This is a genomic window from Thioalkalivibrio sp. ALE11, from assembly GCF_000381205.1.
Lineage (GTDB): Bacteria > Pseudomonadota > Gammaproteobacteria > Ectothiorhodospirales > Ectothiorhodospiraceae > Thioalkalivibrio.
In genome coordinates this window covers 111708-168363 of sequence record NZ_KB906165.1, presented here as the reverse complement: position 1 = coordinate 168363, position 56656 = coordinate 111708, and the positions used below count along the sequence as shown (strand labels likewise).

56 protein-coding genes and 1 riboswitch (2 of these 57 only partly in view) are annotated in these 56656 nt (G+C 68.5%); of the genes, 25 read left to right on the top strand and 31 right to left on the bottom strand.

Annotated elements, in window-relative coordinates:
* The 9 genes from hypF to F620_RS0102875 form a co-directional block, all read left to right on the top strand.
* Positions 1-1268, top strand: partial view of a carbamoyltransferase HypF gene (gene hypF, locus F620_RS0102915; RefSeq protein ID WP_019569386.1) — the 3' portion only. It extends 1081 nt beyond the left edge of the window; the window shows 1268 of its 2349 coding nt (coding positions 1082-2349); its start codon lies beyond the left edge, outside the window; its stop codon occupies positions 1266-1268.
* A 4-nt stretch (positions 1269-1272) separates the two neighbouring features.
* On the top strand, positions 1273-1530 hold the full coding sequence (locus F620_RS0102910; RefSeq protein ID WP_019022601.1) for a HypC/HybG/HupF family hydrogenase formation chaperone: 258 nt from the start codon (positions 1273-1275) through the stop codon (positions 1528-1530).
* Positions 1527-2615, top strand: a complete 1089-nt coding sequence (hypD, locus tag F620_RS0102905; protein WP_019569385.1) for a hydrogenase formation protein HypD — start codon at positions 1527-1529, stop codon at positions 2613-2615. The genes F620_RS0102910 and hypD overlap by 4 nt, the downstream gene beginning before the upstream one ends.
* Positions 2612-3616, top strand: a complete 1005-nt coding sequence (gene hypE, locus F620_RS0102900; RefSeq protein ID WP_019569384.1) for a hydrogenase expression/formation protein HypE — start codon at positions 2612-2614, stop codon at positions 3614-3616. The genes hypD and hypE overlap by 4 nt, the downstream gene beginning before the upstream one ends.
* Positions 3617-3677: 61 nt before the next feature.
* Complete coding sequence (locus F620_RS0102895) at positions 3678-3896, top strand: hypothetical protein (RefSeq protein WP_018868821.1); 219 nt, start codon at positions 3678-3680, stop codon at positions 3894-3896.
* Between the two features lie 115 nt (positions 3897-4011).
* Entirely contained in the window at positions 4012-4962 is a 951-nt protein-coding gene (locus F620_RS0102890) for a PDC sensor domain-containing protein (protein ID WP_018868822.1), read from the top strand.
* A 99-nt stretch (positions 4963-5061) separates the two neighbouring features.
* Complete coding sequence (locus tag F620_RS0102885; protein ID WP_019569383.1) at positions 5062-5622, top strand: rhodanese-like domain-containing protein; 561 nt, start codon at positions 5062-5064, stop codon at positions 5620-5622.
* A gap of 146 nt (positions 5623-5768) precedes the next feature.
* A complete protein-coding gene (locus F620_RS0102880; protein WP_019569382.1) occupies positions 5769-6611 on the top strand; it encodes a PP2C family serine/threonine-protein phosphatase in 843 nt (280 codons plus the stop codon).
* A 63-nt stretch (positions 6612-6674) separates the two neighbouring features.
* On the top strand, positions 6675-7718 hold the full coding sequence (locus F620_RS0102875; protein ID WP_026331292.1) for a LysM peptidoglycan-binding domain-containing protein: 1044 nt from the start codon (positions 6675-6677) through the stop codon (positions 7716-7718).
* A gap of 19 nt (positions 7719-7737) precedes the next feature.
* On the opposite strand, the gene F620_RS0102870 is transcribed toward F620_RS0102875, so the two are convergent.
* From F620_RS0102870 to F620_RS0102855, 4 genes are all read right to left on the bottom strand, one after another.
* Positions 7738-9438: a serine/threonine-protein kinase gene (locus F620_RS0102870; protein WP_019569380.1), complete on the bottom strand. Its 1701-nt coding sequence runs from the start codon at positions 9436-9438 to the stop codon at positions 7738-7740.
* Positions 9439-9441: 3 nt separating this feature from the next.
* Positions 9442-9984 carry an FHA domain-containing protein gene (locus tag F620_RS0102865; protein ID WP_018868827.1) on the bottom strand — a complete coding sequence of 181 codons (543 nt, stop codon included), beginning with the start codon at positions 9982-9984 and terminating at the stop codon, positions 9442-9444.
* Between the two features lie 76 nt (positions 9985-10060).
* Positions 10061-10609, bottom strand: coding sequence for a copper chaperone PCu(A)C (locus F620_RS0102860; protein WP_019569379.1), 549 nt, complete (start codon positions 10607-10609; stop codon positions 10061-10063).
* 18 nt (positions 10610-10627) lie between these two features.
* A complete protein-coding gene (locus F620_RS0102855) occupies positions 10628-12613 on the bottom strand; it encodes a TonB-dependent copper receptor (RefSeq protein ID WP_019569378.1) in 1986 nt (661 codons plus the stop codon).
* A 332-nt stretch (positions 12614-12945) separates the two neighbouring features.
* Here F620_RS0102855 and F620_RS0102850 point away from each other — a divergent pair, with 332 nt between their 5' ends.
* On the top strand, positions 12946-13914 hold the full coding sequence (locus tag F620_RS0102850) for a sigma-54-dependent Fis family transcriptional regulator (RefSeq protein ID WP_019022591.1): 969 nt from the start codon (positions 12946-12948) through the stop codon (positions 13912-13914).
* Between the two features lie 3 nt (positions 13915-13917).
* Here the strand turns inward: F620_RS0102850 and F620_RS0102845 are convergent, their stop codons facing one another.
* The 10 genes from F620_RS0102845 to F620_RS0102800 form a co-directional block, all read right to left on the bottom strand.
* Positions 13918-15357: a DUF945 family protein gene (locus F620_RS0102845; protein WP_019569377.1), complete on the bottom strand. Its 1440-nt coding sequence runs from the start codon at positions 15355-15357 to the stop codon at positions 13918-13920.
* A 65-nt stretch (positions 15358-15422) separates the two neighbouring features.
* Positions 15423-15989 (bottom strand): hypothetical protein, encoded by a 567-nt coding sequence (locus F620_RS0102840; protein ID WP_019569376.1) that lies wholly within the window; start codon positions 15987-15989, stop codon positions 15423-15425.
* 96 nt (positions 15990-16085) lie between these two features.
* Positions 16086-16457: a DUF5362 family protein gene (locus tag F620_RS0102835; protein WP_018868833.1), complete on the bottom strand. Its 372-nt coding sequence runs from the start codon at positions 16455-16457 to the stop codon at positions 16086-16088.
* Between the two features lie 140 nt (positions 16458-16597).
* Entirely contained in the window at positions 16598-18040 is a 1443-nt protein-coding gene (locus F620_RS0102830; protein WP_019569375.1) for a diguanylate cyclase, read from the bottom strand.
* Positions 18037-20229: a response regulator gene (locus F620_RS0102825; protein ID WP_019569374.1), complete on the bottom strand. Its 2193-nt coding sequence runs from the start codon at positions 20227-20229 to the stop codon at positions 18037-18039. The genes F620_RS0102830 and F620_RS0102825 overlap by 4 nt, the downstream gene beginning before the upstream one ends.
* Complete coding sequence (locus tag F620_RS0102820) at positions 20219-21367, bottom strand: FIST N-terminal domain-containing protein (RefSeq protein WP_019569373.1); 1149 nt, start codon at positions 21365-21367, stop codon at positions 20219-20221. The genes F620_RS0102825 and F620_RS0102820 overlap by 11 nt, the downstream gene beginning before the upstream one ends.
* Positions 21364-21747, bottom strand: a complete 384-nt coding sequence (locus F620_RS0102815) for a response regulator (RefSeq protein WP_018868837.1) — start codon at positions 21745-21747, stop codon at positions 21364-21366. The genes F620_RS0102820 and F620_RS0102815 overlap by 4 nt, the downstream gene beginning before the upstream one ends.
* 14 nt (positions 21748-21761) lie before the next feature.
* Entirely contained in the window at positions 21762-23846 is a 2085-nt protein-coding gene (locus tag F620_RS0102810) for a TonB-dependent siderophore receptor (RefSeq protein WP_231373859.1), read from the bottom strand.
* Between the two features lie 11 nt (positions 23847-23857).
* Positions 23858-24421 (bottom strand): hypothetical protein, encoded by a 564-nt coding sequence (locus F620_RS0102805; RefSeq protein ID WP_231373390.1) that lies wholly within the window; start codon positions 24419-24421, stop codon positions 23858-23860.
* Positions 24422-24443: 22 nt separating this feature from the next.
* Positions 24444-27437, bottom strand: a complete 2994-nt coding sequence (locus tag F620_RS0102800) for a response regulator (protein WP_019569370.1) — start codon at positions 27435-27437, stop codon at positions 24444-24446.
* Between the two features lie 231 nt (positions 27438-27668).
* Between F620_RS0102800 and F620_RS0102795 the strand changes: the two genes are divergently transcribed.
* Positions 27669-28355 carry a hypothetical protein gene (locus F620_RS0102795; protein WP_019569369.1) on the top strand — a complete coding sequence of 229 codons (687 nt, stop codon included), beginning with the start codon at positions 27669-27671 and terminating at the stop codon, positions 28353-28355.
* An 11-nt stretch (positions 28356-28366) separates the two neighbouring features.
* Here the strand turns inward: F620_RS0102795 and F620_RS0102790 are convergent, their stop codons facing one another.
* Genes F620_RS0102790 through F620_RS0102780 form a run of 3 tightly spaced genes read right to left on the bottom strand, consistent with a single transcriptional unit; the run spans position 28367 to position 31932 of the window.
* The gene (locus F620_RS0102790; protein ID WP_026331290.1) at positions 28367-30472 is read right to left on the bottom strand and encodes an adenylate/guanylate cyclase domain-containing protein; all 2106 of its coding nucleotides are present in this window, start codon (positions 30470-30472) and stop codon (positions 28367-28369) included.
* Between the two features lie 57 nt (positions 30473-30529).
* Entirely contained in the window at positions 30530-31435 is a 906-nt protein-coding gene (locus tag F620_RS0102785) for a M48 family metalloprotease (RefSeq protein ID WP_018868843.1), read from the bottom strand.
* Positions 31435-31932 (bottom strand): SH3 domain-containing protein, encoded by a 498-nt coding sequence (locus tag F620_RS0102780; protein ID WP_231373858.1) that lies wholly within the window; start codon positions 31930-31932, stop codon positions 31435-31437. Before F620_RS0102780 ends, F620_RS0102785 begins: the two co-directional genes overlap by 1 nt.
* A gap of 222 nt (positions 31933-32154) precedes the next feature.
* On the opposite strand from F620_RS0102780, the gene F620_RS0102775 reads away from it, so the two are divergent.
* The gene (locus tag F620_RS0102775; RefSeq protein WP_018868845.1) at positions 32155-33252 is read left to right on the top strand and encodes a diguanylate cyclase; all 1098 of its coding nucleotides are present in this window, start codon (positions 32155-32157) and stop codon (positions 33250-33252) included.
* 9 nt (positions 33253-33261) lie between these two features.
* Here F620_RS0102775 and thiC read toward each other — a convergent pair whose 3' ends face one another.
* Positions 33262-35151, bottom strand: a complete 1890-nt coding sequence (thiC, locus tag F620_RS0102770; RefSeq protein ID WP_019569366.1) for a phosphomethylpyrimidine synthase ThiC — start codon at positions 35149-35151, stop codon at positions 33262-33264.
* A 79-nt stretch (positions 35152-35230) separates the two neighbouring features.
* Positions 35231-35339: riboswitch (TPP riboswitch) on the bottom strand.
* 82 nt (positions 35340-35421) lie between these two features.
* Here thiC and F620_RS0102765 point away from each other — a divergent pair.
* Both F620_RS0102765 and F620_RS0102760 read left to right on the top strand, forming a co-directional pair.
* Positions 35422-36102, top strand: a complete 681-nt coding sequence (locus F620_RS0102765; RefSeq protein WP_019569365.1) for a TIGR00153 family protein — start codon at positions 35422-35424, stop codon at positions 36100-36102.
* Between the two features lie 33 nt (positions 36103-36135).
* On the top strand, positions 36136-37392 hold the full coding sequence (locus tag F620_RS0102760; RefSeq protein WP_019569364.1) for an inorganic phosphate transporter: 1257 nt from the start codon (positions 36136-36138) through the stop codon (positions 37390-37392).
* A 34-nt stretch (positions 37393-37426) separates the two neighbouring features.
* Here the strand turns inward: F620_RS0102760 and ubiB are convergent, their stop codons facing one another.
* From ubiB to F620_RS14745, 12 genes are all read right to left on the bottom strand, one after another.
* A complete protein-coding gene (gene ubiB, locus F620_RS0102755) occupies positions 37427-39103 on the bottom strand; it encodes a ubiquinone biosynthesis regulatory protein kinase UbiB (RefSeq protein WP_019022581.1) in 1677 nt (558 codons plus the stop codon).
* Positions 39104-39108: 5 nt separating this feature from the next.
* Entirely contained in the window at positions 39109-39708 is a 600-nt protein-coding gene (locus tag F620_RS0102750; RefSeq protein WP_019569363.1) for an SCP2 domain-containing protein, read from the bottom strand.
* A gap of 19 nt (positions 39709-39727) precedes the next feature.
* Positions 39728-40480: a bifunctional demethylmenaquinone methyltransferase/2-methoxy-6-polyprenyl-1,4-benzoquinol methylase UbiE gene (gene ubiE, locus F620_RS0102745; RefSeq protein WP_019569362.1), complete on the bottom strand. Its 753-nt coding sequence runs from the start codon at positions 40478-40480 to the stop codon at positions 39728-39730.
* Positions 40481-40493: 13 nt separating this feature from the next.
* Positions 40494-40859, bottom strand: a complete 366-nt coding sequence (locus tag F620_RS0102740; protein WP_018868852.1) for a gamma-butyrobetaine hydroxylase-like domain-containing protein — start codon at positions 40857-40859, stop codon at positions 40494-40496.
* A gap of 149 nt (positions 40860-41008) precedes the next feature.
* Positions 41009-42340: an ATP-dependent protease ATPase subunit HslU gene (hslU, locus tag F620_RS0102735; RefSeq protein WP_018868853.1), complete on the bottom strand. Its 1332-nt coding sequence runs from the start codon at positions 42338-42340 to the stop codon at positions 41009-41011.
* A 55-nt stretch (positions 42341-42395) separates the two neighbouring features.
* On the bottom strand, positions 42396-42938 hold the full coding sequence (gene hslV, locus F620_RS0102730; RefSeq protein ID WP_019641486.1) for an ATP-dependent protease subunit HslV: 543 nt from the start codon (positions 42936-42938) through the stop codon (positions 42396-42398).
* 59 nt (positions 42939-42997) lie between these two features.
* Positions 42998-43966 (bottom strand): tyrosine recombinase XerC, encoded by a 969-nt coding sequence (locus F620_RS0102725; RefSeq protein WP_019569361.1) that lies wholly within the window; start codon positions 43964-43966, stop codon positions 42998-43000.
* Entirely contained in the window at positions 43941-44648 is a 708-nt protein-coding gene (locus F620_RS0102720; protein ID WP_018868856.1) for a DUF484 family protein, read from the bottom strand. Before F620_RS0102720 ends, F620_RS0102725 begins: the two co-directional genes overlap by 26 nt.
* Complete coding sequence (dapF, locus tag F620_RS0102715; protein ID WP_019569360.1) at positions 44645-45484, bottom strand: diaminopimelate epimerase; 840 nt, start codon at positions 45482-45484, stop codon at positions 44645-44647. Before dapF ends, F620_RS0102720 begins: the two co-directional genes overlap by 4 nt.
* Positions 45481-46158, bottom strand: coding sequence for a trans-aconitate 2-methyltransferase (locus F620_RS0102710; RefSeq protein WP_019569359.1), 678 nt, complete (start codon positions 46156-46158; stop codon positions 45481-45483). The genes dapF and F620_RS0102710 overlap by 4 nt, the downstream gene beginning before the upstream one ends.
* Entirely contained in the window at positions 46155-47444 is a 1290-nt protein-coding gene (gene lysA, locus F620_RS0102705) for a diaminopimelate decarboxylase (protein WP_019569358.1), read from the bottom strand. The genes F620_RS0102710 and lysA overlap by 4 nt, the downstream gene beginning before the upstream one ends.
* Entirely contained in the window at positions 47445-47576 is a 132-nt protein-coding gene (locus tag F620_RS14745; protein WP_019022573.1) for a lipoprotein, read from the bottom strand. It abuts the gene before it with no gap.
* 314 nt (positions 47577-47890) lie between these two features.
* Between F620_RS14745 and soxY the strand changes: the two genes are divergently transcribed.
* From soxY to gpmI, 11 genes are all read left to right on the top strand, one after another.
* Positions 47891-48364, top strand: coding sequence for a thiosulfate oxidation carrier protein SoxY (gene soxY / locus F620_RS0102695; RefSeq protein ID WP_019569357.1), 474 nt, complete (start codon positions 47891-47893; stop codon positions 48362-48364).
* Between the two features lie 46 nt (positions 48365-48410).
* Positions 48411-48713 (top strand): thiosulfate oxidation carrier complex protein SoxZ, encoded by a 303-nt coding sequence (gene soxZ, locus F620_RS0102690; protein WP_019569356.1) that lies wholly within the window; start codon positions 48411-48413, stop codon positions 48711-48713.
* Positions 48714-48896: 183 nt separating this feature from the next.
* A complete protein-coding gene (gene hisB / locus F620_RS0102685) occupies positions 48897-49490 on the top strand; it encodes an imidazoleglycerol-phosphate dehydratase HisB (RefSeq protein ID WP_018868863.1) in 594 nt (197 codons plus the stop codon).
* A gap of 24 nt (positions 49491-49514) precedes the next feature.
* A complete protein-coding gene (gene hisH / locus F620_RS0102680) occupies positions 49515-50171 on the top strand; it encodes an imidazole glycerol phosphate synthase subunit HisH (RefSeq protein WP_019569355.1) in 657 nt (218 codons plus the stop codon).
* 25 nt (positions 50172-50196) lie between these two features.
* The gene (hisA, locus tag F620_RS0102675; RefSeq protein WP_019569354.1) at positions 50197-50934 is read left to right on the top strand and encodes a 1-(5-phosphoribosyl)-5-[(5-phosphoribosylamino)methylideneamino]imidazole-4-carboxamide isomerase; all 738 of its coding nucleotides are present in this window, start codon (positions 50197-50199) and stop codon (positions 50932-50934) included.
* 1 nt (position 50935) lies between these two features.
* A complete protein-coding gene (hisF, locus tag F620_RS0102670) occupies positions 50936-51724 on the top strand; it encodes an imidazole glycerol phosphate synthase subunit HisF (protein WP_019569353.1) in 789 nt (262 codons plus the stop codon).
* Entirely contained in the window at positions 51721-52083 is a 363-nt protein-coding gene (locus tag F620_RS0102665) for a phosphoribosyl-ATP diphosphatase (protein ID WP_018868867.1), read from the top strand. Before hisF ends, F620_RS0102665 begins: the two co-directional genes overlap by 4 nt.
* Positions 52084-52153: 70 nt before the next feature.
* On the top strand, positions 52154-52462 hold the full coding sequence (gene tatA, locus F620_RS0102660) for a twin-arginine translocase TatA/TatE family subunit (RefSeq protein ID WP_018868868.1): 309 nt from the start codon (positions 52154-52156) through the stop codon (positions 52460-52462).
* A 44-nt stretch (positions 52463-52506) separates the two neighbouring features.
* Positions 52507-53280 carry a Sec-independent protein translocase protein TatB gene (tatB, locus tag F620_RS0102655; RefSeq protein ID WP_019569352.1) on the top strand — a complete coding sequence of 258 codons (774 nt, stop codon included), beginning with the start codon at positions 52507-52509 and terminating at the stop codon, positions 53278-53280.
* A complete protein-coding gene (gene tatC, locus F620_RS0102650) occupies positions 53277-54407 on the top strand; it encodes a twin-arginine translocase subunit TatC (RefSeq protein WP_019569351.1) in 1131 nt (376 codons plus the stop codon). Before tatB ends, tatC begins: the two co-directional genes overlap by 4 nt.
* Before the next feature lie 100 nt (positions 54408-54507).
* Complete coding sequence (gpmI, locus tag F620_RS0102645; RefSeq protein ID WP_019569350.1) at positions 54508-56058, top strand: 2,3-bisphosphoglycerate-independent phosphoglycerate mutase; 1551 nt, start codon at positions 54508-54510, stop codon at positions 56056-56058.
* 18 nt (positions 56059-56076) lie between these two features.
* Here the strand turns inward: gpmI and F620_RS0102640 are convergent, their stop codons facing one another.
* Positions 56077-56656, bottom strand: partial view of a YdiU family protein gene (locus F620_RS0102640; protein ID WP_019569349.1) — the 3' end only. Its footprint extends 944 nt past the window's final position; only the last 580 of its 1524 coding nucleotides appear in the window; its start codon lies off the right edge, out of view; its stop codon occupies positions 56077-56079.

Below are 56656 nucleotides of genomic sequence, written 5' to 3'. Positions count from 1 at the left end.
ATCACGACCGGCCGGTCGCACGGGCGCTGGACGACTCCGTGTTCCAGGTCGCCGCCGGCGAACCCCAGTGCCTGCGACTGGGGCGCGGCTGCATGCCAACGCGTGTGCCACTGCCTGCGGGGGAGCCCGCGGTTGCGCCCGCGCCGGTCACCCTGGCGCTGGGCGGACAGCTCAAGGCAGCGCCCGTCCTGGCGCTCGCGAACGAAGTGGTGGTCGGCGCCCATGTCGGCGACCTGGAAAGCGATGCGGCATTGCAGCGGCTGAACGGCGAGGCCCGGGCGCTGGGGGAACTCTGCGGGGTGGACATCGAACGGATCGCCTGCGACCGACACCCGGATTACGCGTCCACACGCCTGGCCGAAACCCGGGACCTGCCGCTCACGCGGGTACAGCATCATCACGCCCATGCGGTGGCGGCCCTCGCGGAGCACGGCGTGCGCGAACCGGCGCTGTCCCTGGTGTGGGACGGGGCCGGGCTGGGCGACGACGGTACGCTGTGGGGCGGCGAGTGCCTGAGTCTCGACCGTGACGGCAGCTGGCGCCGCAGCGGGCATCTGCGACCGTTCCGCCTGCCCGGAGGCGAGGCCGCGATGCGCGAACCGCGGCGCGCGCTCCTGGGTCTGCTGCATGCCCGGTACCACGGCGATCGCGCGACCCTCGAGGCCAGTCCCGCGCGCGCCCTGTTCACCGCAGCGGAATGGCAGCCGCTGCTCGCCTGCCTGGACCGGGGGATCAACGCCCCGGTGACCTCCAGTGCGGGAAGGCTGTTCGATGCGGTCGCGGCACTCAGCGGCCTGCGCATCGCCGCCGGCTACGAAGGCCAGGCCGCGCTGCGCGTGCAGGAAGCCGCGGAGGCAGCCGGGCCCGCAGACAATGGTGCAAAGTACGGCGATACAGACGCGATCCCGCTGGATACCGACCTTGCACCCTGGCAGGGCGACTGGGCCCCGCTGGTCGATGCCCTGCTCGCGGAACGCGCGGCGCGGCCGGTGGACGCGCCCGCACGCATGGCCACGCGGCTGCACCGGGCGCTCGCGGGATTCGCGGTCGCGGCGGCCCGCGCCAATAACCGGGAAACCGTGGCATTGACCGGCGGATGCTTCCAGAATCGGTGGTTGCTGCAACAATGCGTGGACGCCCTGCGGGCGGCCGGTTTCCGCCCGCTCTGGCCGCAGCGCATCCCGCCCGGCGACGGCGGGCTGGCGACCGGCCAGGCCGTGATTGCAAGACGGGCGACCTCGCCCGTGCGAACCACCGACGGAGACTGAGACCATGTGCCTGGCCATCCCCGGCCGCATCGACCATGTGGAGGAAGCGGACGATCCGCTGTTCCGCCAGGCCCGCGTGGCCTTCGGCGGGGTTGCGCGCACGGTGTCGCTGGCCTGTACGCCGGAGGCCGGGCCCGGCGACTACGTGCTGGTGCACGCCGGCATCGCGATCGCCACCGTCGACGAGGCGGCCGCCGAACGCACCCTGGCCGCCCTGCGCGAGATCCCCGGGCACGATCCGTCCGCTCCGGAGGGTCCGTGAAGCACCTCGACGAATACCGCGACCCGGCGCTGATCCTGCAGCAGGTCGAGGCGATCCGCGCGGCCTGCACCCGGCGCTGGACGCTGATGGAGGTCTGCGGCGGCCAGACCCACGCGATCCTGCGCCACGGGCTGGACGAGCTGCTGGCCGACTCGGTCGAGCTGCTCCACGGGCCCGGCTGCCCGGTCTGCGTGACGCCCACCGAGACCCTGGACCGGGCCGTGCTGCTGACCCGCCGCCCCGAGGTGATGCTGTGCACCTTCGGCGACATGCTGCGGGTACCCGGCGCGCTGGGCGACCTGAACGCCGCGCGCGCGGCCGGCGGGGAGGTGCGCGTGATCTACTCGCCGCTGGATGCGGTCGCCCTGGCGCGCGAACACCCGGAGCGCGAGGTGGTGCTGCTGGCGGTCGGCTTCGAGACCACCGCCCCGGCCGCCGCGCTCGCGGTGCTGCAGGCCGAGGCCCTGGGGCTGTCCAACCTGTCGCTGCTCGTCTCGCACTCGCTGGTACCGCCGGCGATGGAGGCCCTGCTCACCGATCCGGACAGTCGCATCCAGGGCTTTCTGGCCGCCGGACACGTCTGCACGGTGGAAGGTGCAACCGTCTACCGGACGATCGCCGAACGCTTCCGGGTCCCGATCGTGGTGACCGGCTTCGAGCCGGTGGACCTGCTGGCCGGGATTCGGGCCTGCGTGGAGCAGCTGGAACGCGGCGAAGCGCGGGTGGAGAACCGCTACGACCGCGCCGCCCGCGATGACGGCAACGCCGCCGCGCGCGATGCGGTCACCCGCGTGTTCGAGCCGGTGGAACGCGAGTGGCGCGGGATGGGCCGCCTGCCCGCCAGCGGGCTGGGCCTGCGTCCGGAATACGCGCGCTTCGATGCCCTGAAGCGCTTCGAACTGGCCGGGACCGAATCCGGAGGAGACGGTCCCTGTATCGCCGGCCAGGTGCTACGCGGGCTGAGTCGACCCACCGACTGTCCGGCCTTCGGCCGCGAATGCACCCCGGATCACCCCCTGGGGGCGCCGATGGTCTCCTCCGAGGGGGCCTGCGCGGCCTACCTCCACTACCGGGGCGAGACATGACCACCGAGGTCGTGCGGCTGGCGCACGGCGGCGGGGGCCGGCTGCAGGCGAAGCTGCTGGACGAGGTGATCCTGCCGGCCCTAGGCGCCCGCGCCTGCGGCGCGCCCGATGCCGCCGTGTTCGATGCGCCGGGCGGGCGCCTGGCCATGACCACCGACAGCTTCGTGGTGCGGCCGCTGTTCTTTCCCGGCGGCGACATCGGCCGCCTCGCGGTGCACGGCACGGTCAACGACCTGGCGATGGCCGGGGCACGACCGCTGTGGCTGACGCTGGGGCTGATCCTCGAAGAAGGACTCCCGCTGGAGGACCTGCGCCGCGTCCTCGCCTCCGTAGGCGCGGCCGCCGAAGAATGTGGTGTGCAGGTGGTGGCCGGCGACACCAAGGTAGTCGAGGCCGGGCATGGTGACGGGGTCTACATCAACACGAGCGGCGCGGGCGTGGTCCCGGACGGGGTTGGCATCGAACCGAGCGCGATCCGGCCGGGCGACGTGCTGCTGGCCAGCGGCGATCTCGGGCGCCATGGCGTGGCCATCCTCGCCGCCCGCGAGAACCTCGGCCTCGAGCCGCCGGTTCCCAGCGACAGCGCGTCGGTGGCCGCGGGCGTGGCGGCCCTGCTGGACGCCGGCGTGCCCGTGCATGCGCTGCGCGACCCCACCCGCGGCGGCACGCTGGCCGCGCTGCAGGAGCTGGCCGAGGCCTCCGGCTGCCGCCTGGTGCTGGACGATGCGGCCATCCCCGTACGCGAAGACGTACGCGGGGCCTGCGAGATCCTCGGGCTGGACCCGCTGCACTCGGCCTGCGAGGGGCGGTTCCTCGCGTCCGTCCCGGCGGATCACGCCGAGCAGGCACTGGCGATCCTGCGATCCGTTCCCGAGACCCGGGACGCGGTCGCCATCGGCCGGGCCGCGGCCGGCGATCCGGCGGTGATCCGGCGTCTGCCGACCGGCGTGGAGCGCCGGCTGGTCCTTCCGGCCGGAGAACAGCTCCCGCGCATCTGCTGAAAGCCGCTCCCGCACGCGCTATCGTTGTCCGGCCCGTTTACGCCGCAACAGGAGACCGATCATGAGCCTCAGTCGCCTCACTCTTGTCCCCCTGGCCCTGGCCGCCAGCTCGGCGCTTGCACACCCCGGGCATGGTCATGGCGACGGCCATTCCCTGCTGCATTATCTGAGCTCGCCGGAGCATGTCTGGCCCGCGGCCGCGGCCCTGCTGCTGGCCGCCGTAATCGGGGGCGCCTGGCTGTGGCGGCGCTCGCGCCGGCGGAAAGACCCGCGGAGCTGACAGCGGGCACGAATCCTGCTGACAAAACCGGTGCATGCTCGGGAGAGCCGGTCACGACTGTGAAAACCCGGTTCGGGGATAATGCGCGCGCACCAAAAGGAATCGGAAACGCACCATGAACGAACTGAAACAGGCCATCGAGCACCAGCGGGAGTACCTGGAAGAGCGGCTGCATGAGCCGCTGAGCGGGATCGCGGCGCGCCTGGTGCCGGCCTGGCCCCGGCGCGAGGAACTGGACTCGATCCTGGAGGACGGGATCCGGCGGATCCCCGAGGCCACATTCATGTACGCGCTCAACACCCGCGGGATCCAGCTGTCCGATAACATCTCCCGCAGCGGCGTGCTGCCCGAGCACTTCGGCCGCGACCGCTCGCAGCGGCCATACATGAAGGAGGCCGTGCCGGCCGACGGTTTCCTGCTGTCCGAGGCCTATATCAGCCTGCTGGGGCGGCGCCCGTCGCTGACCGCCCTGCAGCTTGTCCGCGACGACAACGGCCGGGCCCTGGGTTTCCTCGGCGCGGACTTCGACCTGCGCAACCTGCCGGACCTGTCGGAAGACCTGTACGAGGAATCCAGCGAGTGGCGTCAGATCAAGGGCGACCCGTCGATCCGCGGCACGCTGTTCCAGCAGAGCCGCACCGAAAGCCTGATGGACCGCAACATGGACACCGCGCTGGCCATCCTGGAGGAACTGTTCACCGAGCGGGGCGTGTTCCAGGGCGTGTTCCACTTCTCCAGCTCGCGCGCGACCCTGTGGACCACCGAGGATCCGTACCGCTACCGCATCCTGACCCACGAGTCGCTGGCCGACCCGGATGTCTGTCTGGCCTTCCCCCACGAGCCCTACCCGGAGGAGGCACTGATCCCGCAACGGGACATCGGCCGGGTGCTGGACGGCCTGCGGACCCTGCGTTTCGCCGACGACACCGTGTATCTGCGTTCCGCGTCGCTCAACCTGTTCAACGGCATGGTCAGCCTGACCTTCTCCTGCGACGGCTCGCATTACATGACCTCCGAGGAATTCCTCGGGCGTTCCATCGAATTCTGGCTGGGGGCGACCGGCTGATCCGCCCCGGCCTCATACCCCCTCGGGGGCCGGGTCATTTTCCCGGGATCACGGCGCTGCATGTATATTAGGATTCCCTAATAAATACTGGAGAGAAGCATGCAGCGTACCCTCGGCGCCCTGACTCTGGGCCTGGCCCTCGCCCTGCCCGCCACCGCCGTGGCCGACGACGTCCACGAATTCGGGATCTCGCCGCAGGCGACCTACAACCTGGTGCAGGAAGACGGCGATGACATCCTGTTCATCGATGTCCGCGACCCGGTCGAGATCATGTTCGTGGGCTTCACCGACGAGGTCGATCTCAACATCCCCTTCCTGCTGGTGGACCGCCACGACTGGGATGACGAGAAGAACCGCTTCAACCCCTCGCGTAACCCCGACTTCGTCGACCAGATCGACGCGGCGCTGGAAGAGCGCGGTCTGAACCGCGACGCCACGATCATCACCATGTGCCGCTCCGGCAGCGAACGCGGAGAGCCCAGCGCGGCATTCCTGCGCGAGAACGGCTTTCCCAACGCCCGTTACGTGGTCAACGGCTTCCAGGGCGACGCCATCAGCGAAGGCGAACGCGCCGGCTTCCGCCTGAAGAACGGCTGGCAGAACTCCGGCCTGCCGTGGAGCCGCGAGATGAACGCCGACAAGATCCACCGCAGCGACTGACCCCGCCCGGATCCGTCCGGATCCTCCGCGGCCCCGGATGCCACCGGGGCCGTGTCATCCGTTTCGTACTCTCCCGCCCGGGGGTGTCCCGCAATCCCCGAAACCGGCATCATGGCAGGGTCTTCATCCCTCCCGCCGGACTCGACATGGAAACCGCCTCCGCCAGCGACATCGGGGCGCGCCCCGAACAGCAGGATGCCGTCACCGTCCGGGTCTCCGACGACGGTCGCCGCGCACTGCTGGCCGTCGCCGACGGCATGGGCGGCCACGCGGCCGGGGCCTGGGCCTCGCATACCGCCATCGCCACCATCGAGGCGCACTGGGAGCAGTGCAACGGCATGCCCACGCGTCCGGCCAGCTGGCTGGAAACCGTTGCCCGCGCGGCCCACGACGCCCTGCGCGCGGAAATCACCGACGACACCGCCCCGCCCGGGACTACCCTGGTGGTGCTGTTCGTCGATGAGTCCGGTGCGTGGTGGGTGCACTGCGGCGACAGCCGCCTGCTGCATTTCCGTGGCACGCGCCTGATCGAACGCACCCGCGACCACTCGCGGGTGCAGGAGCTGTTCGAGGCCGGAATGATCCGCGAGCAGGAGATGGCCACCCACCCGGATCAGAACCACCTGCTCGCGGCGCTGGGCATGCCCGGAGGCCTGCGCCTGGACCACGGACACGCGAAACGCCATCCGGACTCCGCGTTCCTGCTGTGCACCGACGGTTTCTGGGAACAGATCGAGCCGGCGGAGATGGCGGGCCTGCTGGTGTCCGATGACCTGTCCCGCGGGCTCGACGAGGCGGTGCGGGTAGCCGCCAGGCGCGGGGGCCCGCGCGGCGACAACATCGCCGTGGCCGCCTGGCGCAGTGGCGCCCCCCGGGGCTTCGACCGCCTGCGCCATCGGGGCGGGTCGCTGGTGCCGTCGACGCTGCTGGGCGGGATCATCCTGCTGGCGGTGCTGGCGATCCTGTTCTGGCCGGTCGGCGGCGGATGAGCGGAAATCACCGAACCCGTATACTGCACAAAAAGTGAAGCCGTTCACATAATGGATCGCCCGATGCCCCCCTCCCGTTTCGTCCGCGCGCTGTTACTGCTGTCCCTCCTGTCCTTGACGGGCGGCTGTGCACTGCTGGAACAGAAACCGGACGCAGATCCGGAACCGACCCGGGACCCGCAAGCGACGGATGAACCGCGGGAAGCGCCCCGGTCGGACGAAGAACGCACCTCGCCGCCGACCCTTGCGGCCATCCTGAACCGGCTGCAGGGGGGCGAATGGGATCGGGCGGAGGCCATGCTGGAGCAGTTCCGGGAATCCCGCCCGGAGGACCCCACCGCGCGCTCGCTGCAACGTCAGCTCAAGGAGGACCCGGAAACGCTGCTCGCCGACGGCGAGACCCGGCATACCGTGGAGGCAGGGGAGACCCTGGGTCTGATCGCCAGGCGCTACACCGGCGACGCCACGCAGTTCCTGATCCTGGCGCGGCTCAACGACATCCGGCGGCCGGAACACCTGACCGTCGGTCAGCAGCTGCGGGTTCCCCCGCCCGCCGACCCGCAGGACGCCGGCGAGCCCGGTGTCACCCCCGCTCTCGACGAGCAGCTGCAGGCCCTGGACGCAGGCGCGGAAGACGGCTCGGGCGAACGCGGGGAGTCCTACCGCATGACCATCCGCGCCGACCTCGACGCCGGGCGTCACGAAGCGGCCTACGAGACCGCACGGGCCGCCCGGGAGGCCGCCCCCGGGGAGGCCTGGGACGACTGGCTCGACCCGCTGGAACGGGAGGCCGCGGCGGCCCATTACGAACGGCGCGGCCTGGATGCGCGAGACCGGGACGACGCGGACGCGGCCAGGGACTGGCTGGAACGCGCACTCGAGGCGGAACCCGGGCGCGAACCGGCACGAACCGAACTGGCGCGTCTGCGGCGCGCGGAAGCGGAGACCCTGCACTCCGCCGCGATCGTCCACTACCGCAACCAGGAACTCGAGCGGGCCATTGAGCTGTGGGATGCCGCGCTCGAGCTCGACCCCGACTTCGACGCGGCGGAAGGCTATCGCCTGCGCGCCCGCGAGCTGCAGCGGCGCCTGGAGAACATGGAGTAACCGGCCGGACCGCGGCGGACTATCCGCTGCGTTCGTCGCCGCCCGGGTCCGCGCCGGGCGGCCGTTCCGGTGGAGCCACTGGCATGGTCCGCGTGGCGGAGGCATCGTCCTTGTGCCCCGACGGCGCCGGGTCCGCAGCCGCCCGCTTGACCCGCGCTTCCAGCGAATCCGCCATGGCGTTGTAGGCGGAGAATACGCGTTCGAAGTCGTCCCGCCGCCGCACCCGGATACGGGTATCCAGCCGCCCCTGAGCGATCTGGTCCAGCGCGCCGCGCAGGGTTTCCATCGGCACCTGCAGGCGCCGGGCAAAGACATAGACGCCCAGCAGCACCGCCAGCACGGTCACCACCGTCAGCATGAGCAGCGCCATCATGGTGGTGCGCCCCGCTTCCTGCAGCGAAGAGGTACTGAGCGCGACCTGCAGATGCCCGAGTTCGAAATCCTGGAACCGCACCGGCGCCTCGAACAGGAACACCTCGTTGCCGTCCGGACCGGCGGTGGACCATACCGTGCGCCCGTCGCGCGAGAGCAGAAGATCCTCGGCCGGCGGCTCGTTGCGCGGCTCGCCCAGCGCCTCCGGATCGGAGCTGGCGACGATACGTCCGTGCCGATCGCTGACGGACAGCAGTTCGATCTCGCGATTGGCCTGCATGTCGCGCAGGCGCGCCTGCATCGCGATGGAATCCTCCAGCAGCAGATCCTCGGCGCTCTCCACCGCGATGGTGCCCGCGAGCGTGGAGCCGTAATCGAAAGCGAGGTCGGTCATCACCTCGTTCTGTTTCTGCTGCACCAGGAAGGCACCCACCGCCAGGGTGACCGCGACCAGAGCCCCCATCACCGCGGTCCAGCGCAGGCGCAGGGGCACGATGCGGCGCCCGGCACCGGCGCGTTCGCGTTCGGCGCGCTCGTCCTCGATGCGCTGCAGATCCACCAGCAGCTCGGCGGCCGACTGATACCGCCGGGACGGGTCGCGTTCCAGCAGCCGGCGCACGACCGCGACCAGGTCTTCCGGGCAGTCGCGGATGATCGGCCGTGGTTCCGGCACCGGCTCTTCCAGGACCCGCTGCAGGACCCGACCGGCCTCGCCATCGAGAAACGGCCGATGCCCGGTGAGCAGTTCGTACAGCACCACGCCCATCGACCACAGATCGCTGCGACCGTCGGCATCACCGCCGCGGATCAGCTCGGGGGCCATGTAATGGGGGGTCCCGGCCGACGCGGTGTGGTCCTCGGCGCGCCATTCGGGGTCGAACAAAGTCTCGGCAATGCCGAAATCCATCACCTTGATGTTGACCGTGGCACTGGTGACGAGGATGTTTTCCGGCTTGATGTCCCGGTGGATCACGCCATGGCGGTGAGCATAGTCCAGCGCCTCGGCCAGCTGCTGCGCCACCTTGAGAAAATTGCGCAGCAGCAGCGGACGGAACTGTTCGGCGTAGGCATCCAGCGTCTGCCCCTCCACCAGCTCCATGGCGATGAACGGCCGGCCCTCGGCTTCGCCCACGTCGAAGACCGTGACAATACCCGGGTGGGTCAGCGTACCCGCGGCACGGGCCTCGGTCAGGAAGCGCTGGCGGTATTCCGGATCGCAGGCGTAGTCGTCATGCAGGATCTTGATGGCCAGGGTCCGCCGGATCTGCGGGTCATACCCCTGATGGACCGTCGCCATCGCGCCGCGGCCCAGCTCCTCCCCTACTTCGTACCGGCCGAAGCGCCGCATGAATCAGGCCAGGACCTCCAGCCCGATCCGTACCAGCACCGCCACCACCAGCACCGCGGCACCGCCCGCCAGCCAGGCCCGCCAGCGCGGACGGCGGCCGGCCAGGGGCAGACCGGCCCCGGCATGATCCCGGTGATGAAACACGAATTCGGCCCCGCCGAAGCGCACGCGGTCGCCCTCACGGAGCGTGGCCTCGTGCACCCGCTCGCCGTTGACCCAGGTGCCATTGGTGGAGAGCAGGTTCATCACCCGGCATTCGCCGTCCTCGTTGATGACCCAGGCGTGCTGGGAGGACACGCTCGGCTCCTGCAGGACGATGTCGTTGTCGGACTGACGCCCCAGCGAATGGCGGCCGGGGCGCATGAGCAGGCGTTGCTGCTTGAACGGCTCGGCGACCCCCACCAGCACCGGCAGGTCACTCTCCTCGACCTCGGTGCCGGCGGGCTCCGGCGGGGCCTCGGGCAGTTCGCCGCGCTGAAACAGCATGGTGCCCTGCGGGCCGTTACGGTCGCGGCCCTCGCCCCGTCCCTCGGAATGCTCGTTCATGCTCCCCCCGTGAATGGACATACGGGATGGAGTATGCCCGCACCCCCCGGAGGGTCACAACGATCTGGATCAATCCTCAGTGCCCGTGGTGGCCGGATCCGTGGCCATGACGCGACCCGCCACCATCGCGTACCGTGGCCTCGAAGCGCGCGGTTTCGCCCGCGGCCGTCTCCAGGGTGACCGACACACGCTGATCCCGCTCCAGCGGTTCATGCAGATCGATCAGCATCACGTGCAGGCCACCCGGCTCCAGCGCGGTCTTCCCGCCGGCCGGGATGGTGATGGCCTCGACCTCGCGCATGCGCATCACGCCTGCGTCATCCTGCACGTGGTCGTGCAGCTCGGTGACCCCGGCGACCGGCGATTCACCCCGGACCAGCTCGATGTCCTCGTCGGTATGGTTGGCAAGGGTCAGATACGCCGCGGTCGAGCCCATGCCCGGCGGCATCATGCGCACCCAGGGCTCGGACACGATTTCCAGGCCCTCCGGACAGTCGCAGGCGAAAGTCTCGTCCGCGCCATGCGCATGTTCTCCGGCCGTCACGCCGGTGGCAGCCAGTGCCAGGAATACGGCACCGGCCAGGGCCAGCCGCCCGGGGCGTTGATATTGCGAGATGTTGGTCATTGCTTATGTCTCCCTCTCTCAGAATTCCACGTTCCACTGGGCCCAGACGGTACGCCCGGGTTCGTTGACCGGCCGGGTGGCCGCTCCCAGTTCGGCACTGCCGCGCTGGATATGCTCGCTGTAGGTGCGATCGAACAGGTTGTCCACGCCCACGGTCAGCTGCGAGTTCCCGAACAGCTCCACCCCGCCGTACAGCGCGACGGTGGCAAAGCCCGAGGTCTCTCCGGTGTCCAGGCTGTAGATCGTACCGTGATCCTCGTGGATGCGGTCCTGACGCATCACGCCGCGGACCTGCAGCCCGCCGAAATGCCTCCCCGACGCATACTCCGCACCCAGCGTCGCCTCCGCCGGCGGGGTCTGCGCCAGGGGCACGTCGTCCGTGGTGTTCTGCGAGCGCACCCAGGCGGCACTCGCGTTCACGGTCCACGCCGACGTCATCTCCCAGGCGCCGTCCGCTTCGAAGCCCCAGGTCCGCGCATCCACGTTGCGCGTGCGATCCCCGGGCTGCGCCACCAGGATGTAGTCGTCGAACTCCCCGTAGAAACCGGACAGCGAGGCACGGAGGCGCGGCCCGTTCCAGGCAATGCCCGCATCCAGCTGGGTCAGGACCTCGGTATCCAGATCGAATACCCGCCGGCGTTCCCAGAAATCCGCCGCACGCTCCGAACGTCCGATCCCGACGTGCCAGGCCAGCGGCCGCTGCGCCTGCTCCTGTTCGTAGCGCAGGAAACCGCTGGTGGCGGTCGCACGCTCGCGGTCGCCGTCGCTGGCGCCACCAATGCCGTCGCGCTGCGCCTCGGCCCGGGTCCGGTCAACCCGCAGGCCGCTCACCACGCGGCGCCGCGCATCCAGCGGGATCTCGAGTTCGCCGAACACCCCTGCGTCGCGGAATCGCGCGGTATCCTCGCGGGCGACATCGCGCCACCCGAAGGCGTCCGGCCCCATCAGGCGGTTCCCGCTGTGGCGGTTGCGGCTGTAATCGAACCCGGCGTGCAGGGCCATGTCCCGCGGCAGCCGGAAATCCCCGGCCACCCGCGCCCCTTCGGTGATGCGTTCGGGGTAGCTGACCATGGGCATGCCCGGAGGCTCCCGCAGGGTGTAGTTGTCCATCACATGGTCGATCTCGTTGCGGAAGACCCGCGCCTCCAGGGTCTCGAACCAGGGCGCGAGATCATCGCGGGTCAGCGCAAGGCTGTAGCCGGTGCGGTCGAAGCGCACGCCGTCCATGCCACGGTCGTCGTAAGCGGCCTCGGCGTCGGAACGGTCATACGTGAACTCAATGAGGGTCTGCTCGTCAGGGCGCCAGCCGGCTATCCCGGTGCCACTCCAGCGGGAATACCGCGAGTGGACCTCGTTGCCATCGCCGTCGCGGTAATCGTCCTGATCCGAGAAGGTGCCGATGGCACGCAGATAGCCCGCCGAGGACCCGGTCGCCACGTCCGCCACCAGGTCGGTGCGATCGAAACGCCCGACGGTCAGGCCCGCGAATCCGGTGACCTCCCCGGCCTCCGTGAACACCGGCGCGTCCCGCTCGAAACGCACCGTACCGCCCGACACGGCACCGTGCCGCACGCTCTGCGGACCCTTGCTCACCTCGATGCGGTCAAAGGCCTGCGGATAGGCATACGCCGTGGGCGGGTCCATGCGCCCGCCGCAGCCGCCCAGCACCGGATCGTCGTCCAGCAGCAGCGACAGTCGCGAGCCTCCCAGGCCTCGCAGGGCCGGATCGCCACTGGTACCGCCCTTGCGGCTGGTCACGAATCCGGGGATGGAGGCCAGATACGCCCCGCCATCATGCGCCGGCAACGGAAGCCGGGGCTGGCGCGGATTGGTACTGACCCGCCCGGGCCCCTCCATGGCGGGAACCGTTACCACCACCGGGGCCAGCCGCGCCGGATCCCCGGCCTGCGGCGCAGAAGGCCCTTCGGCCGCCACGGGCGCGGCCGCGGCACCGGCGATCGCCAGGGGGATCCAGCGGCACCGGAATCCATGCAAATGCTTCATGATTTCTCTCCGTCCTTGTTCTTGTCATTGGTGTCGTGCGACCGACTCGCCAGCAAGCACCGGGCCAGGTAGGGGCCAGGTACGGGCACCAACAAGGATCGGGAAACCGGAATGGCGGACTGCGGCGCCCGAAGCACCATTGGGAGCACCACCGGAGGTGGCCGGAACCGCCACGCACACACGGCAGCCCCCGGGACCGGTGCGGGATTTGCCACAGCGGAGGGGTGAAACGCCGCAGTTGCGAACCGGACGCGTACGGAGTCCCTTGCCCGGGCACGGACTCTGGGGCAGGCTATGCAGTCATGCCGCAAGCGCCTGGCGGCCGGGAGGAGATGTTGGTCGAATCAGCCGAAAATACCGCCGAACATTTCGTTGGGAGCTCGCCCGAGCTGCAGGCCGTGCTGCGTCAGGCCAGCATGGTAGCGGCCACCGATGCCACGGTACTGGTGCTGGGCGAGAGCGGAACCGGCAAGGAACACCTGGCGCGCCACATCCATGCCCGCAGTCGGCGCCCGGACGGACCGCTGATCACGGTGAACTGCGCGGCCCTGCCCGAAGAGCTGGTCGAGTCCGAGCTGTTCGGCCACCGCCGCGGGGCCTTCACCGGCGCGAACGACCATCAACCGGGGCTGGTGCGCCAGGCACATGGCGGCACGCTGCTGCTCGACGAGATCGCCGAACTCCCGGCCGGGGCCCAGGCCAAGCTGCTGCGCTTTCTGGAAAACGGGGAATGCCAGCCGCTGGGTGCGGCCGAGGCGGAACAGATCGACGTTCGCGTGATCGCCGCGACCCACCAGGATCTGCAGCAGCGCGTGGCCGACGGGCGTTTCCGCGCCGACCTGTACTATCGCCTGCAGGTGGTGCCGCTGGAGATGCCGCCGCTGCGCAGCCGCCAGGGAGACGTGCGCCGTCTGGCCGAACACTTTCGCGTCACACTGGCGGAACACCACGGCGTGGAACCGCCGCGGTTCACGCCCGCACTGCTGCGCTGGCTCGGCCAGTGGCCCTGGCCCGGCAACGTGCGCGAGCTGAAGAACCTGGTCGAGCGCTGCGTAATCTTCATGAGCGGTGCCGAGGTCAACCCGGGCGATCTGCCCGATGCCTGGCTGCAGACCCCGCAGGACCAGGCCGGCGGGCCGTTCGTGATCCCGCCGGGAGGGCTCAGCCTGGAGCGCCTGGAGATGGACCTGATCCGCCAGGCCCTGGAACAGACCGCCGGCAACCGGTCGCGGGCCGCCCGCCTGCTGGGGCTGACCCGCGACACCCTGCTCTACCGCATGAAGAAATACCAGATCGCCTGACCGCTATCCCTGCAGCAGCATCATCAGGTCGGTGACCGCCATCATCGGCTCGCCATCGACCACGATCATGCCCTCGGCGACCTCGACGTCCAGCCGGACCCGGTCATCCTCCACCGTGAACAGCGGGAACTCGCGCGCGCCCTGTATCAGCATGGCCACGATTTCCTCGGCCTCGCGATCCACCTCCGCCGCCGGCCGATGCGGCTCACGCAGGGCCATGTCCTCGCGCACCGAGGTGCGGATCAGCCCCCGGTCCACGCCCGCCTGCAGCGAACCCGACAGATACTCCAGCAATCCCGGGCCCTGCCAGGCGGCTGGCGGGATCTCGCCGGCCCGCAGCGTCAGGCTGCCGTCCAGGGCATCGCCCCGGGCGTCCACCACCCGCAGTTCCCGCAGCTCCAGGGCGGCGCCGTGCGAGGCGGTATCCATCAGCCACTGCTGATACAGGGCGTCCACATCCTCCAGCGCGTGCAGGCCGGCTTCGACCTCGCGGCCCAGACGCCCGGCCTCGCGGACGGCGGCGGCATCGAGGTCCAGATGCAGCTCGGCGCGGAACTGCTGCAGACCGGTCAGGCCTTCCGCCCGGGTCTCGCCCAGCTCCAGACTCAGGTCACTGCGCGAACGGCCGTCGGTCTCGCGGGTCACCCCCGCCAGACGCAGGTCGCGCATGCGGAAAGACTCGTCGTCGAACTCACCCTCGATCCCGTCCAGCGCGAGTTCGGAATCGCCTTCCACCAGCAGCGAGTCGACGATGACCAGGTTGTCGCCGCGCATGCGCAGGCCGTCGATCCGCAGATCCACCTCGCCCGGCACGCCGACCCAGGCCCGGGGCAGCTCGGCGTGCAGCGCCTGCAGACCAGCCTCGCCCGCGATCTGTGCGGAGGCCTCCCAGGCGTCCCAGGACAGCTCGCCGATGCGATGCTGGCCGGCCATCAGCAGATCGCCGTCATAACCGGTGCCCTGCAGATGGATGCGGGTGTCGCCCCCGGGGCGATGAGCGACCTCCAGCGTGGCCCAGTGATCCTGCTCCAGTGCGGGCAGGTCGGCCGCCACCGCCTCGGCCCACGGCAGCGTGCCGGCCGCGCGGAACGGCTGGCCGCTGACCCAGCGGGCGAGGCCGTAATCCTCGACCTCCATGCGACCACTGGCACTCACGCTCGGCTCCGGCGTGCCCTGCAGCTCCGCCAGCGGCTCGTGCAGCGGGTTGTCGGACTCCGGGCGGTAGCGGAAGCGATAATCGACCGTCCCGGCATCCCGGTCATATGCGAGCCGGATCACGTCGAACTCGTCCACCGCCGCGGCATCCGCCTCGAAGCGGTCGAGCGCCTCCTGCAGGCTGTTCTGCGCCTGCGCCTGAACCAGACGGTCACCGCCCGCCCAGGCCGCTCCGCCCAGCACCACGACACCGACGGCCACGCCGGCCTTCGCCAGTCCACTTGCCATAATGACTCCCTTCTTTGGTGGGTGTTGCCAGTGTGCCCCGGGGTGAGCAACGGCCCCGGAGCGAATCAGTCGTCGTCCGCGGTCACCAGGGCCGCCGACCCCATCAGCTGGCCCCGGCCGTCATCGTCGGCCGGGGCCAGGCTCAGGGTGAACAGCTGCTTGAGAGGGGCTTCGGGCACCGCCCATTCCCAGGATACGGTACGCGTCGGGCCGCGCCCCGGCACCTCCCGGGTGTCATCGCGGACCTCACGGGCCTCGATCGGGTCGGGGGCCTCCGAGATCAGACGCACGAACGCCTCGTGCGCATGCTCGACATCGGCGCGACGCGCGTGCACCGCACAGAACGTGTCACCCTCGGGAAGGGCCAGCACGAAACGCCCGGCCTCGGACTCCAGACGCCAGGCTTCGCCTTCCTGTCCGCCCAGAAACGGCGCGGCCAGCTCCGGACGCAGCAGATCGTCTTCCTCCTGTTCGGCCCGCAGTGCCTCCAGATCGCTCACTCCGCTCAGGCAGGAATCCGCGTAGGCACGCGTGAAGGCATCGGCTTCCGCCTCACCGGCATCCGGCCCGGCCAGCGCGGGAACGGGGAGCAGAAGCGAAACGGCGAACAGCACGGCTGGCGAGCGGGTCATCACGAACCTCCGTTCTGGACGATGAACATACCGGAGAAGCTATGACGACGGGCCGCAAAAGGCAATGGGCCGCGGCTGGCGGCCCGACTGCCCGGGTTACATGCCCTGAAGCTCGCTCATGCCCATCATCCCCGCGCCGATGCCGAACAGGAAACCCAGCACCATCAGCAGGATGTAGACCAGCAGGAGCACGCCCATGATGGTGAAGTGGGTGCGCAGCCGGCCCATGGCATTCTTCGCCTCCAGCTCGTCATCGCGCTCGTAGGCGCGGGCGAAACTGCCGGCGGCCTGCATCAGCACCACGCCGGCCCAGATCGGGATCCAGGCCACGATGATGCCGATGATCGACAGGGCCGTGAGCACCCCGGACAGGATCAGCATGACCCCGATCAGCTGCATCCAGAATTTGCCGCGATAAACCGGCTCGATGAGTTCGCGCACGCCGGTCGTACTGGTTGTCTCGTTCATGATTCCCCTTTTTCTCTCCCTCAGTGGCAGGTCGCCCGCAGCCGCCGACGCCTTGCCGAAGTGTAGCAGCCGAACCGCGCGAACTTACCTGCATGTTTGCAGGGGGCACGAGTCGGGCCCCCCGATCCGGTCCTCTCCCCCTATGCCGGATCGGGCGCACAGCGGACCTGGTTCCGCCCGCCTTCTTTCGCCTCGTACAGGGCCTCGTCCGCGCGCAGGAGCAGCTGACGGCGCCGGTCGTCCGCCTCGTCACCCCCCGTGACCGGCCGCTCCCCGGCGACGCCCACGCTCAGCGTCACATGCGCGGCAGCACCGGACTGGCTGTGTTCCAGCCCCAGGGCCTCCACCGACGCCCGCAGGCGCTCGGCGAAGTCGCGGGCATCGCTCGGTTCCGCACCCGGGAGCACCGCCACGAATTCCTCGCCGCCGTAGCGGGCGACCAGATCGGAACTGCGCCGCGGGGTCGCGTCCAGGGCGCGCCCCACTTCCTTGAGGACCCGGTCACCGGCCTCATGGCCGTAGTAGTCGTTGAAGGGCTTGAAGTAGTCAATGTCCATCAGGACCACGGCAATGGGCAGCGACTCCCGTCGGGCACGATCCCACTCGCGGGCATAGTGTTCGTCGAAATGCCGCCGATTGGGGATCGCAGTCAGACCGTCCATGTAGGAATACCGGAACAGCCGCTCGTTGGCCGCGGCCAGATCACGCGCCAGCTCGCCCAGCTGGAGATGCGTGCGGATGCGCGCCAGGGCCACGGGGAAGTCCACCGGTTTGGTGATGTAGTCATTGGCCCCGGCATTGAGCGCCTGGACGATACTGTCGCTGTTGTACAGTCCGGTCACCATGATCACTGGCAATTCGGTCGGGCCGTACTTGCGGCGCACCCGGTCCAGCACCTCCTGGCCATCCATGTCCGGCATGACCACGTCCAGCAGGATCAGGTCGAAGGTTTCATCACCCAGCCGGGCCAGGGCGTGGAAGCCGCTGGTCACCGCCGACACGCGATACCCTTCGCGCTCCAGCCGCCGGGCGAGGATCTCGAGGTTGGAAGGGTTGTCGTCGACCACCAGGATCCGCGGCGCGTCTTCCGGCGCATCCCCGGGCAGGGCGTCGGATGAAGCGCCCGTGGCATCGCCGGGCCCGGAGACCTCGGGGCCGGGACCTGGATCGGGATCGGGATCGGGATCGGGATCGGCAAGACGCGTACGGCTGCCGGCACGCACCATATCGGCCAGATGGTTGATCGCGTCTCCGATCTTGTCGACATCTCCGTGCAGGCTCCCGGCTCCGGTCTCCGGAACTGCGGCGCGGACATCGGAATGCAGCCGGGTCAGCTCGGACAGCACGTCGGTCCATTCAGCAAACTGGTCTTCCAGCGGCGGCCCGCCTTCCTCCGGGGTGCGAATGCGATTGACCTGTTCGAGGAGCTCGTGGGCCTTCTGCACCAGGGCGCTCAACTGCTGCCCCGAACCACCATCGATGCCGGCATCCTCCAGGTCTTCCTGGACCATCTCGGCGTAACCGATGATGTGGTTCACCGGCGTGCGCAGGTCATGACGGATATTGGTGTTCGCCGCGTTCATTGCCCGTGATCCGTGTTGCTGGCGGAGGCGTGGCGGTCGACGTGGGAATGGATGGCCGCCAGCAGGTCGTCACGGCTGACGGCGCCCTTCTGGAAGATATCTTCTACCCGCTCGAGAAGCCGGCCGCGTTCCGCGGCGGAAAGATCCCGGGCAGTAAGCACCAGCACCGGAATCTCCCCCCAGCGCTCGTGACGCTGCAGCTGGTCGAGAAAGGCGAAACCATCCATGCCCGGGAGCATCAGGTCGAGCAGGATGAGGTCGATCCGGCCGTCCCGCTCTTCGAGGCGGGACAGCCCCGCCTGGCCGTCCTCGGCCTCGATCACCCGGCTGCCCTCGCAGTCGAGCTGGCGACGGATCATTTCGCGGGTCTCGGCATCGTCCTCGACCACCAGGACCGTGCAGGTACAGCCGCAGCCCGGCGATCGTTCGCAGGTCTCCGGGGTTGCGCCCCAGGCGCAGGGCGGGGGCATCTGCCGACCGACGGCCTCGAGCAGGTAATGCCGTTCTACGGGCTTGGTGACATAGTCGGCCGCCCCCAGCATGAACCCCATGTCCCGGTCGCGCAGCATGCTGAGCATGATGACCGGGATGTCGCGGGTGTCGGGGTCGTTTTTCAGCGCGGTCATCACCGCCCAGCCGTCCATGGCGGGCATCATCACGTCCAGGGTGATCAGGTCCGGGCGCTGCTCGCGGGCCAGGCGCAGCCCTTCCTCGCCCCCGGTGGCCAGCGTCACCTGGTAGCCTTCCGTGGCCAGGCTGCGCCGAATCAGGTCGCGCACGCTGGCATCGTCGTCGATCACCAGTACATGCCCGGGGCGGCAGCTTCGCGCGGACGGTGGTGCCACCGCGGCGGAGCCGGAGGCATCCCGGCCGGCTTCGGGTACCTCACCCTGCAGCGGCAGGCGCACCACGAAGGTCGAGCCCTCACCGGGTTCGCTGCTGACCTCGATGTCACCGCCCATCATCCGGGCGAAATGCCGGCTGAGGGAGAGCCCGAGGCCCGTACCGCCGTACTTGCGCGTGGTGGACGCATCGGCCTGGGTGAACGGCTGGAACAGGCGCGCGAGCTGCTCCTCGGTAATGCCGATCCCGGTATCCCGGATTTCGAACTCGAGCGCACCATCCTCGCCGTCCCGGACGGCCAGGCGGATCTCGCCATGGTCGGTGAACTTGGCGGCATTCGACAGCAGGTTGAACAGGATCTGGCGCAGCTTGGTCAGGTCCGCATGGATGGTCTCGTGTCGCGTCCCGTTCTCGAGCCTCAGCTCGTTGCCCCGCGACTCGACCAGGGGGCGCACGGTCGCGAGCACCTGGTCAATCTCGGGGGCCAGACTGAAATCCTCGAGATAGAGATCCATGCGCCCGGCCTCGATCTTGGAGATGTCGAGGATGTCGTTGATCAGGGACAGCAGATGGCGACCGGCACTGATGATCTTGTCCGCGTCACCGGCGAGCTCGCCGACACCCGCATCCCCGGCCTCCTCACTGAGGATTTCGGCGTAACCGATGATGGCGTTCAGCGGAGTGCGCAGTTCATGGCTCATGTTGGCGAGGAAGGCGCTCTTGGCCTGATTGGCGGCCTCGGCGGCCTCCCGCGCCTGGCGGATCTGTTCCACCGCTTCATGCTGACGGGTCACGTCGGCCATGGTGCCGATGGTCCCCACCGTGTTCCCGTCGCGGTCGGTCGACCGCGCCATGCGCACGTCCATCCAGCGCACGCTGCCGTCCTCGCAGGTGATGCGCAGGGTCTCGGTGCAGTCCGCGGTGCTGCCTTCCATGAACGGCGCACAGCGGGCCAGCCCCTTGTCGCGGTCCTCCGGATGCAGGATCTCGATCCAGTCACGCCCCAGACAGCGGGCGGCCGGAATCCCCGTAATGCGTTCCCAGGCCGGGTTGAGCATCACGATCCGCCGCTCGCCGTCGGTCTCGAAGAGGATCTCCTGGACGTTGTCGAAGACCCGCCGCAGCCGTTCCTCCGAATCCGTCAGGCGATGATTGGCCTGTTCCAGCTGCACCATGCGCTCGCGGGCGGTGGATTCCAGCGCGGCGTTGCGCTCGAACAGCGAGAAGCTGTCGCCCGCATCGTCCACCGCGCGTTCCACGCGGCGCATCAGCGCGGCGATGATGCGGTCCTTGCGCTCGAGTTCCGCTTCCAGCTCCCGGATGCGGTTGTCGTCTTCAGCGTTCATCGGTCCCCAGCATCACCCCGGTCAGGGTCTGATTGACATGCAGTCCGCGGAACTGCTCGCCGTAGGTGTTGAATCCGATCAGCGGCAGGCCGCGAAGGCTCGCGGAACCGGCCTCCAGGGCATCAAGGTCGGTCAGTTCCATGCGCCGGAAGATGCAGTCGCAGGCCAGCAGGAAACCGGGTTCGCCGTGGGTTTCACGGAGGCGGTCGAAGCTCTCGCGGATGCTCCGGGCCAGGTCCACTCCGCGGCCCAGGGCCAGCACCAGACCATCATCGATCGCGCAATAGAAGGTGAGACTGCCATCGGAGAGGGCCTGCTGAATGGAACGCACATACCATTCCCCGCCGACCCGCAGCATCACCGGGTGGCGCGCGAACACATGGCCGTCCAGCTCGGCGGGATCCACCCCCACCGCACGCGCGTAGGCCTCGGCCGCCGGCATGCCGTCGATTTCGTGGACCGTGCGTGACGCCGGATCGGCGGCGGTCGTAACCATGCGGATGTCGGTGGGCTCGAAATGCTGAAACCGGAACAGATGGAACGGATGGCCGGAATCGAACATCGCAACGACCGCCGCGCCCCCGTGGAAGGCCCCGTCGTGATACACCGCGGTACCCTCGAAGCGCATTTCGTCACCCGCCGAACCACCGAACAGGCCCACTCCGTGAAGACTGCCATGCAGCGTGGCGGCCACGGCCTCCTCCTGCATGGACAGGCCGTCGATCAGCAGCAGTGCGAACTGGCGTTCCGGGTCGAGGCCGTCCGTGGCCACCTCGTCCACCAGCGTCTGAACGGTTTCGGTGGACCGGTTCGCGTCAAACCCCTCCAGCGGCGCGATCAGCCGGGTGGCCACCCGCAGACGCGGCGAGCGGATCGAGGCCCCGGTCACGCTGCCGGCCACATAGCCCGTGGAGCCGCTAAGTTCACCGGCCGTGGTGCAGGCCACCACCGGACGGTCGGGAAACGCCCCGGCAATCGCCCGGCCGAGGGCGTTGCGGTCGTAGCGCGCGGAGCAGAAGAGAAAGACCACCGAGGCGTCGGACGCATCGAGTCCGGCAGCTACCTCGGCGATGGCCTCCTGCGGATCATCGGCATGGCTGGAGGCCTGGCGGACATCCGGACCGGACCCGCCACTCATGCCGAGGCCCCGGTTCCATCCAGATGGGCGTGGATCTTCTCCAGCAGACGCGGGAGCTCCACCGGCTTGGTGTCGAAGTCATCGCAGCCGGCCTCCAGGGCCTTCTCGCGATCGCCGGTCATCGCATGCGCCGTGAGGGCGATGATCGGGATGACGGCCGTATCCGCCTCCCCCTTGAGCGTCCGGCTGGCTTCCCAGCCATCCATCACCGGCAGGCTCATGTCCATCAGGATCAGATCGGGGCGTTCGTCCCGGGCCAGCTGCACGCCCGTGGCGCCGTCCTCGGCAGTGGTCACCTCGAAGCCCTTGCGGGTCAGGCGCCGCGAAAGCATGTCGCGGTTCATCTCGTTGTCCTCGACCAGAAGGATCCGGTTACCCATGGCTGCTCTCGCTCTCAGTAATCGACCGACAGGGTCATCTGCACGCGGCGCTCGACTTCGGGCGCAGCGCTTTCGCGGTGGCTGGAAGTGTTGAAGCCTTGCGCCGACAGTGCAAGCGAAGCGTTGTCGGTGAACTGGTACCCGATCCGCCCGCTGAACAGGGTGTAGCTCGGGACCTCCACTTCACGCATCTCGAACGGGCTTCCACCGCTTTCCAGCAGGGAGTATCCACTCACGTAGTTGCCGTAGAGATCGAACTCCCACGGGCCGGTCGCGTAGCCCAGACGGGCGTTGATCTTGTGCCGCGAGCCGCTGTCCTCGTAGTCGATGGCCTTGACCGGGCTCCCGTCGGGACCGTAGACGGAATCGTCGAGGTCATCGCTGACGCGCAGGTAGGCGTAGCTGCCCTCCATGATCCAGTTGCGCGTGGTCCGGCTCAGACCGACCTCGAAGCCGCTGGCGGAGGAATCGCCCACGTTGGTGAACATCACGTAGGGGACCTGATCGACCATTGTGTCGGGGCGAATCCCCGGGACGCTCTTGAGGTCCTTGTTGCGGGTGTGAAAGACCGAGGTCTTGAGGCTGGCATCCCATTGCGGGATCTCCCGATCCCAGGTCAGCGCGACATTGGTGACACGGGTGGGTTCCACCTCGGGGCTGCCGGCACCCCCGGCGAGGTTGCCCATCTGGGTGATGCCGTAATCGTTGGGATCGAGCAGAAACATGAAGCTCCCCTCGATCATCGACGGCAGCTGGACCCCGCTGCCCGCCAGCAGGCGGAAGGTGTCGTTGTCCGTGGCACGGAAGACCAGACCGCTGTTCCAGCTGACCTCGTTGAGCGTAACGTCATAGTCATCCTGCTCGTACAGCCAGGTATCGGGCAGCCTGCCACTGCGCCCCGAACTCAGGCGGTCGTAGCGCACGGCGTTGTTCAGGGTCAGACGCGGGGTGATCTGCCAGTCCCACATGCCGCCCGCAGCCCAGACGTCGTAGCTCACCTTGCCGCCTTCGAACGGCAGGCTGTAGAGGACGTTCCGGCGAAACTCGCCGGTCATGCGAAAAGTATGATCGCTGGCGGGCTTGATGAGGTTCTGGACGCGTGCAACGGTAATGCGGTTGTCGATCTGGGTGTCGCCGATGAACGCATTGTTCATGTCCACGTGAGTGACGTTCTGGTAGGCCGTCGCCTCGATCAGGCCGAAGTCGGTATCGGCCCCCAGGTTCACCCGCAGCGACTGGTTGTCGTACTTCGCCTGGGTCAGGCCGTAGAACGGCAGCAGGTTCGTCTGGTCCGAACGCACGGTGGTCGCCTCGATGCCCACCTGCGTCCGGTCACTGACCTGGAAGAGTGTATCGACGGCGGCATGCCGGCGCCGCGAGCGATCCAGCCGGAAAGGTTCATCCACCGGGTGCGCATCGGTGTCGAACTCGTCGGCGCCGTAACCACCCAGCGAGATCCGGGCCCCGCCGACGTCCCCGAATTGGGCCGTGTGGGTGAGGGAAACCTCCTGATACCCGTGGTTGCCGGCGCGGACGGTCACGTTGTTGTGATCGTCATAGAGCGGGCTGTAGGTGATGATGTTGACCACACCGCCGACGGCATTGAAGCCGAACAGCGCCGCGTTGGGACCCTTCACCACCTCGATCTGCCGGATCTCGGACAGATTGACCGGCAGCGCGCCCCAGCTGGTGTAGCCGCAGTAGTCCTTGTAGACCTGACGGCCGTTAATCAGCACCAGCAGACGCTGGGAATACGGGCGGTTATAGCCGCGCACGGTAGCGTCCACCGCGGCGAAGCTGTGCCGCCAGACATCCACCCCCTGAACCTGACGCAGCAGTTCCGGGATGTCGGTCGCGCCGGAACGGCGGATATCTTCGGCGGAGATGATCTCCATGTCCGCCGGCACCTCGGTGCTGCGCTGCGGAGACCCGGTGGCGCTGGTGGTCACCGGCTCCTGAAACAGATCTTCCAGCGCACCGTAATCGATGGCCTGGGCCAGCGCCGGCGCGGGGGCCATTCCCGCGGACAGCAGGGCAACGCCAATGGCGAGCGGGCGAACGCGAAAGTCGAAACCGGAAGGGAGGGGATTAAGGTTCATAACGGCGGCCATCATCGTTCGGTGATCATCATGCGGAAGGAGGATGCAAAGCCCACATCGCTTTCCCGGGCCGCGTCGCGGCTGACGACGATCTGGACCCGCGGCTCACTGGCCACCGCCATCACGCAATGGCCCGCATCCACGCATGCCATGTCCGAAGCGATGGTGATCAGGCCGCGCCGGCTCGCAGCGGAGAAGACCTCCATGGCCTGATCGTCGGCGAGACCGTCAGCGATCAGGACGGCTTCCTGGCGGTCCAGGGCCCCCAGCTCGTCGGCTGCCATCAGGGTCGGCACGAGACGGATCCGCCCCTGCGGGCCGCCGTCGCCCATCGCATCGGCCATGCGACGCGCATGAGCCTCGGAAGCGGAATCGCCGGCGGCGTAAACCACGGCTACGGGCATGTCCCCACTGGGCCGGTGGTCCAGGAAGCTCAGAGCCCGGGTGGCCACGCGCAGGTCCCGTTCGGGATCGGCGACAGCGAGGGCCGGATATCCGAGTGCCAGTATCACGCCGCAGCAACAGGCGGCGGCCGTCAGTTTCAGGCGCCTGGCGCGCGCGTCTCTTGCTGCCACGTGACCTCCCGAGAGCGAGTCTTCATGCGTCGGTTCCGGCGGTTTCGGTTTCGGCGACGGCCGCACCCGCAGCGGCCTCCTCGCGGACCAGCCGGTTCTTGATCATCTCCAGCAGGGCCCGCCGGTCGTACTGCCCCTTGCGCAGGACCCGGAGCGTTCGTTCCTGAAGCTGACGCGCCTCGTCCGGCTCCAGGTCCTTGGCGGTGATGACGACCACCGGCACATCACGCAGCTCGGGGTCCCCCTGCATGGCCTCGAGCACGCCGAAGCCGTCCAGATTCGGCATCATCAGATCCAGCAGGAGCATCGAGGGGCGTTTTTTCCCCATGGACTCCAGCGCCTCAATGCCATCCCCCGCCGGTGCGGTGGCGATTCCTTCGCGGTCCAGGAGCCGTTCCAGGACGGCCCGGGCATCGGGGTCGTCATCCACAACCAGAACGTGGTCACCATCGCCCGGTTTGCCATGACGGTTGATGATCTGCATCAAGTGACGCGTATCCACCGGCTTTGTGACCACGTTGCCCAGGGGCAGTGCATGGGCGGAGTCGCCATCCTCGCGCTGACCCACCATGATCAGCGGGATCTCCGAAGCCCCGGGCATCTGCTTGAGCGTGATCACCAGCGTCCAGCCGTTGCCCTGCTCCATCTGGCAGCCCACCGCGATCAGGTCCGGGTGCACCTCCTCGACCTTTTTCAGCGCCTCGTCCACGGTGCTGGCGAACACCACCGAGTAGCCTTCCTCCTCCAGCCCGCCACCGATCATGCGGTAGAGGTTCTCGTCCTGGTCGAACAGCAGGAGGGTGCCGGTGCCCTCGCTCGGCTCCGGCGCCGACTCGCTGGAAACGCGCGGCAGTTCCACGGTGAAGGTGGATCCCGCACCCGGCTCGCTGCTGACGGTGACGTCTCCGCCCATCATGCGGGCGAAGTGACGAGTGATGGCGAGCCCCAGACCGGTCCCCCCGTACTTGCGGGTGGTGGAGGCATCCGCCTGGGAAAACGAACGGAACAGCCGGGCCATCTGATCCTCGCTGAGGCCGATCCCGGTGTCGCTCACGTGAAAATACAACCGGTCGGCCTCGGGGTCCGAGGCGTCCGGGCTCGTCTCGATCTCCAGGCGAATCTCCCCGTTCTCGGTAAACTTGGCGGCGTTGGAGAGCAGGTTGAACAGGCACTGACGCAGCTTGGTGACATCGGTATGCATGGTGCCGGCACCCTCGGCGCCCTCGACAACCAGCCGGTTCCCGTTCTTGCCCACCAGCGGCGTGACCATCGCCTCGACCTCGGAGGCGATCTGGCTGACTTCCTGATCCTCCAGGTACAGCTGCATGCGGCCCGCCTCGATCTTGGAGATATCGAGGATGTCGTTGATGAGCATCAGCAGGTGGCGCCCCGCGGAGCGGATCTTCTCGAGGTCGTCATCGAAATCGCTGAAGCCCATGTCCTCGGCTTCTTCCAGCAGCATGTCGCTGTAGCCGATGATGGCGTTCAGCGGGGTGCGCAGTTCGTGGCTCATGTTGGCCAGGAATTCGGACTTCGCCCGCGTGGCGTCTTCGGCGCGTTCCTTGGCCTCGCGCATCGCGGCTTCGGCCTGCTTGCGGGCCGAGATGTCCAGCGCACTGAGCAGCAGGAGTTCACGCTCGCCCAGGGTGATCCGGCGTGCGGAGATCAAGGCCCAGAACGGGCTGCCGTCGGCCCGCCGCAGCTGCAGCTCGTGATGATCCAGGAAGGCCCCGCCGGCCAGGTTCTCCCGCAGCTCCTCCCAGTCCCGAGCGTTTTCGAACAGCATCCCGACATTCTCGATATCGGGTCCGAACAGGTCGGTCAGACGCCGATTGTGCCGCTCGATGACCCCCATGGCCGGTTCGCACAGCACCAGTGGCAGGGGTGTGGCATCGAACAGTTTCTCCAGCATCTCCTCGCGTCGGCGCACGGAGTCGATGAAGTAATTCGCGGCCCGTCCGATGTCGCCGATCTCGTCGTTGCCCTCAACCGGAACCGAGGTGTTTTCGCCGCCGACACAGCCGTTCATGCCGTGATGCAGGGACTGCAGCCGGCGCACGACCCGGCGATTGACGTACTGAATGATCGCCCCCGCCAGCAGGAGGCCGATGGCCATGGTGGCGGCCAGCACCGTCATGCGCTGATCCGAGAGCTCCTGCACCTCCTCCTGCCGCGTGATCACGCTGGTTTCCAGCTCGAAGGTGAGCATCGACAGCTCGCTGACCAGACGGCCGGCGCGGGCGCGCACCGTACCGAGCTCGGCCTGCACCGCCTCCGCCTGACGCAGCTGGCCTTCGCGCGTGGCCAGCAGTCCCGTGTCGCCGTGGACCAGCCGGCGCAGATCCGCGGTCAGCTGCCGGGCCTGCGGGCGCAGTGCCGGCGGCAGGTCTTCCGTCGCGCGGACGAGGATCTCGACGCGTTCCCTGGCCTGTTCGCGCAGCGGGGCCAGGTCTTCACGCGAGTCCACCGTCGCGGCCATGGCCAGACTCATGATCACCATGCCGGCGCGTCCCAGCCAGCTCGCCGGATAATCCGGGTCATCGCGCAGACGGCCCAGCCCGCTGCGCGCCTCGCGCAGATCGGCCAGCACCGACCGCGTGCGCTCCTCGTGAGCGGCATGTTCCTCCATTACCGCCTCCAGGGCACGCACCGAGCCCATCATGTCTTCGCGCAGGAAATCGAGTTCCTCGAGGGTTGCCGGGTCCACCTGGTTGCGCGGCATCTGTTCCAGAAGGGCACCGATATCGGCGTTGTAACGCTCGATTTCGGCAAAACCGGAAGCCCGCTCGGCCGGGTCTCCGGCCGTGAGCAGACCGACCGACGTGGAAACGATCGCCTCGCTGCGCTGGACCAGGTTGCCGGTCCCCATGAGCACCGGCACCTGTTCCGCCGCCAGTTCGTCGAAACTGCTCGCGAAGCGTTCGAAGGAAACGAGGGAAACGATACTCGCAACGACCGTGACGAGTGCGAGCCCGATCAGGCCGCCACGCAGGCGACTGGCAACTCCGAAGCGCATTGAAGCATCCCTCTGGATATCCATATGGCCCGTCCGGAACCATTCCCTGATCCGGAGCGGGTGCTAATGCTGTCATGCTCCGTGCGGGATTACACCCCCGAAGCGTGAGCCTGGCGTTAGCCAGGATCAGAAACTCCGTGAAAAAGAAACCGCGGGAGCCGGGAGCGGCAGGCCCGGCGAGGCGTGATAGGCTTCACAAAAACACGGTGAAAGCGGCGGGAAGAGAAAGCGATGAGCGAAATCACCTATCGCCTGGAACGCAGTGACGGCAGCGAGTGGTGCTATCGGGTGGATATCCACCGCTCGCGGGACCCGGCGCGCCACAATGACGAGGCCCATCCGGACTGGACCCGTCTGGAATGCCGACAGTGCGAAAACTGTCCGCTGGACGCGCGCACCGTGGAATACTGCCCGGCGGCCATCGAGTTCGCCGATATCGCCCGGCATTTCGCCGACAGCCCGTCGGTGGAACGCATCCGGGGCCGCGTGGACACCCCCGCACGCAGCTATCTGAAAGAATGCGACGTCCAGGAATTCCTGCGCTCGCTGTTCGGGCTGATCATGGCCTCGGGCGCCTGCCCGATCCTGTCGCGGCTGCGCCCGCTGGCGGAATTCCACCTGCCGTTCGCCACCCTCGAGGAAACGCTGTACCGCATGGCGGGGACGTATCTGGTCCGTCAGTACCTCGACCGCCGGGAGGGCGAAGCATCGCCGGACTGGGACATGGAGGGGCTGCAGGAACTGCACCGGGAGCTGAACACGGTCAACCGTGCCCTGATGGAGCGGATACGCCTGGCATCGCGGCGCGACGCCAACATCAATGCCATGCAGAACTTTGTATCCATCACCACGATCGTCGAGATGGACATCGACGCGAGCATGAGCCAGCTGCTGGGCACCCTGCGCCAGGGGCTCTGAACGCGGCGCGGCTACTTCGCGTCGAGCTCCCAGACGCCGTCGCCGGCCTCGCCCTGTTCCAGCAGTCGCGTGCAGCGTTCGACGTAGCGTGCCGCGGGCGGGTCCTGATCGGCAATGGTCGCGAACAGCGCTCGCGCCTCCTCCACCCGGCCCTGCCTCAGGGTCTGCAGCGCCCGGGCGAAGACCTCGTAGCGCTCGGGAGCCGCATCCAGGGCCAGCCGCGCGACCGGCTCGTAGACCCGCACCGGGCGCGCCCGTCCGACCACGCGGATCTCGCCCAGCTCGCGGCAATACAACGTTTCGGGGAGCTTCCGTACGGTGCTCTCCGCGATCAGGGTGTACGTGCCGAAGACCTTGTTCGCCCCTTCCAGCCGCGCGGCCAGATTCACCGCGTCACCCAGCATGGTGTAGTCGAAACGGGTACGCGACCCCATGTTGCCGACCACCGCCTCACCGGTGTTCACGCCGATGCGCATCGCGAGATCGCGTCCGGCCCGCCCGCGCAGGCGCGGCGCCATGGCCGCCAGCCGGCGCTGACATTCGAGCGCCGCCTCCACCGCCCGGCGTGGATGGTCGGGGACATCGACCGGCGCGTTCCAGAAGGCGATGATCGCATCGCCCTCGTACTTGTCGATGGTGGCGCCACAGGCCGTGAGGATGTCGGTCATCTCGGTCAGGTACTCGTTGAGCAGCCGCGTGAGGTCATCCGGTGACAGCCGTTCGCTGAGGCTGGTGAACCCCTCCAGGTCACTGAAGAAGATGGTGAGTTCGCGGCGCTCGCCGCCCAGCTTCAGGCGATCGGGCTCCTCCAGCAGGCGCTCGATCACCTGCGGGCTGAGATACTGCGCGAAGGCCGCCTTGATGAAGCGCCGTTCACGGCCCTCGCGGGCATAGTTGTAGACCGCGGCCCCCACGGTCCCCGTCAGCCCGGCCACCAGCGGCACGACCAGGGGCAGCCAGACCCCGCCGGCATGCGCAAAGCCGGACAGCAGCACCGGTGCCACCAGGGCGAACGCAATCGCCAGGGCCGTGCTCGCGCTGCTGCGCCCCAGCCCGGCGAGGAAGGCCGGAAGAAAGGCCAGCAGGCCCACCAGCACCTGCGCCCGGGTGGCGTCGACCTCGCGCATGAAACGCCCCGCGGTCAGGTTCTCCAGCATGGTCGCGTGGAACTCCACGCCGGGCGCACGCGGATCCAGCGGCAGCGGTCGCAGGTCGAACAGTCCGGCCGCCGACAGCCCCACCATTACGTGCCGGCCTTCGAGTTCTGCGGGGTCAATCGGCGTATCAGCCCCGGCGTCGGCCGCCAGCCGCAGTTCGCTCTGGATGACCGCGGCCGCCCGCAGCCGGGTACGTTCCGCACCCGGCCGGTCGAAGCGCAGGATCAGGCGACCCTCCGGGTCCAGCGGCAGACGCCGGTCACCCACCCGCAGCGCCCGCCCGTCGTCCTCCAGCCGCAGACCGGGCGACTCCCCCGCTCCCGCAAGAAAGGCCGCCAGCCCCAGACCCGGCACCAGCTCCCCGTCGAAGCGGGTCACCGGCGGAACCCGGCGGTAGACCCCGTCGGGATCCGGGGTGATGTGCACGTTGCCCATGCGCGCCGCCGATTGCGCAAGCTCGGGCACCGGAAAGGTCGCGCGGGAAAACGCGGGGAAATCGTCGCCGCCGGCCCCTTCCACCTCCACCGTCGCGGACGAGACGGGCGCGTCCTGCGGGAACCGGTCGTGGCGGGCGGCCTCCTCGCCGTACAGCGCGGCGAAGACCGTCGGACCGAAATCCTCGGCGGCCCGCGCAAAACGGCGATCATCATGCACGCCGAAACGGGAATCGTCGGTGTAGAGCACATCAAAGGTCAGCGAGGCGGCCCCCGCACGACGGGCGAAATCGGCGATCACCGCCGGGTACTCGCGCGGCCATGGCCAGCCCTGGCCCTGGGTATCCAGCGCCCACTCGAGGCTCTGCTCGTCGACCAGGATCAGCACGACCTCGTCGTCCTGGTCCGGAGGCATCAGCCCGGCCAGCAGGCGCGCCTGCAGGTCGTAGGCCGCCCGCTCCGGACCGTCGAGCCAGCCCGACTGCTCCGCCACCAGGGCCAGCAGGACCGCCAGCAGCCCGGTCATCAGGGCCCGCCGGAAACGGCCTCCGGAGCGGGAGCTGGCGGACATCCGGAGTCGCCGTCAGAGGGCCGCGCGGAACCGCGAGAAACGCTCGGCCCGGGCCTCGCTGCGCGAGTCCGCCGGCTCCAGCCCCAGCTCCGCGATGCGCCTGGAGGGCGATGGATGGGTGCGGGCGAATCCCGGGCCCTGCGGGTCCCATTCGTCATCCATGCGCTCCAGCACGCGAGTCAGCGCCTCGGGGCGATAGCCCGTGCGCTCAAGGATGGCCACCGCGCCGGCATCGGCCTCGCGCTCGAACTCGCGCGAATAGCCATTCACGAACAGGGTCCGGGTGATGTCGTCGATGGAGTCCTCGAAGATGTCCGTCAGCTCGCGCAGATCATCGTCCCCCGCCAGCTGCGCCCCGGTCAGCGCCGCACTGGTAAGCGCCGCGGTCACGCGCGAGCTGCGGATCGCCTGCAGGCCATGACGCTCCTGCACGTGCGCGATCTCGTGCGCGAGGATGGCCGCCAGTTCGTCCTCGGTTTCCGCCAGCCGGGCCATGCCGCGGGTGATGAAGATATGCCCGCCCGGGGTGGCAAAGGCATTGAGCTCGTCGGAATCCAGCAGGCGGAAGGAATACCCCTGATAGAGGCTCGGGCGCTCCGAGTGCAGGGCCAGGACCCCGCCCAGGTTGTTGAGGTACGCCTGTGCGGCCGGATCATCGTGTACCGCGTAGTCCTCCAGCACCCGGGCCGCCACGGCGCGGCCGATGAAATATTCCTGCTCCGGGGTGAAGTCCTCCATGCTGCGCTCCGCCAGCTCACCGGTCTGGCGCAGGCTTTCGGCCTGCCGCGCATCCAGCACGCCGGTCCGGGTCCCCAGCTCGGCACCCACCGAAGCGACCGTGCGGCAACCCGCCAGCAGCGCCAGCGACAGTACCAGGAACACCAACGGCAGCAGGGATGATCCGTTGCAGACCCGCATCACTCACCCCCCGGCAGATGCAGCTCGCCCTGCTCGATGAATGCCCTCAGATCCTCGGGATCCGCTCCCCCGGCTTCCATCCGGTCGACCGGGGCAAAGGACAGGCCGCGCTCACGGCGATAGCGCTCTTCCACCTCCTCGTTGAAGCCGCGCCCGGCCAGCGCGATCTCGTCGCGGTCCGCGTCCCGTTCAACGTCGTCTCCGTCCTCCGTCAGGATCACCGGATCCCGGCTCAGCGCGGACGGGTGCAGCCAGCCCTCCTCGCCGGCCTCGCTGCGCACCCGCAGAAATCCCTGGCTATGGTCCCTGACCTCGACTCGGGTGCCGTAATCGAGATGACCACGGATCCCGCTCAGATGACCGGGCGCCTCGCGCAGCTCGGCCGAACGCACGGCCACGTCCCCGGGATCGCCGCGCTCGAAGGCCAGCGCCACGGAGCCGGGACCGGCGACGGCCAGCACGAGAAACAGCACCGGGAGGGTTCGGATTCGCAACATGGAAGGACCTCGACCGTGAGTGATTGCCCGCGACGGAAAACCCGACGGACAATGGACATTCTTCCTACCGAAGCGGGCCCACAGCGTCAACCCGCCAGGCGAGGCCATCGCTCCTGCCGGGCTGACATTTTCCGGTGAATACCCGCATCATGATGGTGGCGGGCCCATGGTGCGCCGGTGGCACACCGGCGGCGGAGGCCGGTCTCGCAACGGGGGGTCAATTTGGAGACGGAACGACCACTGCGGGCCCGACTGGATCCGCTGCACGGCGAAGACGAGGCGACCCGCCACGCGTTCTCGGCCTGGCTGCGGGCCGCGCGCATCCCGCAGGTTCGCTACATCGCGCTTCTGACCGCCGCGATGTATCTGCTGTACGCCGGTATCGAGCAGACGGTGGACGCCGACGCAACCGGCCTGCGCGTCTTCGCCCATGCCCTGCTGGTCCCGGGCATGCTGCTGGCGGTGGCGGCGATGAGCCTGCGGGCCTCCCTGCAGCGCTGGATGTGGGCACTGCTGATGATCGCGCCGGTGGTCGCGAATGCCGCCAATCTGTACCTGAACGCGGGCTCGCCGCAGTTTCTGGTGTTCGCCCCCGAGATCTACCTGAGCATCATCTGGACCTTCACGGTATCGGGACTGCCGCTGCGTCAGGCCTCGATTTCGGCCGGAACGATCGTCGCCCTGGTGATTGCCGCGACGATCCAGCTGCCGATGCCGACCGGACTGGTGCAACTGCATCTGTTCTGGATACTGGCGGCCTTCTCGTTCGGGTTGCTGGCCGCCTTCATCCTGGAACGCGCGCTCAAGGCCACGTTCCTGCAGCAGTGCGAGCTGGCGCATTCCGCGCAGATCGATTCGCTGACCTCGCTGTGGAACCGCGCGCACATCGAACAGCGGTTCGAGGAGGAGCGCGCCCGCGCCGAGCGCTACGGCCAGCCGTTCTCGGTGATCCTGATGGATATCGACCACTTCAAGGCGGTGAACGACACCTGGGGCCACAGCGTCGGCGACGCGGTGCTGCAGCAGTTCGCCGAACTGTTGCGCCAACACCTGCGCAAGGCGGACGCCGCGGGGCGGATCGGCGGGGAGGAATTCTTCGTGCTGCTGCCGCAGACCCGGGCCGACCAGGCCGTGGCCGCCGCCCGCGACCTGCAGGCCCGCATCAATGCCTTCGACTTCGAGACGGTCGGGCCGCTCACCGCGAGCTTCGGGGTGACCGAATACCGACCCGGCGAGGACCGGGTCGACACCTTCGACCGTGCCGACCGGGCCCTGTACGCGGCCAAGAAGAATGGCCGCGACCGCATCGAAGTACGCTAACGCGGCGGCTCACACCTCGCGGTAGATCTGCGCGCCCTTCTCGACGAACTCCACCGCCTTCTCCTGCATGCCCTTTTCCAGCGCCTCCTGTTCCGAAAGCCCCTGGGCCGCGGCGTAGTCGCGCACGTCCTGGGTGATCTTCATCGAGCAGAAGTTCGGGCCGCACATGGAACAGAAGTGGGCGACCTTGTGCGCTTCCTTCGGCAGGGTCTCGTCGTGGAATTCGCGTGCGCGCTCCGGGTCCAGCGCCAGGTTGAACTGGTCCTCCCAGCGGAATTCGAAGCGCGCCTTGCTGAGTGCGTTGTCCTGCAGCTGCGCGCCGGGGAAGCCCTTGGCCAGATCGGCGGCGTGGGCGGCGATCTTGTAGGTGATGATGCCGTCGCGCACGTCCTGCTTGTTCGGCAGGCCCAGATGTTCCTTCGGTGTCACGTAGCAGAGCATCGCGGTGCCGTACCAGCCGATGTTGGCCGCGCCGATGCCGGAGGTGATGTGGTCGTAGGCCGGGGCGATGTCGGTCACCAGCGGGCCGAGGGTGTAGAAGGGCGCCTCGAAGCAGTCCTCCAGTTCCTTATCGATGTTCTCCTTCACCTTCTGCAGCGGTACGTGACCGGGGCCCTCGATCATTACCTGCACGTCGTGTTCCCAGGCCTTCTGCGTCAGCTCGCCCAGGGTCTCCAGCTCGCCGAACTGCGCGGCGTCATTGGCGTCGGCCAGGCAGCCGGGGCGCAGGCCGTCCCCCAGCGAGAACGAGACATCGAAGGCCTTCATGATTTCGCAGATCTCGTCGAAGCGGGTGTAGAGGAAGTTCTCCTCGTGATGCGCCAGGCACCACTTGGCCATGATCGAGCCGCCGCGCGAGACGATGCCGGTCACGCGGTCGGCGGTCAGCGGCACGTACTGCAGGCGCACGCCGGCGTGGATGGTGAAGTAGTCCACGCCCTGTTCCGCCTGCTCGATCAGGGTGTCGCGGAACAGCTCCCAGGTCAGGTCCTCGGGCTTGCCGTCGACCTTCTCCAGCGCCTGGTAGATCGGCACGGTGCCGATCGGCACCGGCGAGTTGCGCAGGATCCACTCGCGGGTCTCGTGGATGTTCTTGCCGGTAGACAGGTCCATCAGGGTGTCGCCGCCCCAGCGCGCGGACCACACCAGCTTCTCGACCTCTTCCTCGATCGACGAGGAGACCGCCGAGTTGCCGATGTTGGTGTTGACCTTCACCCGGAAGTTGCGGCCGATGATCATCGGCTCGAGCTCCGGGTGGTTGATGTTCGCGGGGATGATCGCGCGGCCGCGGGCGATCTCGTCGCGCACGAACTCGGGCGTGATCTCCTCGGGGATCGAGGCCCCGAACGACTCGCCGGCGTGGCTTCGCAGCAACTTCTGGTAGCGCGGGTCGGCGCGCAGCGCCTCGAGGCGGTTGTTCTCGCGGATGGCGACGAACTCCATCTCCGGGGTGATGAGGCCCTGGCGGGCGTAGTGCATCTGCGAGACGTTCGCCCCGGCCTGCGCGCGGCGCGGCGGGCGGATGTGCTCGAAGCGCAGGCTGGCCAGTTCCGGGTCGGCGGCGCGAGCACGGCCGTACTCCGAGCTCGGGCCGTCCAGCCACTCGGTGTCCGCGCGTTCGTCGATCCAGCCACCACGCAGATCCGCCAGGCCCCGGTGCAGGTCGATGGTCGCCTCGGGGTCGGTGTAGGGGCCGGAGGTGTCGTAGACCGGGATCGGCGGGTTCTCCTCGGGGGTGCCGGAGGTCATCGTCGGCGTCTGCGCGACCTCGCGATACGGCACGCGGATATCCGCGCGCGAACCCTGGACGTAACGCTTCCCGGAGTTCGGGAACGGGCGGGTGACTTCGGCGGAGACCTCGGCGGTCTTGCGGGCAAACGACTCGGGGATGGCGCTCATGATCGGACCTCTGCTGCGACGCGTGAGGCGAAGGGAGCGCGGGCAGGGCGATCGCGGGGGCAGGAACCCCGGGTGCAGCGGACCGTTGACCGAGCTTCCCTCCGCCGGTGTTAACCGGTTCAGGTTCAAGGGGACTCTCTCAGCCCCCTCGTCGCTCGCGACAACGGGGGGCACCCCCAGCTCATAGCCGAGTGTAACGCAGAGCCGCCCGGTAAGCACGGCGGGGTCGTTTGCGATAGATTAAAGGTCTGTGACACTCTTCGCGCCGCCATGAGCCCCAAGAACTTTGTCTTCGAGCTGTTCGGCCGGTCCCCGGTGCGCCCGCTGCAGGCGCACATGGACAAGGTCCGTTCCTGTATCGCGGAACTGCCCCTGTTCATTCAGGCGGTGGATCGCGAAGACTGGGATGCGGCCCGCACCCATCAGGAGCGCATCGTCGAGCTCGAACACGACGCCGACCGCCTGAAGAAGGATCTGCGTCTGCACCTGCCCAAGGGCCTGATGCTCGCCATGTCGCGCCGCGACGTCCTCGACACCCTCCTCATCCAGGACCAGATCGCCAACAAGGCCAAGGACATCGCCGGGCTGATGCTGGGCCGCCAGATGCGTTTCCCCGACGACATGCAGGAGCCCGTGCAGCGGTTCCTGCAGCGCAGCGTGGACACCGTCGACCAGGCGGGGCGTGCGGTCAACGAACTGGACGAACTGGTGGAAGCCGGTTTCCGCGGCCACGAGGTCGAGGTCGTCAACCGCATCCTGCAGAAGCTCGACAGCCTCGAGCACGAGGCCGATGACGCCCAGCGCGAGGTCCGCGAGATGCTGTTTGCCCGGGAGACGGAGCTGCCGCCGGTGAACGTGATGTTCATGTATCGCATGATCGACTCCATTGGCGATCTCGCCGACCTGGCACAGCGCGTGGGCAGCCGCCTGCAGCTGATGCTGGCCAAGTAACCACCCGACACAAGACGAGGCTCGGGAGACGGCATGGAATACGGCATTGTGCTGCTCGCCCTCGCGGTCATCTTCGGTCTGTTCATGGCCTGGGGCATCGGCGCCAACGACGTGGCCAATGCCATGGGCACCTCGGTGGGATCACGTGCCCTGACCATCCGCCAGGCGGTGGTGGTGGCCGGGGTCTTCGTGTTCGCCGGTGCATGGCTGGCCGGGGGCGAGGTAACCCAGACCATCCGCAGCGGGATGGTCGATTCCGATCTGCTGGCGGACAGCCCGGACCTGCTGGTGTTCGGGATGCTGGCGGCCCTGGCGGCGGCCGGGACCTGGCTGATGGTCGCGTCCTATTTCGGCTGGCCGGTCTCCACCACGCATTCCATCATCGGCGCCATCATCGGCTTCGCGGTGGTCGGGCTCGGGTTCGAGGTGGTGCGCTGGGAACGGGTCGGCACCATCGCGGCGTCCTGGGTTCTTTCGCCGATGATCGGCGGCGCGATCGCGTTCGCCCTGTTCCGCAGCGTGCAGCTCCTGATCCTGGACACGGTGGACCCGCTGAAAAACGCAAAGCGCTGGGCCCCGCTGTACATCTTCCTCACCGCCTTCGTGACCGCGCTGGTCACCATGTTCAAGGGGCTGACCCATGTCGGCCTCAATTTCACCACCGTACAGAGTTACGGCCTGGCGATCCTGATCAGCCTGATCGTGGTGGCGTTCGGCATGCTGGCCATCCGCCGGCTGCGGTTCGAGGAGATCCCGGCGGACGAAAACGGCTCGCACTTCAGTGACGTCGAGAAGGTCTTCGGCGTGCTGATGGTGGTCACCGGCTGCGCCATGGCCTTTGCCCTGGGCTCCAACGACGTGGCCAATGCGGTGGGCCCGCTGGCCGCGGTGGTGGACGTGATCCAGACCGGCGAGGTGGACCCGGAGACGCTGGTGCCGATGTGGGTGCTGCTGCTGGGCGGCTTCGGGATCGTGTTCGGCCTGTTCACCTACGGCCACAAGGTGATCGCCACGGTGGGCACCGGCATCACCCAGCTGACCCCCAGCCGCGGCTATGCCGCGACGGCGGCCGCGGCCGCCACCGTGGTGCTGGCCTCGGGCACCGGCCTGCCGATCTCCACCACCCACACCCTGGTGGGCGCGATCCTCGGCGTGGGCCTGGCCCGCGGGATCGCGGCGATCGACCTGCGCCTGGTACGCATGATCTTCATGTCGTGGATCGTGACCCTGCCGGCCGGGGCGATCCTGGCGATCCTGTTCTTCTACGTGCTGCGCGGCCTGCTCGGCTGAGGCCCGGGCCGGGCCAGGAACGGAGCCGGCCGGGTCAGTTCTGCGGCCGCGGCGGCAGCGGCCGCAGGCTGAACAGCAGCAGACCCAGGCCCAGGACCCCGGCGGGCCACGCCGGCCAGGCGATCCCCAGCCATTGCGGCACGTCGAGCTGGAAAGTCAGGCCCGCCACCACCAGCAGCCCCAGCGCGGCCAGGCCCTCGCGACGGCGCCGGTCCTGCCGGCCGAGACCGTCCTCCAGCTCGCGGATCTGCTGGCGCAGCGCGGCATCGCGTTCGGCCCGCTGCTCCTCCACCGTCAACGCCTTCTCCACATGCAGCGGCAGCTCCGGCAGATGGGCCAGCAGCCGCGGCAGGTGTTCGCGCGCGCTGCGGAAGAAGGCTCGCGTCCCCATGCGCTCGTGCATCCACTGCTCGATGAACGGCTTGGCCGTCGTCCACAGGTCCAGCTGCGGGTACAGCTGGCGCCCCAGGCCCTCGATGTTCAGCAGGGTCTTCTGCAGCAGCACCAGCTGCGGCTGGACCTCCATGTCGAAGCGCCGCGCGGTCTGGAACAGCCGCATCAGCACCTGGCCGAAGGAGATCTCGTCCAGCGGCTTCTGAAAGATCGGCTCGCACACCGACCGGATCGCCGCCTCGAACTCGTCGACCCGGGTGTCCTTCGGCACCCAGCCGGACTCCACGTGCAACTCGGCCACGCGCCGGTAGTCACGGTTGAAGAAGGCGTAGAAGTTCTCCGCGAGGTAGCGCTGATCGGAGTCCAGCAGCGAGCCGACGATGCCGAAATCGACCGCGCGGTACGTCGGGTCGTCCGGATGGGTGGCATCGACGAAGATATTGCCCGGGTGCATGTCGGCGTGGAAGAAGTTGTGCTTGAACACCTGGGTGAAGAAGATCTCCACGCCGCGCTCCGCCAGCAGCCGCAGGTCCACCCCGCGTTCACGCAGGGCGGCCACGTCCGCCACCGGAATGCCCTCGATGCGTTCCATCACCAGCACGCTCTGGCGGGTGTAGTCCCAGATGATTTCCGGGATGTAGAGCAGGTGGCTGTCCGCGAAATTGCGATGGATGGCCGCCGCGTTGGCGCCCTCGCGGATCAGGTCCAGCTCATCGGTGACGGTCTTTTCGTACTCGTCCACCACCTCGCGCGGGCGCAGCCGGCGGGCCTCGCTCCAGTAGCGATCCGCCAGCGCGGCGATAGTATGCATCACCTCGAGGTCCGCGCGGATGGTCTTCAGGATGCCGGGCCGCACGACCTTCACCACCACCTCGCGGCCGTCCTGCAGCCGCGCCTCGTGCACTTGGGCGATGGAGGCCGAGGCCAGCGGGGTATCGGAAAACTCGGCAAAGGCGATGTCCACCGGGCGTTCCAGCTCGGCCTCGATCACCGCGCGCGCTCGGTCGGCGGGGAACGGCGGGACACGATCCTGCAGGCGCGCCAGCTCCACCGCGATGTCGTCCGGGAGGAGGTCGCGGCGGGTCGACAGCATCTGCCCGAACTTGATGAAGATCGGGCCCAGGTCCTCCAGCGCGCGGCGGATGCGTTCGCCCCGCGTGCCCCGGGTGCGGCGGAACCAGTTCCATGGCGCGAGATAGAGCAGGAAGCTCAGCGGGCGCAGCGGCTTGAGGGTGAACAGGATGACGTCCAGCCGGTAGCGCACCAGGACCCGGGCGATGGTCCACAGCCGCAGACCCTGGTAGAAGCTGCGTCGCATGGGGGTCAGGCGTCTCCGGATTCGAGACGGCGCAGGCGCGCCTCCAGCCGGGCGGTATCGTCACGCAGGCGGGCCACGTCCTCGCTGAAGGCCTCGAAGGCCCCGGACGGCGGCAGCCAGCCCGCCTCGTCGCGGGCATAATCGGCCACATCCTCGGCGGAGCGGGTGGCCGCATGGCGCAGGCCGCCGGTCACACGCCGGAACAGATCCTGCAGCGGGCCCGCCGAACCGGCGCCGGCAACCCGCTCGAACAGCGCCGCCCAGTCGTGCTCGGCTTCGCCCAGCGCGCGCTGCAGATCGGACAGCGCGGTGGCATCTCCGTCGAGCTGCAGACCGCTGCGGTCGTCGCGGGTCATGGCCGCCCCCAGCGACAATGGCGAGCCGGCCACGCGGGCATCCACGGGTTCTTCCACCCCGCCGATCACCTGCAGGCGGTCGGCGGCACCCACCAGACTGAACGCGACCCCCGGCGGCTCGACCACGATGGCCACCGCGCGGCCGGCCAGGCGCTCGCGTGCCGGTTCCGGCGCGGCCGCCAGGATCTCGTTCAGCAGGGTCTCGACCAGAGCGGTGACGGGGCTCGGCAGGGCTGCAGGCTCGGCCATCGCGATTCTTCTCCGGCTGTTACAGGCGGGTAGCGCGGTGCAGGGCGACGATGCCGCCCGTCAGGTTGTCGTATTCGACGCGTTCCAGGCCGGCATCGCGCATCAGCCCGGCGAGGGTCTCCTGATCCGGGTGCATGCGGATGGATTCGGCCAGATAGCGATAGGAGTCGGCATCATTGGCGACCAGACGGCCCATCAGCGGCAGGAGTTTGAAGGAATAGACATCGTAGGCCGGCCGCAGCGGCGCCACCGGCTGCGAAAACTCCAGGATCAGCACCCGACCGCCGGGCTTGAGCACCCGGCGCATCTCCGCCAGCGCGTTTTCCTTGCGGGTCACGTTGCGCAGGCCGAAGGCCATGGTGATGCGGTCGAATGACTCGTCGGGATACGGCAGGACTTCGGCATCCGCCTGCACGTAGTCGATGTTGCCGACCCGGCCCTCGTCGATCAGCCGGTCGCGCCCGGCCTCCAGCATGGAGGCGTTGATATCGCAGACCACGACCTGCCCCTTCGGCCCGACCCGCGGCGCGAACGCACTGGCCAGATCGCCGGTCCCGCCAGCAAGGTCGAGGATGCGCATGCCGGGGCGCACCCCGGCGCGCTCCACGGTGTAGCGCTTCCACACGCGGTGGATGCCCATGGACATCAGGTCGTTCATCACGTCGTAGCGGGAAGCCACGGAGTGGAACACCTGTCCGACCCGCTCGGTCTTCTCGGATTCGGAAACGGTCTGATAACCGAAGTGGGTCTTGCCGGGGTCGTCGTGGTTCATGAGTCTTCTTGCGTCAGTGGGTGCGGCGTTCGTGACCGGCCTGATGCAGCCGTTCCAGGTAATCCTGCCACAGACGCTCCTGTTCCGTACCCAGCTTGTAGAGGTAATCCCAGTCGTAGATGCCCGTATCGTGGCCGTCGGAGAACACCAGCTTGACCGCGTAGTTGCCGACCGGCTCGATCGCGGTGATGTTCACGTCCTCCTTGCCGACCTGCAGGACCTCCTGTCCGGGGCCGTGTCCGCGCACCTCGGCCGACGGCGAATACACCCGCAGGAACTCGCAGGGCAGCTCGAAATGCGAGCCGTCGGCATAGCGCAGCTCGAGGATGCGCGACTTCTGGTGCAGCTGGATGTCCGTGGGTCGTTGCGTACTGCTCATGCGGCCTCCGACGTGCGGCGCCCGGATTGCCCGGGACGATGGGAACGCCCGGGACCGCCAGGGCGGTCCCGGAATCACTGCCGCCGGCGAGGATACCAGCCCGCGCGCCCCGGCGGGCATACCCCGGCACGGGCTCCGGGGTTGAGGCGCTACAGGATGTAGCGCGACAGGTCCTCGTCCTCGGCCAGATCGCTCAGGCGTTCGTCGACGAACGCGCGGTCGATCACGACCGGTTCCGGGATGTCGGGGGCGCGAAAGGCGACGTCCTGCAGCAGGCGTTCGAGCACGGTGTGCAGCCGCCGCGCGCCGATGTTCTCGGTGCGCGCATTGACGTCGTGGGCGATCTCGGCGAGGCGCTGCACGCCCTCGTCGCGGAATTCCACGCTGACGCCCTCGGTATTCATCAGCTCCACGTACTGCTCGGTCAGCGACGCGGTGGGCTCGGTCAGGATGCGCACGAAGGCCTCCACCGACAGCGGTTCCAGTTCCACCCGGATCGGGAGCCGGCCCTGGAGCTCGGGGACCATGTCCGACGGCTTGCTCAGGTGGAACGCACCGGAGGCGATGAACAGGATATGGTCGGTGCGCACCATGCCCAGCTTGGTGGACACGGTGGTGCCCTCGATCAGCGGCAGCAGGTCGCGCTGCACGCCCTCGCGGGAGACATCCGAGCCGCTCTTCTCGCTGCCCTTGGCAACCTTGTCGATCTCATCGAGGAACACAATGCCGCTCTGCTCGACCCGCTCGATCGCCTTGACCTTGAGTTCTTCCTCGTTGACCAGGCGCGCGGCCTCCTCGTCCACCAGCAGTCGCCGGGCGTCGGCGATCTTCAGGCGCCGCTGCTGGCTCTTCTGGCCCCCCATGTTCTGGAACATCGACTGCAGCTGGCTGGCCATCTCTTCCATGCCGGGCGGTGTCATCAGTTCGACGTTCTGCCCCTGCTGCTGGAGCTCGATGTCGATCTCGCGCTCGTCCAGGCTGCCCTCGCGCAGGCGCTTGCGCAGCTTCTGCCGGGTCTCGTTGTTGGCCGCGTCGTCGCCGGACTCGGTGAAACCGGCGTTGCGCGGCCGCGGCAGCAGGGCATCGAGGATGCGCTCCTCGGCGGCGTCCTCGGCCTGGCCGCGGTGCTGCTGCATCTCTTCCTCGCGCAGCTGCTTGATCGCGTTTTCGGCCAGATCCCGGATGATCGACTCCACATCGCGCCCGACATAGCCGACTTCGGTGAACTTGGTCGCCTCGACCTTGATGAACGGGGCCTTGGCCAGCTTCGCCAGGCGGCGGGCGATCTCGGTCTTGCCGACGCCGGTGGGGCCGATCATCAGGATGTTCTTGGGCGTGACCTCGGGCTGCAGGGCCTCGGGCAGCTGTCGCCGGCGCCAGCGGTTGCGCAGGGCGACGGCCACGGAACGCTTGGCCCCGTCCTGGCCAATGATGTAGCGATCCAGTTCCTGGACGATTTCGCGGGGGGTCATGTCGCTCATGGCTTGCGGTCCTGAAGGGTCGCGGCCGGGGAGCCTTGCGGGCGACGCCGGGGCGTCACTCGGCGTCGAGGCTCTCCAGCGTGATGTTGTGATTGGTGTAGACGCAGATGTCGGCGGCGGTATGGAGGCTCTTCTCCACCACGTCGCGCGCCGGCAGGTCGGTGTTCTGCAGCAGGGCCTGGGCCGAGGCCTGGGCGTAGGGGCCACCGGAGCCGATCGCGATCAGCGCGTTCTCGGGCTCGATCACGTCGCCATTGCCCGAGATCACGAACGAGTTCTCGCGATCGGACACCGCCAGCAGCGCCTCCAGCTTGCGCAGCGCGCGGTCGGTGCGCCAGTCCTTGGCCAGCTCGACCGCGGCCCGGGTGATGTTGCCGGAGTGCTTCTCAAGCATGCCCTCGAAGCGCTCGAACAGGGTAAAGGCGTCGGCCGTGCCGCCGGCGAATCCGGCGAGAATGCGGTCATGGTAGACGCGGCGCACCTTGCGCGCGTTGCCCTTCATCACGGTGTTGCCCAGCGATACCTGGCCGTCGCCGCCCAGGGTCACGGCGCCATTGCGGCGCACACAGACGATGGTGGTGCCACGAAACTGCTCCACGGTGGTCTCCTGCAATCGGTGGTCGGATCCGGACCGGGATTGTACGCGGTTGCGCCCGCCTACGAACCCGTCTCGTCGGCCGGATCGTGACGCCGCGCGCGGGGATGGGCGGCATCGTAGACCTCGGCCAGGTGCTGATAGTCCAGATGGGTGTAGATCTGGGTAGTCGACAGATCGGCATGCCCCAGCAGTTCCTGCACCGCGCGCAGGTCGCCGCTGGATTCCAGCAGGTGGCTGGCGAAGGCGTGGCGCAGGCGATGCGGGTGCAGATGCACGTCGAGCCCGCCCCGGCGCCCGGCCTCGGCGACCTGCCGCTGGACCGAGCGGTTGCTGATGCGCTGCCCGCGCCGGGTCACGAACAGCGCGGGCTCGTCGACATCCGCCCACTGGCCGCGCACCGCCAGCCAGTCGCGCAGGGCGGCCAGCGCCATGCGTCCGGCGGGCACCCGGCGCTCGCGCCGGCCCTTGCCGAGTACACGCACCATGCCGGCCTCCCGGTCCACGTCCGGCAGATCCAGCCCGGTCAGTTCCGCCAGCCGCAGTCCGGAGCCGTACAGCAGCTCCAGCATCGCGCGGTCGCGGCGCGCCAGGGGCGAATCGGGATCGTCCGCGTCCAGAGCGGAGGCGGCGGGCGGGGCATCCAGCGCCTGCTGCGCCTGATCGACGTCCAGCCCGCGGGGCAGCGGACGGTCGGTCTTCGGACCGCGCAGCCCGGCGGCGGGGTTGGCGGCGCGCTCGCCACGCTCCACCTGAAAATCGAGGAAACCGCGCACTGCGGCGAGGAACCGGCGGACCGAGCGCGGATGGCGCCCGCCCCGGGCCAGCCCGGCCACGATGCGGCGCAGCGCGGCGGCATCCAGCTCCGTCCAGGGCGCGTCCCAGGCCCGGCGCAGTTCGCGCAGGTCGCGACGGTACGCAGCTACGGTGTGCGACGAAAGCCCGCGCACATCACGCAGATGCGCGAGATAGGCCTCGATGGCGGGGTCGGGTTGCGGCTCGGACTCAGGCGGCCTGTTTGCGGTCGGCATGACAGCGGATGGACTCGGCCAGCAGCTCGCCGATATGGGTGACGAAGTAGGTCCCCATGTCCGGCTGGAAACGATCCGGCGAGGCGCTGGCCAGACCCAGCACGCCCACACGTTCGTCGTCCGCCAGCAGCGGCATCAGGATCGCCGAACCCACCGTGTCGTCCGCATCGTCGAACAGCACCTTCAGCATGTCCGGGGGCACGCGGCCGCACTGTGCCCGGCCGCGGGCGAACAGTGGTTCCAGCACGGCCAGCTGGGCGGTATCCAGGGCGTGCAGGTCCTGCACCTCGCGCTCCGCCAGACGGATGCTCACCCGCTCGGCGCCCAGTTCATCGCGCAGGGCGTCCTGCGTCAGCGCCAGCACCGCATCCAGGTTCTCCGCACGCATCAGGGTTCGGGCCAGATCGTGCAGCTGGCGGCCGACCCGTTCATTGTCGCGGGCACGCTCCACCAGCTCGTGCATGCGCTGCTCCAGCTGGCGGTTCTGCTCGCGCAGGCGCTTGAGCTGGCGTTCGACCAGGGACTCGGCTCCACCGGCCGGATGCGGGATGCGCAGCACGTCCAGCAGGGCCTGGTGGTCGAGGAAGAAATCCGGGTGCTCGCGCAGCCAGGCCTCGACCTCGGCCGCCGAGAGTTCGGCGCCATCCCCCGCCGGGGAGGCACTGGAGGGGTCTGTACTCATAGATCGATCCTGCCGTTGAATACCGTGGTTGCGGGGCCGGTCAGCCGCACCGGCGACTCCGGCCTGCCGCCCCAGCTTAGCACAAGGGTCCCGCCCGGCAGCGAGACCCGCACGCAGTCATCGACCCGGCCCTGCAGACGGGCCACCACCATCGCCGCGGCGGCGCCGGAGCCGCAGGCCAGGGTCTCGCCGGCGCCGCGTTCGTATACCCGCAGGTCCAGGTGCCCGCGATCACGTACCGCGGCGAAACCGGCGTTCACGCGGCGCGGGAAGCGGGGATGCGCCTCGATCGCGGGCCCCAGGGTCGCCACCGGTGCCTGCCCCACGTCGTCGACAAAGGTCACGGCATGCGGGTTGCCCATGGACACCGCGCCGATCTTCAGGAAGGTGTCGCCGACCTCGAGGGGGTACTCCGGTGCCTGGAAGTCGGCCTCGAACGGGATGCGCGCCGGTTCCAGCACCGGGCAGCCCATGTCGACGGTCACCTGTTCGTCCGCCTCCACCCGCAGCACCAGCGGACCGCCCAGGGTCTCCACAGGGATCTCGCGAGCGTCGGTCAGGCCCTGTTCGCGTACGAAGCGGGCGAAGCAGCGCGCGCCATTGCCGCACTGCTCCACCTCGCCGCCGTCGGCGTTGAAGATGCGGTAGCGAAACAGCGCGCTCGCGGGATCGGCGGGCGGCTCCACCAGCAGGATCTGGTCGCAGCCCACGCCGAAATGGCGATCGGCCAGCAGGCGCAGCTGCTCGGTGCTCAGCGCGACCGCCTGGCGCACGCCGTCGAACACCACGAAGTCGTTGCCCAGGCCGTGCATCTTGGTAAAGGCGAGCGCACTCATCCCCGGCGCTCCGGCAACCGCCCGTGGATGACCATGTGGCGATCGCTGGTCACCCGCACGCGGAAGCCTTCGAGACCGGCGGCGGCCAGCTGGCCCTGGACCTCCTCGGGGGTAAACGCTGCGTGCAACGAGTGTTCGAAGTCGCGCCGCAGGACCTCCGGGGCGTCGGCCGCGTGCTCCGCCACCAGGCGTTGCACTTCGGCCTCCGAATCGGGACGGCGCAGATCCATCACGAACACCCGCGCCCCCGGGGCGCCGTCACGACGGATCACCTGCCACAGCACCCCCGGATCATGCAGGTGATGCAGCAGCGAGTTGCAGATGATGGTGGCGTAGGGCGCGCGCGGGCCCCGCGCATGGGGCAGGCAACCCTCGGCCAGATGGACACGCGCGGCGGCCGGATGGCCGACCCGCAGCGCATCCCCGGCCGCCAGCATGGCCGGCGCACCGTCCAGCCCGTCAACTTCGCAGTCGGGATGGCGCGCGGCGAAGCGCAGGCTGACATCCCCCGGGCCGCAGCCCGGATCCAGCACGGGGCCGCGCACCGGCTCCGGGAACACCTCGGCGAAGGCATCGACAAAGCCCTCGTGGGGCTGCGCGAAATCCGCCTCGGCATAGGCCCGGGCCTGCCCGGGCTCCAGCATCAGCTCGGGCTCGGGCCGCCGCGGGATCACGGATCGACCCTCCCGGGCGGATCTTCCTCGTCGGGATCGCGCGGCAGCATGCTCTCGCGCATCATCAGATGATCGACCTGCTCGCGGCGGTTGACGATCTGATAGTGGTCACCGTCCACCATGACTTCGGGCGGGCGCGGGCGGCTGTTGTAGTTGCCCGCCATCACGTAACCGTAGGCACCGGCGGAGCGGACCGCCAGCACGTCGTTGGGGGCCAGCGCGAGATCGCGTTCGCGCCCGAGGAAATCCCCGGTCTCGCACACCGGCCCGACCACGTCGTAGCTGCGCGTTTCGGTATCGTCGCGCGGGACCACCGGGTCGATCGCCTGCCACGCGCCGTACAGCGCCGGGCGCAACAGGTCGTTCATCGCGCCGTCAACGATCGCGAAATCGCGGTGTTCCGAGTGCTTGAGGTATTCCACCCGGGTCAGGAACACCCCGGCGTTGGCGGCGATCGCCCGGCCCGGCTCCAGCAGCACCTTCAGCGGCCGCTCGCCCAGGGTCTCGCGCAGGGCCGCGGCCCAGACGTCGGGCTCCGGCGGGGTCTCGTCGCGATAGCGCACGCCCAGCCCGCCGCCGACATCGATGTGCGACAGCTCGATGCCGTCTTCCGCCAGCCGGTCCACCAGCGCCAGCACCCGTTCCAGCGCGTCGACGAACGGCTCGGTGCTGGTCAGCTGGGAGCCGATGTGGAAATCCACGCCGATCGCGTCCAGGTGCCCGGACTCATGGATGCGGCGATACAGCGCCGGCGCGTCCTCGATCGCCACGCCGAACTTGTTGTCGCGCAGGCCGGTGGCAATGTAGGGATGGGTCTCGGCGTCGACGTCCGGGTTCACCCGCAACGACACCGGGGCGGTCTCCCCGCGCTCGGCGGCGACCGCTTCCAGGCGTTCCAGCTCGCCCTCCGATTCGAGGTTGAAGCAGTGGATGCCCACGTCCAGCGCGCGCTGCATCTCCGCCGCGGTCTTGCCGACCCCGGAGAACACCACCCGCGCGGGGTCGCCGCCGGCACGCAGCACCCGCTCCAGTTCGCCGCCGGAGACGATGTCGAACCCCGAGCCCATGCGGGCCAGCACGTTCAGCACCGCCAGGCTGGAGTTGGCCTTGACCGCGAAGCAGACCTGATGCGGCATCCCGATCAGGGCCTCGGCGAACGCGCGGTAATGGCGCTCCAGGGTGGCGCGGGAGTAGACGTAGGCCGGGGTCCCCACCCGGCGGGCCAGGGCGTCGAGGTCCACGCTCTCGCAATGCAGCGTGCCCCCGCGGTAATCGAAATAGTCCATCTAGCGGGATTCCTCCTGCTCGTCCTCGGGGAGGTAGAGATCGCCCTTCTGCCCGCAGCTGGCCAGCATCTGCGCGCCTCCGAGGACGACAACCACGATCAGCAGCAACAGGTGGGCCTTGCAGAAGGGCATGGGTGCGGTATCCGGAAATGATTGCATCGGGAGGGCATAGTGTGCCATTGATACGGGGCTGGCTTCACTCGGATCAGGGGCGTTGCGGCCCGGAGCCGCTCGATAACGGATCCGTTCATGAAGCGTTCAGCCACATTCTGGGACTCTGGAGTTGCAGGATCAGCAAAGGGCCCGACACCAAAGGGGGCTGATCCGGGGACGGGGAATAGAACCGAACGGTACCCCGTCACAACGCACAGGCGCCTGCATCCACGTGGATCGCTCGCGCCCCGGGAATGTCCGGATTTGATCCAAAAAGATGAGAGGAGATCTCCATGATTAGCACCAAGCGTCGTGTCTTCCTGAAAGGCACTCTCGCCGCCGGTACCGTGGGCGCCGCCGTGGGCGCCGGCCTGCTGGCCCCGAGCAAGCTGCTCGCCGCCTGGTCCGCCGACATGTTCGAGACGGAGGGCATGTCCGAGGCGATGAACGCCGTCGCCGGCACCACCGACATGCAGCAGTCCGACGACATCGACCTGAGCGCCCCGGAAATCGCCGAGAACGGCGCCGTGGTCCCGATCTCGGTCGAGGCCCACATGGACAACGTCGAGGAGATCGCGATCTTCGCCGAAGCCAACGACCGTTCCCTCACCGGCCGTTATGTCTTCGCCTCCGGCGCGAAGCCGAAGGCGTCCATGCGCATCCGCCTGGGTGACACCTCGGACGTGATCGCCGCCGTCAAGGCCGACGGCAACTGGTACATGACGTCCCGCAACGTCGAAGTGACGGTGGGTGGCTGCGGCGGCTAAGCCGGCACCCTCACCGATCCGATCAACAGTCTGGAGGTAAAGAACTATGTCCATCCGTATTCGCGCCCAGGAACAGGACGGAATGATCAACGTCCGCGCCCTGCTGAGCCACCCGATGCACACCGGGGATCAGACCGATGATGCCGGCGAGATCATCCCCGAGCATTTCATTCAGACCGTCGAAGCCAAGCGCAACGGCGAAACCATGGTCACCGCCCACTGGAACGTGACCATCTCGCAGAACCCCTTCCTCGAGCTGGAATTCGAAGGTTCGTCCGGCGACACCGTCGAGATCAGCTGGGAAGACAACCAGGGCGAAACCGCTTCCGAGTCGGTTTCCGTCCGGTAAATCCATCTCCCTTGATGGATGCGGAAAGGCCGGGGTTCGCCCCGGCCTTTTTTATGGGTACCCGTATCCGGCGCGCCGATGGGTGGAAAGACGTCGCGCTGCATGTCCCGGGCCGCGAGTACGGCATACCGGCCGGGCGCCAGCCTTGCTACACTGGAACTTTCTGCGTCGAAGCCAGCCAAGATGAACCAGCGTACCGCCTCCGTCCGCCGCGACACCCTCGAGACCCGGATCGCCGTCGAACTGAACCTCGACGGCACCGGCCAGTGCCACACCGAGACCGGCATCCCGTTCCTCGACCACATGCTCGACCAGATCGCGCGTCACGGGATGGTCGATCTGGACGTGCGCGCCGAAGGCGACCTGCACATCGACGACCACCACACGGTGGAAGACATCGGCATCACCCTGGGCCAGGCACTGGCGCAGGCGATCGGCGACAAGAAGGGCATCCGCCGCTATGGCCATGCCTATGTGCCGCTGGACGAGGCCCTGTCACGGGTGGTGATCGACTTCTCCGGCCGCCCGGGCCTGGAGATGCACGCCGATTTCCGCCGTTCGCACATCGGCCAGTTCGATGTCGACCTGTTCCACGAATTCTTCCAGGGCCTGGTCAACCATGCGTGGATCACCCTGCACGTGGACTGCCTGCGCGGGGACAATGCCCATCACGTGGCGGAGACCATCTTCAAGGCCTTCGGCCGCGCGCTGCGCGAGGCCGCGGAGGAAGACCCCCGCGGCGCCGGCATCACGCCCTCCACCAAGGGCAGCCTGTAAGGCCCGCCGCAACAGGGAAGCCACATGGAAACCGTCGCCGTCATCGACTACGGCATGGGCAACCTCCACTCGGTGGAGCGTGCCCTGACGCACGAGGCCGCACCCGGCCAGCGCATCCTACGTACCGACGACCCGGAGATCCTGCGCGAGGCCGACCGGCTGGTGTTTCCCGGCCAGGGGGCGGCCGGCGACGCGATGCAGGCCCTCGCCCGACGCGGTCTCAACCGCCTGCTGCCGGAACTGGCCGGTTCGCGCCCGTTCCTCGGACTCTGCCTGGGGCAGCAGATCCTGATGGAGCACTCGGACGAAAGCGGCGGCGTCGACCTGCTGGGGGTGATCCCCGGCGGGGTCGCCCGCTTTCCGGAACGCAGCGATGCGCAGGGGCGTCGCCTGAAGGTGCCGCACATGGGCTGGAACCGCGTGCAGCCCACCGGCGAGCACCCGCTGTGGCACGGCCTGCCGGAGACGCCGTGGTTCTATTTCGTGCACAGCTTCCGGGTGCAGCCGCGCGACGCGGCCAGCGTGGCTGCGCACACGGATTATGGCGAAACCTTCGCCTCGGCCCTCGCCCGCGGCTCGCTGTTCACCATGCAGTGTCACCCGGAAAAGAGCGCGGCCTGCGGCCTGCGCCTGCTGAACAACTTTCTGCGCTGGGACGGCGACGCCCCGGACGCCCCGTGAACGCCGCAACAGGAGGCGGAGAGAGATGCTGGTCATTCCCGCGATCGACCTGAAGGAAGGCAAGTGCGTGCGCCTGCGCCAGGGGCGCATGGAGGACTCGACGGTATTCGGCGAAGAGCCGGTGGAAATGGCCCGACGCTGGGTCGAGGCCGGGGCCGAACGCCTGCACATCGTGGACCTCGACGGGGCATTCGCGGGGCGGCCGCGCAATGCCGAGGCGATCCATGCAATCGTCGAGGCCTTCCCCGACCTGACCATCCAGATCGGTGGCGGCATCCGCGACGATGACACCGTGCAGGCCTACCTCGATGCCGGCGTGCAGTACGTGATCATCGGCACACGGGCGGTCAGCGCGCCGCATTTCGTCAACGACCTGTGCCTGGAATTCCCGGGTCACATCATCGTCGGCCTGGACGCCCGCGATGGCAAGATCGCGGTGGACGGCTGGTCCAAGCTCTCGCGTCACGACGTGATCGACCTCGCCCAGCACTTCGAGTCCGACGGCGTCGCCGCGATCATCTATACCGACATCGCGCGCGACGGGATGATGGAAGGCCCCAACGTGGAGGCCACCGCGAAGCTCGCGGAGAACGTGCGCGTACCGGTGATCGCCTCCGGCGGCGTCAGCTCGCTGGACGACATCCGCAGCCTCGCCCGCGGGGCCGACGCCGGTATCGACGGCGTGATCGTCGGCCGCGCCCTGTACGAGGACGCCTTCACCCTGGAGCAGGCGCGCACGGCCGCCCGGGGCGAGGACACCTGAGATGCTGGCACGCCGCATCATCCCCTGCCTGGACGTGGACGCCGGCCGCGTGGTGAAGGGCGTGAACTTCGTCGGCATCCGCGACGCCGGTGACCCGGTGGAGATCGCCCGGCGCTACGACGCCCAGGGTGCCGACGAGCTGACGTTCCTCGACATCACCGCCTCCTCCGACGACCGCAGCACCATCCTGCACGTGGTCGAAGAAGTCGCCTCGCAGGTCTTCATCCCGCTGACCGTGGGCGGCGGCGTGCGCGCGGTGGACGACATCCGCCGTCTGCTGAACGCCGGGGCGGACAAGGTGTCCATCAACACCGCGGCGGTTCACCGACCCGAACTGGTGCGCGAAGCGGCCGACTGGGTCGGCTCGCAGTGCATCGTGGTGGCGATCGACGCGCGCCGCACCAGCGCCGAAGGCGAGCCCGCACGCTGGGAGATCTTCACCCACGGCGGGCGCCGCGAGACCGGCCTGGATGCCATCGAATGGGCGCGCCACATGGCCGAGCTGGGCGCCGGCGAGATTCTGCTGACCAGCATGGACCGCGACGGCACCCGCAGCGGCTTCGACCTGGAACTGACCCGGGCGGTGAGCGACGCGGTGAACATCCCGGTGATCGCCTCGGGCGGTGTGGGCACCCTGGAACATCTGGTCGAGGGCGTGACCACCGGGCACGCGGATGCCGTGCTGGCGGCCAGCATCTTCCACTTCGGCGAGCACACGGTCGGCGAGGCCAAGGCCGCGATGGAAGCCGCGGGGGTGCCCGTGCGTCCTCTGCAGGAGGTGACGGCGTGAACGATCCCTCCGCAAACCCGCGCGAGCACCTGCTGGCCGCGCTGGCCGAAGTCATCGACGAGCGACGCTCCGCGGATCCCGAACGCTCCTACGTCGCGAAGCTGCAGGCCCGCGGCCTGGATGCCATGCTCAAGAAGGTGGGCGAAGAAGCCACCGAAGCGGTGCTGGCGGCCAAGGACGACGACGCCGATGCGCTGGTGTCGGAAATGGCCGACCTGTGGTTTCATACCCTCATCGTCCTGCGGGCGCGCGACCGGCACCCCGACGACGTCCTCGACGAACTGGCCCGGCGTTTCGGCCTGTCCGGCGTGGACGAAAAGGCCGGCCGCGAAGTCGCAGGACAGCGTTCGGACAAATAGGCGGCCTGGTTGATTCGGGAACCCTCCCCGGTCAGGCTGTCCGGCAAGGAACTTATTTCGGAGACACTCCATGGGTATTGGTGGTATCAGCATCTGGCAGCTCCTGATCATCCTTCTGATCGTGGTCCTGCTGTTCGGCACGAAAAAACTGCGCAACATGGGCGGTGACGTCGGCTCCGCGCTGAAGAACTTCCGGCAGGCGGTCAAGGACCCCGACGGCGAGAACCAGAAGAAGGAAGAAGGCGAGGAAGGCGTGGAAGGCGAAAAGCCGGGCGTCGAGAACCAGAGCGAAGACGACGAAGGTCGCGTGGTCGACGCCGAGGTGAAAAAGCGCAGCGAGAAGTCCGGCGACAACGACTCGTCGGACAAGAACGCCTGATCCGGTTCCGGTCCGCAACGACCGGCCGGCAGCGGCGCTAGTCCATGTTCGACATCGGCTTCTGGGAAATCCTGATCATCGTCGTGGTGGCGCTCCTGGTCGTGGGACCGGAGCGCCTGCCCGGCCTTGCGCGCGAGATTGGCCGGTTCGTCGGCAAGACCCGGCGCTTTGTCCAGAGCGTGCGCTCGGACGTGGAGCGCGAGTTCCAGACCGAGGAACTGCGCGAGATGGTCAAGAGCCAGGACCGCGAGATCCGCGAGCTCAAGCACATGGTCGAGGACACCGAGACCAGCCTGCGTGAGGATCTGGAGCAGACCGAACGCGAGATCAACCGCGAGCTGCGCGACACCGACGACACCCCGGCGGATGCGGATTCGGATGCCGGCGAGTCGGCCGACGGGGACACGCAACCGGCGAAGCCGGCACGTCCCGCGGTTCGCGAACGTCGCACCCCTCCGGAACCGGCCGGTCGCGAAACCGACACCTCCCGCGCCGATTCGGTAGAGGATGCCGGCACGCAGGACAGCGAGGCGGGATCCGCGCCTGAGGAACCGGCCTGGGACGCTGACGGCGGTGACCTCGAGCGGGTACCCGTCAGCCACAACATGGGCCCGGACCTGGCCACCGAAGATCCCGCACTGGCGGCCGAACGCGAACAGCGCAGCACGCGGGAAGAAAGGCCCCGGCGGCGCACCGCCGGGCGCCGGCCGCAGCGCCCCGCCGGGCAAGCGCCGGAATCCCCGGAAGAACAGGGCGGCGACGGGCCGCAGGAAACCGACACCGACCACTCACCCCGCACGCCTGACGAACGCCCATGAGCAAGACCAGCCCGGGGGTCGAACCCACGGAAGAGGCCACCGAGACCCTGCTCTCCCACCTGATCGAGCTGCGCGACCGGGTTCTGCGGATGTTCATCGCCGTGCTGGTGGTGTTCCTGATCCTGTTCCCGTTCGCCAACCAGCTCTATACCTTCCTGGCCGATCCGCTGATGGCGCATCTGCCGGAAGGCACCAGCATGATCGCGATCGAGGTGGCCGCGCCGTTTCTGATCCCGTTCAAGCTCACCCTGCTGCTGGCGGTGGCGATCAGCATCCCGTACCTGCTCTATCAGCTGTGGGCGTTCATCGCGCCGGGGCTTTATCAGCACGAGAAGAGCCTGGCCGGCCCTCTGGTCGCGTCATCCACCATCCTGTTCTACCTCGGGATGGCGTTCGCCTATTTCGTGGTCTTTCCGCTGATCTTCGCGTTCTTCACCGCGGCCGCGCCGGAAGGCGTGGACGTGATGACGGACATCTCGCGCTACCTGGATTTCGTCATCCTGCTGTTCATCGCCTTCGGCATCGCCTTCGAGATGCCGGTGGCCACCATCCTCCTGGTGACCATGGGGGCCACCACCACCGAGAAGCTGGCCGCCAAGCGCCCGTACGTGATCGTCGGGGTGTTCCTGGTGGGCATGGTCCTGACTCCGCCGGACATCATTTCGCAGACCCTGCTGGCCCTGCCGATGTGGTTGCTGTTCGAGGTCGGCCTGATCCTTGCGCGCATCATGGAGCGGCGCAAGGCCGAACAGAAGGCCGCCCCCGATGACGACCCGGACGGGCCCGATGACCCCGATGGCGGACCCGGCGGCGGCCCGGGCGCGGGACCGCAGAGCGGACCGGATTCCGGCCCCGCACCGCGCTCCGGCACCGGCACCACCCGGCCCGAACCCGCGGGCAGGGCGCCGGCCGCCGACACCTCCGACGAAACGCGTCCGTCTCCCGCGGCTCGTACCGGCTACACCCCGCTGTCCGAGGCGGAGATGGATGCCGAACTCGATCGCATCGAGGCCGAAGACGCGCGACGCGGCAACGCATCCGCGGGCAACCGCACGGATGGGCCGGACGATGCGGCGGACGACACGCCGGACGAATCGGGGGATCGCCCCGAGCGTGATCCCCGCTGATTCGCGAGCGGCCCGGACCTCCAAACCGCGTGCGGAGCTGGTAAAATTCGGCACTCACTGAATATTCGTCCCACCCACGCACCCAGGTACCGATACCGCGATGGCTGATCCGCGCACCACCCCTCGCCGCCCCGTCCTTCTCGTCGTCATGGACGGGGTGGGCGTGAACCCCAGCAAGATCAACAACGCCTACGCCGAGGCGGACACCCCCAACCTCGACCGCTATCTGTCGACCCGCACGCACACCACCCTGGATGCCTGCGGCCGGGCGGTCGGCCTGCCGGACGGGCAGATGGGCAACTCCGAGGTCGGCCACCTGACGCTGGGCGCGGGCACGGTCGTCAATCAGGACCTGGTGCGCATCGACGACGCCATTGCCGATGGCAGCTTCTTCGAGAACGATGCCCTGGTCAGTGCGGCGCGGGCCGCGGCCTCCAAGGACCAGCCCCTGCACCTGATCGGACTGGTGTCCGACGGCGGCGTGCATTCGCATATCCGGCACCTGGCGGCCCTGATCGGCATCTGCCGCCAGGAAGGCGCCCGGCCGATCGTGCACATGATCACCGACGGCCGTGATACCGCGCCTCGCTCGGCGCTGAACTATCTCGAGACCCTGGAGCCGGAACTGGAGCAGGCCGGCGGGTTCATCGCCACGGTCTGCGGGCGCTACTACGCCATGGACCGTGACAAGCGCTGGAACCGCACGGAGAAGGCCTTCCGCGCGATGGCCTACGCCGAAGGCGAACCGGTGGGCAGCGCGCGCGAGGCGATCGAGGGTGCGTGGGCCGCGGGCGAGGATGACGAATTCATCAAGCCCCGCATCATCAACGGCGGGGCACCGATGGGCACCGAGGCGGAATGCGTGCTGTTCAACTTCCGCAACGACCGCCCGCGCCAGCTCACCGCTGCCCTGGGCATGGATGATTTCGACGGGTTCGATCGCGGGGATTTCCACCCGGTCTCGGAGACCTGCCTGACCGAATACGACCCGCGCTTCCTGTCGCCGATCGCATTCCCCCCGGAACGCCCGTCCACCACCCTGGGTTCCACCATCGCCTCCGCCGGGATCCCGCAGTTCCACTGCGCGGAGACCGAGAAATACGCCCACGTGACCTTCTTCTTCAACGGCGGCAAGGAAGAATCCTACGCGGGCGAGAAGCGGGTGATGGTGCCCTCGCCCGCGGTGGACACCTATGACGAGCAGCCGGAGATGAGCGCGCGCGAGGTCGCCGACGAGACCATCAAGGCGATGGAAAGCGGGCGTTACGGCTTCATCCTGGTGAATTTCGCCAATGGTGACATGGTGGGCCACACCGCCCGCCGCGAGGCACTGATCGAGGCGGTCCACACCCTCGACCGCGAGGTCGGGCGGGTGCTGGATGCGGCCGAGGCCCAGGAGTATTCGGTGATCGTCACCGCCGACCACGGCAACTGCGACGAATACGTCGACCCGGTCACCGGGGCACCGCACACCCAGCACACCATCTACCCGGTGATGTGCATGATCCTCGACAGCCAGCGCTGGCGTCTGCGTACCGGCGGCGGACTCGCCGACGTCGCCCCCACGGTGCTGGAACTGATGGGCGTGCCCAAGCCGAGCGCGATGGGCGGACGCAGCCTGCTGCTGGAAGAGGTCCCCGACTCCGCCTGAAGCAGGCAGCGCCTCCCCTCAGGACGAACAGCTGAGCTGGATCCCGCTGGCCCAGGCCGGCGGCAGCCCGGCGAGGTCCTCGTCCTCCGGCTGTTCGTCGAACGGCCGGCTCAGCACGCGCTGCAGTCTCTCGACCTCCGACAGGTCACCCTCCTCGGCACGTTCGATGGCAGCCTGCGCCAGGTGGTTGCGCAGGATGTATTTCGGGTTCACCGCCCGCATCGCCGCATGGCGCTCCGCCGTCGGGCGCGTCTCGTGGCTCAGACGGGCACGCCAGCGATCCTCCCAGGCCTCCCAGGCACGCGGGTCTTCCAGCTCCTCGAGGAATCCCTGACGCGTGTCTCCGTCTTCCAGTTCCGGCAACTGACGGAAGAACCGGGTGTAGTCGACGCCTTCGCCCGCCATCCGGGCGAGCAGATCCTGGATCAGGGCCTCGTCCTCGTCACGTTCGAGCTGCAGGCCCAGCTTGGCGCGCATGCGCCGCAACCAGGCCGCGCGGAACTGCTCCTGGTACGCCTCGAGGACGGGCTTCGCCTGCTCCACCGCGGTGTCGATGTCGGGGGCGCGGAACTGCCCCACCAGGGTCTCCGCGAGACGG

Coding starts and splice junctions, on each gene's coding strand:
- F620_RS0102910 (WP_019022601.1), top strand. CDS start 1,273: ATGTGCCTGGCCATCCCCGGCCGCATCGACCATGTGGAGGAAGCGGAC.
- hypE (WP_019569384.1), top strand. CDS start 2,612: ATGACCACCGAGGTCGTGCGGCTGGCGCACGGCGGCGGGGGCCGGCTG.
- F620_RS0102895 (WP_018868821.1), top strand. CDS start 3,678: ATGAGCCTCAGTCGCCTCACTCTTGTCCCCCTGGCCCTGGCCGCCAGC.
- F620_RS0102890 (WP_018868822.1), top strand. CDS start 4,012: ATGAACGAACTGAAACAGGCCATCGAGCACCAGCGGGAGTACCTGGAA.
- F620_RS0102885 (WP_019569383.1), top strand. CDS start 5,062: ATGCAGCGTACCCTCGGCGCCCTGACTCTGGGCCTGGCCCTCGCCCTG.
- F620_RS0102880 (WP_019569382.1), top strand. CDS start 5,769: ATGGAAACCGCCTCCGCCAGCGACATCGGGGCGCGCCCCGAACAGCAG.
- F620_RS0102875 (WP_026331292.1), top strand. CDS start 6,675: ATGCCCCCCTCCCGTTTCGTCCGCGCGCTGTTACTGCTGTCCCTCCTG.
- F620_RS0102870 (WP_019569380.1), bottom strand. CDS start 9,438: ATGCGGCGCTTCGGCCGGTACGAAGTAGGGGAGGAGCTGGGCCGCGGC.
- F620_RS0102865 (WP_018868827.1), bottom strand. CDS start 9,984: ATGAACGAGCATTCCGAGGGACGGGGCGAGGGCCGCGACCGTAACGGC.
- F620_RS0102860 (WP_019569379.1), bottom strand. CDS start 10,609: ATGACCAACATCTCGCAATATCAACGCCCCGGGCGGCTGGCCCTGGCC.
- F620_RS0102855 (WP_019569378.1), bottom strand. CDS start 12,613: ATGAAGCATTTGCATGGATTCCGGTGCCGCTGGATCCCCCTGGCGATC.
- F620_RS0102850 (WP_019022591.1), top strand. CDS start 12,946: ATGTTGGTCGAATCAGCCGAAAATACCGCCGAACATTTCGTTGGGAGC.
- F620_RS0102845 (WP_019569377.1), bottom strand. CDS start 15,357: ATGGCAAGTGGACTGGCGAAGGCCGGCGTGGCCGTCGGTGTCGTGGTG.
- F620_RS0102840 (WP_019569376.1), bottom strand. CDS start 15,989: ATGACCCGCTCGCCAGCCGTGCTGTTCGCCGTTTCGCTTCTGCTCCCC.
- F620_RS0102835 (WP_018868833.1), bottom strand. CDS start 16,457: ATGAACGAGACAACCAGTACGACCGGCGTGCGCGAACTCATCGAGCCG.
- F620_RS0102830 (WP_019569375.1), bottom strand. CDS start 18,040: ATGAACGCGGCGAACACCAATATCCGTCATGACCTGCGCACGCCGGTG.
- F620_RS0102825 (WP_019569374.1), bottom strand. CDS start 20,229: ATGAACGCTGAAGACGACAACCGCATCCGGGAGCTGGAAGCGGAACTC.
- F620_RS0102820 (WP_019569373.1), bottom strand. CDS start 21,367: ATGAGTGGCGGGTCCGGTCCGGATGTCCGCCAGGCCTCCAGCCATGCC.
- F620_RS0102815 (WP_018868837.1), bottom strand. CDS start 21,747: ATGGGTAACCGGATCCTTCTGGTCGAGGACAACGAGATGAACCGCGAC.
- F620_RS0102810 (WP_231373859.1), bottom strand. CDS start 23,846: ATGAACCTTAATCCCCTCCCTTCCGGTTTCGACTTTCGCGTTCGCCCG.
- F620_RS0102800 (WP_019569370.1), bottom strand. CDS start 27,437: ATGCGCTTCGGAGTTGCCAGTCGCCTGCGTGGCGGCCTGATCGGGCTC.
- F620_RS0102795 (WP_019569369.1), top strand. CDS start 27,669: ATGAGCGAAATCACCTATCGCCTGGAACGCAGTGACGGCAGCGAGTGG.
- F620_RS0102790 (WP_026331290.1), bottom strand. CDS start 30,472: ATGACCGGGCTGCTGGCGGTCCTGCTGGCCCTGGTGGCGGAGCAGTCG.
- F620_RS0102785 (WP_018868843.1), bottom strand. CDS start 31,435: ATGCGGGTCTGCAACGGATCATCCCTGCTGCCGTTGGTGTTCCTGGTA.
- F620_RS0102780 (WP_231373858.1), bottom strand. CDS start 31,932: ATGTTGCGAATCCGAACCCTCCCGGTGCTGTTTCTCGTGCTGGCCGTC.
- thiC (WP_019569366.1), bottom strand. CDS start 35,151: ATGAGCGCCATCCCCGAGTCGTTTGCCCGCAAGACCGCCGAGGTCTCC.
- F620_RS0102765 (WP_019569365.1), top strand. CDS start 35,422: ATGAGCCCCAAGAACTTTGTCTTCGAGCTGTTCGGCCGGTCCCCGGTG.
- F620_RS0102760 (WP_019569364.1), top strand. CDS start 36,136: ATGGAATACGGCATTGTGCTGCTCGCCCTCGCGGTCATCTTCGGTCTG.
- ubiB (WP_019022581.1), bottom strand. CDS start 39,103: ATGCGACGCAGCTTCTACCAGGGTCTGCGGCTGTGGACCATCGCCCGG.
- F620_RS0102750 (WP_019569363.1), bottom strand. CDS start 39,708: ATGGCCGAGCCTGCAGCCCTGCCGAGCCCCGTCACCGCTCTGGTCGAG.
- ubiE (WP_019569362.1), bottom strand. CDS start 40,480: ATGAACCACGACGACCCCGGCAAGACCCACTTCGGTTATCAGACCGTT.
- F620_RS0102740 (WP_018868852.1), bottom strand. CDS start 40,859: ATGAGCAGTACGCAACGACCCACGGACATCCAGCTGCACCAGAAGTCG.
- hslU (WP_018868853.1), bottom strand. CDS start 42,340: ATGAGCGACATGACCCCCCGCGAAATCGTCCAGGAACTGGATCGCTAC.
- F620_RS0102725 (WP_019569361.1), bottom strand. CDS start 43,966: ATGCCGACCGCAAACAGGCCGCCTGAGTCCGAGCCGCAACCCGACCCC.
- F620_RS0102720 (WP_018868856.1), bottom strand. CDS start 44,648: ATGAGTACAGACCCCTCCAGTGCCTCCCCGGCGGGGGATGGCGCCGAA.
- dapF (WP_019569360.1), bottom strand. CDS start 45,484: ATGAGTGCGCTCGCCTTTACCAAGATGCACGGCCTGGGCAACGACTTC.
- lysA (WP_019569358.1), bottom strand. CDS start 47,444: ATGGACTATTTCGATTACCGCGGGGGCACGCTGCATTGCGAGAGCGTG.
- F620_RS14745 (WP_019022573.1), bottom strand. CDS start 47,576: ATGCCCTTCTGCAAGGCCCACCTGTTGCTGCTGATCGTGGTTGTCGTC.
- soxY (WP_019569357.1), top strand. CDS start 47,891: ATGATTAGCACCAAGCGTCGTGTCTTCCTGAAAGGCACTCTCGCCGCC.
- soxZ (WP_019569356.1), top strand. CDS start 48,411: ATGTCCATCCGTATTCGCGCCCAGGAACAGGACGGAATGATCAACGTC.
- hisB (WP_018868863.1), top strand. CDS start 48,897: ATGAACCAGCGTACCGCCTCCGTCCGCCGCGACACCCTCGAGACCCGG.
- hisH (WP_019569355.1), top strand. CDS start 49,515: ATGGAAACCGTCGCCGTCATCGACTACGGCATGGGCAACCTCCACTCG.
- hisA (WP_019569354.1), top strand. CDS start 50,197: ATGCTGGTCATTCCCGCGATCGACCTGAAGGAAGGCAAGTGCGTGCGC.
- hisF (WP_019569353.1), top strand. CDS start 50,936: ATGCTGGCACGCCGCATCATCCCCTGCCTGGACGTGGACGCCGGCCGC.
- tatA (WP_018868868.1), top strand. CDS start 52,154: ATGGGTATTGGTGGTATCAGCATCTGGCAGCTCCTGATCATCCTTCTG.
- tatB (WP_019569352.1), top strand. CDS start 52,507: ATGTTCGACATCGGCTTCTGGGAAATCCTGATCATCGTCGTGGTGGCG.
- tatC (WP_019569351.1), top strand. CDS start 53,277: ATGAGCAAGACCAGCCCGGGGGTCGAACCCACGGAAGAGGCCACCGAG.
- gpmI (WP_019569350.1), top strand. CDS start 54,508: ATGGCTGATCCGCGCACCACCCCTCGCCGCCCCGTCCTTCTCGTCGTC.